Origin of the sequence: Microbacterium sp. Root53 (genome assembly GCF_001426925.1) — a bacterium.
Lineage (GTDB): Bacteria > Actinomycetota > Actinomycetes > Actinomycetales > Microbacteriaceae > Microbacterium.
Genome location: NZ_LMFR01000021.1, coordinates 1 through 56,782, shown reverse-complemented (window position 1 = coordinate 56,782; position 56,782 = coordinate 1). Strand labels below are relative to the sequence as shown.

Here is a 56,782-nt window from a genome sequence, read left to right as displayed (position 1 = left end):
GGTTCGCCGGCATCCGCGCGACGTGGGAGGTGCACGTCGAGGCGCAGCCCGACCGCGCCGCGTGGCGCGAGCTCGTGGAGTCGATGCCGTGGGACGACGTGCCGCCCGCCCCGCCCGAGCCCGACCGCTACATCTACCGGATCCGCTGCGAGAAGCACGAGGTCGTGCTCGCGGAGCGCCAGCTGCGCGGCCCCTGGCGCATCCTCGTCGAGCGCGTGCGCGAGCGCGGCCGCCCGGCCGCCCCGCCGCCACCGGCGGCGCCCGACGGCGCGGGCTGACCACCCCTGCTCCTCACAACACGTGTTCTCACCGGGGACACGCGATCCGGGCACCCGGATGACCTGTGATGTCCTGAGACATCACAGGCACCCGGATGACGTGCCGCCGGTGAGAACACGTGTCATCAGACCAGCCGCGCTCGACCAGCACGGCGACCGTGCGCGGCGGGACCGTGACGGTCGCCGTGGCGGCATCCCACGTGGTGCCCTTGACGATCGGGTCGGAGCCGTCCGCGAGGGCGTCCGCGAGGGTGAAGCCACGGCCCTCCAGGCCGTCGACGACCTGGGTCAGCGGCTCGGGCGAGGCGTTGAAGACCACCAGGGCGCCCTCCAGGGCCGCGTCGACGTCGGCGCCGACCGTGTCGTCGACGAGCATGACGATCGAGCCCGCGGCATCCGTCTGCGGGAACGACACCTTCTCGTGGATGAGGTCCGCCGATCCCAGCGTGAGCAGGTCGACCGACGAGCGCACCCGCAGCAGGTCAAGGGCCGCGGCCTCGGCCGTCGCGATGTCGTCCGCGGTCGGCTTGAGCGCGGGGTCGCCCAGGAGCGGCGCCATGATGCCCCACTTGCCGCCGTTGTCGGCCTTGGGCGGCAGGCCCGATCCGAACGTGGACTCCTGCCCCGACCAGTCGATGCGGTTGAACCAGTCGCCCGAGTCGTAGCTGTTGCGGTCGAGCGACTTCGAGCGCAGCAGCTCGGTGCCCGCGTGCCAGAACGACACGGACTGCGACAGCGTCGCGGTCGCGAGCGACAGCGTGTTCATCCGGATGCGGTCGGACATGGCCGTGTCGCGCGGCAGCTTGAGCACCGACAGGTCGTACAGCGTCTCGTTGTCGTGCGCGTCGACGTAGTTGACGACCTCGGCCGGCTCGTCGGCGTAGCCTGCGGGCGACCCGCGGTAGTCGAGCTGATCGCCGCGCAGCACCTCGCCGTTCGACGCGCGCAGCTCGTAGTCGCGCAGGTTGCCCGCGAGGCCCAGCTTGACCAGGTCGGTCTCGTGCCCGAGGTCGGCGAGCGCCTGCTCGGTCGAGCCGTTGATCGCATCGCCGTTCGGGTCGACCCCCAGGCCCGTGCCGAAGCCCTGCCGGAAGGTCGACGAGGAGTCGACGGGGCTGCCGCCGTGGACCGCGTCGCGCAGCCGGTCGTTGAACGTGCCGATGCCCGTGCCGCCGAGGTTGCCCTGCTTGGCCTGCTCGAACAGCCGGTCGCCCGCGACCTCCCCGAAGTCCCAGCCCTCTCCGTACAGGTACACGGTCGTCCCGTCGACGCCGTCGTCCTCGAGGGTCAGGGCGTCGAGCGCCTCGCGCACGGCCGCCATGTTCGCGGTCGAGTGGTGTCCCATCAGGTCGAAGCGGAACCCGTCGACCTTGTAGTCGCGCGCCCACGTGACGACCGAGTCGACCATGAGCTTCTGGGCGGCCGCGTGCTCGGTGGCGACGTTCTCGCAGCACGTCGACTTCTCGACCGCGCCGGCCGCGTTGAGGCGGTGGTAGTAGCCCGGCACGACCCTGTCGAGCACCGACCGCTCCCCCTGACCGGACTGCGCCGTGTGGTTGAACACCTGGTCCAGCACGACCTCGAGGCCCATACCGTGCAGCGCGCCCACCATGGAGCGGAACTCGGCGACGCGCGCGCCGCCGTCGGGGTCGACCGCGTACGAGCCCTCGGGCACCGTGAAGTGGTACGGGTCGTAGCCCCAGTTGAAGCCGTCCTGACCCGCGACCGCGCCGACGCAGGCCTGCTGCTGGTCGGATGCCGGCGGCAGCGCCGCGAGGTCGCAGTCGGGCGTCGCCTGCGCGTCGCGATCCTCCTGGATCGTCGCGATGTCGAACGAGGGCAGCAGGTGCACGGTCGTGATGCCGGCGTCCGCGAGCTGGCGCAGCTGATCCGTGCCGTCGCTGTCGCGCGTGAACGCCCCGTAGGTGCCGCGCAACTCCTCGGGAACCGTCTCGTCGGTGATCGAGAAGTCGCGGATGTGCAGCTCGTAGATCGCGCGGTCCACGTCCTGCTCGACATCCGGATCCGGGGCGTCGCGCCACGCGCGCGGGCGCCACTCGCCGTCCCGCAGGTCGATCGCGACCGAGCGCTCCGAGTTCTCCGTGAGGGCGACCGAGTAGGGGTCGGTCACCACGTTGGTCTCGATCGCGCCGGTGGTCGGCGCGTAGACGCGCACCTCCCACGCGTACTCGTCGCCCTTGAGGGCGCGCGTGCCGCGCACCTCCCAGGCGCCCGAGGCCGCGTCGAAGTCCGCCTCGTGTCGCACCGGGTCGCCGTCGGCGCCCGCCTCCCACGTGAGCAGGGTCGCGGTCTGCGCCGTGGGCGCCCACAGCCGGAACGTGGGGGTCTTGCCGCGGAACGTCACGCCGAGGTCCACGTCCTCGAGCGCCTCCGCATAGAGGTCGTCGAGCACGCCCGGGATCTGGACGCCCGTGAACGCCGTGAGCGTGCCGTCGGGCGCGGTCTGCGAGACCGCGAGCTGCCCTCGCACGAGCGCCGCGGCGTCCTGCCCCTCGATCCGCAGCGCGAGGTGGTCGGCGAGCGCCGGGAAGCGCTCGCGCTGCGCCTCGGTGAGGCCGCCGTCGACCACCGCAAGCGCGATGCCCTCGCCGCCCGCGACCTGCCCGTCGACGACCTCGAGGCCCGCCTCGTCGGACGCGTGCAGCGCGTACGACGCGCTCTCGGCCGAGCCGAGGTCGGCCGGCCATGCGATGGTCTCCGCGTCGATCCAGTGCGCGCGCTCCTCGCCCGTGCCGGCCAGCGGCGGGGCCGCGGCCGTGATCTCGAGCCGGTGGTCGGCGATCGTGTATCGGAAGGCGACCGGGGTGCCGTCGTCCACGCTGAATGCGATGTTCGCGCCGTCGCGCGCGCCGTCAGCGCCGTAGTTCTCGGCCCAGCTGCGACCGTGCGCGACCTTGGCCTCGTACGAGCCCGCGGGGATCGCATCCGTGGTGAGCTCGTACACGCCGTCGCGGTCGCCGTCGAGCAGCAGCGAGGCCAGGCAGTCCGGCGCCCAGTCGCCCGCGCAGCCGATCTCGCTCTGGAAGCTTCCCGGCACGGTGACCATGGGGCCCTCGGCCGTGGACTGCGCGGCGTTCGAGCGCGGGTCGAACACGAAGGTGATCGGGCCGCCGCCGTGCGTGAACGCGTAGTTCGCCCCGTCGCGCACGCCGCCGACGCCGTAGTTCACGGCCCAGCTGCCGTCGATCGCGATCTTGTACTCGTAGTCGCCCGCGGGCAGGTCGAAGGTCGCCTCGTACACGCCGTCGGCGCGCAGCGAGAGCTTCGCCGCCTCGCACGCCGGGTCCCAGTCGCCGGCGCAGCCGAGCTCGGAGTTGTGGCTGCCGGGGACCGTCACCATCTCGATCGGGTTCTCGGGCTCCTCGGTCTCGGCCAGCGTGACCGCGTTGCCGACCGACGCGTACGTCGACGCGGCCGAGCGGTTCCCCGCGGCGTCGGTCACGACGGCGCGGTACTCGACCAGGGTGCCGCGGGCCAGGCCGGCGACGTCGTGGAACACGCGCGGCGTGGTGTCCTCGGCGGTGCCGAGCGGACGCCACTCGCTCTCCCCCGCGACCCGCCACGCGAAGCTCGTCTCGATCCAGCGGTCGCCCTCGACGTCCGCCGACACCGCGGCCTGGCCCTCGAGGCCGGCACCGGCCGCCGGCACCGCGACGGCGACCGCGGGGGCCGCAGCGTCGGCCGTGACGGCGCGGTCGGCGCGGTACACGACCGCGCTCAGGGCCGGCACCGTGACGGTCGCGGATGCCGCGGCGTCGCTCGCGATGCCCGCCTCCGCGCCGTACACCGGGGCGTATGCGGCGTCGGCCGTGAGCGTCGTCAGCGTGACCTCGCGCGCCTCCTCGGCGTTGTTCACCGCCACCAGGTACTCGACCTTCTCGTCGCGGTCCACGCGCGAGAACGCGTAGACGCCCGCGCCGCTGTCGGCGTGACGCTCGATCTGCGCGCCGGTGGCGAGCGCCCTGTGCTCGTCGCGCAGCGCCGCGAGCGCCGAGATGTGACCGTAGAGCGGTGCGGCGGTGTCGTAGCGGTCGACCGACCCGGCGTTCTCGCCCGTGACGAGGGGCTGGTCCGCGTACTCGGCGACCTGGCTCGCGAACAGCGTCTGGCGGGCGGATTTGTCACCGCCCAGGCCCGCGAAGCCCTGCTCGTCGCCGTAGTAGACGACGGGCTGACCACGCGTGAGGAACATCAGCTCGTGAGCGAGCTCGTCGCGCTCGAGCGCTTCGCCCGTGTTCAGCAGGAAGTGGCCGACGCGGCCCATGTCGTGGTTGCCGAGGAACGTCGGCAGCGCGTGGGCCGACGAGTCCGGCGTCGTGTAGCGGTCATCCCCGGCGAAGAGACCCTGCAGCCCCTTGGCGGAGTTGCCGCCGGCGAATCCGACGGCCGACGACTGGAACGCGAAGTCCAGGACCGAGTTCATGTCGGTGTCGCGCACGTAGGGCGACAGCTTGACCGGGTCGGCGTCGTACACCTCGCCGAACATGAAGAAGTCGCTCTTGCCCTGCGCATGCGCGTAGTCCAGGACCTCGGTGGTCCAGCGCTCCCAGAACTCGAAGTTCACGTGCTTGACGGTGTCGATCCGGAAGCCGTCGATGCCGAGGTCGATCCAGTCCTGGTAGACGTTGACGAAGCCGTTCACGACGGTGGGGTGCTCGGTCATCAGGTCGTCGAGGCCGTCGAAGTCGCCGTAGGTGACGGACTCGCCGCTCCAGGTCGAGTTGCCGCGGTTGTGGTACAGCGTCGGGTCGTTGAGCCACGCCGGGGTCTTGGCCTCGGCGTCCGTCACGACCGGCGTGTACGGGAAGGAGGTGGCCGCGTCCATCGCGGGGAACGTGTCGCCGCCCGCGTAGTCGGCGGGGTCGAACACGTTGCCGTCGGCGTCGGTGTACGGGCTCGTCGCCTGGTCGACGTACGAGTACTGCGCCTCGGCGTAGTCGATCACGTCGGCGGTGTGGTTGGTGATGATGTCGAAGTACACCTTGATGCCGCGCGCGTGCGCCTCGTCGATCAGCGTGGCGAGCTCCTCGTTCGTGCCGAGGTGCGGGTCGATCCGCGTGAAGTCGGTGATCCAGTAGCCGTGGTAGCCGGCGCTCGCGTTCGCGCCGGTCCCCTGCACGGGGCGGTTGGCGAAGCTCGGCGTGAGCCAGATCGCGGTCGTGCCGAGACCCTCGATGTAGTCGAGCTTCGACCGCAGGCCCGCGATGTCGCCGCCCTGGTAGAAGCCCTTGTCGGTCGGGTCGAAGCCGTGCGCGAAGCGGTCGCCCTCGATCCCGCCCGTGTCGTTCGCGGTGTCGCCGTTCGCGAACCGGTCGGTCATGACGAAGTAGAAGCGCTCGTCTCCGCCCGGCTGACGCACGGGGGCGGCCGCGAGCGCGGCGTCGGCGTCCGTGTACTCGCCGGGAAGGCCCGTCACCTCGACGCCCACCCGCTTGCGGTTGTCGTCGAACACGAACCTCAGGCTCGCCGGGCCCGCCACGGTGAGCGGGATGTTGTCGCCGCCGCCGTCGAGGCCGTAGGACTCGTCCCACGTGTCGTTCAGGGCGACCTTGTACTCGTACGATCCGGCCGGCACGGCGAACTCGGCGGCGTACACCCCCTCGGTCCCCGTGGGCAGCAGCTCGGTGTCGGCGCAGGCGGGCTGCCAGTCCTCGGTGCAGCCGAGCTCGGACTGCAGGCTGCCCACGAGCGCGACGGATCGCTCGGCGGCCGCGGCCGGGAGCGACGTGACCGCGGCGCCCGACAGCGCGAGGGCCGGGATGGTCAGCAGGGCGAGGGCGCGGCGGTGCGCGCGGGTCGTCTTCGACAAGTCATCTCCATCGATGCACGGGAACGGCGACGCGGGGCGTCCCCGCGACCGTAGCAACGCGCACGCTGGATCTGCAAGCGCTTGCACGCGTTACATCCGGACTGATCGCGCGTTACAGCGATGGCCCGCACAGCGGGAGCATCGGTGAGCGACGGGAGTGCAAGCGCTTACAGAACGGATGGCGGTGGCGGCTTCCGTCGTTTCGCCTCCGTTTCGTCTCCGCTCAGCGACCGCGGAGGGAGGCTTCCCGCACGCGCAGATCGCGGGCGAGGTGGTCGCGCTGCTCGATCACGAGCCGCCGCAGCGCGCCGGGCGCGTCGGCGTTCGCCGCGAGCCACGCGTCGACGGGTTCGAGCGAGTCGGATGCCGGGAACAGCCCCGTGACGAGGCGCCGCGCGATCTCGATCGAGCGCTCGGACCACGTGTCGCGGATCCGGGCGAAGTACTCGTCGTCGAACCGCGCGAGCATCGAGCGGCTCTCCCCCGTCCGCGCCCCGGCGATCGTGGCGTCGAGGTGGTCGTTCGTGAGGGAGCGGTCGTCCCACGCCGCGTGCCATGCGGCCGCACGCACGTCGGCGTCGCGGCGCGCCGCGAGCACCCGGATGCGGGCGGTGCGTCCGGTGGCGGTGTCGTCGCGCGCGAGCTCGGCGTCCGCGTCGGCCTCGCCCGCGTGACCCGTGGCGGCGAGCGCGGTCAGCCACGACCAGCGCAGGTCGGCGTCGAGCGGCAGCCCAGCCGGCACGGGCGCCGCGCCGTCGAGCATGGCGCGCAGCTCGCCCGCCCGGGCGTCGTCGAACGCCGCGGCGCCCGAGAGGGCGCGCGCCCACGCGAGCTGCGCGTCGCCTCCCGGCGCGGCCGCCTGGGTCTGCGCCCACGTCAGGTCGAGCCACGCGCGGCGCTCCTCGGCCCTGGCCTCGATCGGCACGTAGTGGCCGATCGCGAACGCCGCGTTGCCGGTGACGCCGCCGAGCAGGCCGACGTGCGCCTCGCCGGGCGCGTGGCGGCGGACGATCTCGAGATAGCGGCGCGCGGGCAGCTCGCCGTCGCGGGTGGCGTTCCACAGCGCCGACCACACCAGGCCCCGGGCGAGCGCGTCCTCCAGCGTGGACAGCGCCTCCTCCACGGCGTCGAGCGAGCGCGCGTCGAGCCGCGCCTTGGCGTAGGTCAGGTCCCCGTCGTTGATGAGCACGAGGTCGGCGTCGGGCAGCTCGACGCGCGTCCGCTCGTCGCGGAGGTCGGCCTCCACCAGGGCGTTCCGCTCGAGCCGTCCGTCGCGGAGCGCGTAGCAGCCGATCGCGAGCCGGTGCGGGCGCGGATCCGTCTGGATCAGCTCGCCGGCCTCGCGGTCGTACGTCAGGGTCGACATGCCGGTGGTCTCGAGCCAGGCGGCCGACCAGGCGCGCAGGTCGCGGCCCGACGCCGCCTCGAGGTGGGCGAGCAGGTCGTCGAGCGTGGTGTTGCCGTATGCGTGGGCCCGGAAGTAGCGGCGGGCCCCCTCGAAGAACGCGTCCTCGCCCGCGTACGCGACGAGCTGCTTGAGCACCGACGCGCCCTTCGCGTAGGTGATGCCGTCGAAGTTGAGCTTGGCCGCCTCGAGATCGGGGATGTCGGCGACGATCGGGTGGGTGGTGGGCAGCTGGTCCTGCTGATAGGCCCACGCTTTGCGGCGCGCGGCGAACGACACCCACGTGTCCGCGAACCGGGTCGCGGCCGCCGAGGCGTGCGATCCCATGTAGTCGGCGAACGACTCCTTGAGCCACAGGTCGTCCCACCAGCGCATGGTCACGAGATCGCCGAACCACATGTGCGCCATCTCGTGCAGGATCGTGTTGGCGCGCGCCTCGTGCTGCGCGTCGGTCGACGCGCCGCGGAAGACGTACGCCTCCGTGAAGGTCACCAGGCCGGGGTTCTCCATCGCCCCGAGGTTGTACTCGGGCACGAACACCTGATCGTACGTCGACCACGGGTAGGGGAAGCCGAACGCCTCGTGGAAGAAGTCGAGGCCCTGACGCGTGATCTCGAGGATCTCATCGGCATCGAAGTGCCGCGCGAGCGAGGCGCGGCAGTATGCGCCCAGGGGCACCGTGAGCCCGTCGCGCGACCATTCCCCGCTCGCGCCGTGGTACGGCCCTGCCGCGACCGCCGTGATGTAGCTCGACAGCGGCAGGGTCGGCGCGAACTCGACCGTCTGGGCGTCGCCGTGCACCTCGGTGCGGACGGCGGCCTGGTTCGAGAGCACGTGCCAGCCGGCGGGCGCCGACACGACGAACGTGAAGCGCGCCTTCATGTCGGGCTGCTCGAAGCACGGCATGACGCGGCGCGCGTCGGCGGGCTCGTACTGCGTGTACAGGTAGGTCTCGCCGTCCACCGGGTCCCGGAACCGGTGCAGGCCCTCGCCCGAGCGGCTGTAGGCGCCGACGGCCTCGATGCGCACGACGTTCTCACCCTCGAGCCCCGCGAGCAGGATGCGTGCGCCGTCCCACGCGACGTCCCGGTCGACGCCGTTCACGACCACCCGCTCGACCGACTCGCCGATGAAGTCGACCCAGGTCGCCTCCACGGTCGCGTCGAACTCCAGCGTCACGACGGTCGGGAATCCCGTGCGCCCGGCGTCGGGCGCACCCGTCAGGTCGAGCTCGACGCGCACGTCGCGGAGCGAGATCGACGCGGAGCGCGCGGCCGTCTCGTCGCGGGAGAGGTTGGCGGCGGCGTTGGCGGAGGTCATCCGTCCATCGTTCCACGTCGGGGACGAGTGTCCGGTTCACCGGCACGGCCGCGGATCGCCGGCCGTACCGCCGCAGTGGGGCATCGTCAACCCCGTTCGGCAGGATGCGCCGGCGACCTACGGTCGGGAGCACACCGATCCGGAAGGGAGCACGATCATGACCGATTCCGAGCGAGGCAACACCACGCACGGTCCCCGAACGGACGAGCAGCTGGCGCAGGAATCGCGCGGCATGGTGCAGGGACACGGCGCCCCGCACGCCGAGCCGTTCCGCGAGACCGAGCCGCTGACCGATGACACGGATGCGCCGGACGTCGGTCGGGCGTTCCGGCACGAGACCGCGCCCGGCGCGGAGACCGAGGACGGCGCGCTCGAGCAGGCGCCGGTGGGGGACGCACCGGTCGCCGACGACGTCGAGCCGCCGCGGCGCGGCGCCTCGGAGGAGGACGCGCCCGAGGATCTTCTCGACGACCGCGGGGTCGAGGAGGGCGGCGCGGATGAGTGACACCGGCGTGAAGACCGCCGATCTGGCCGACCTGCTCGCCGAGCCCGGGCCGTGGACGACCGTGGTCGTCGACGGCCGCGGCGGGCGTCCCCAGGCCGAGGAGCTGGCTCGGCGCCGCGCGGTGACCGACACGCTGGGCGACCTCGGAGCGCCGGGCGACGACGTCCGCGCCGTCGCAGAGGCGCTCGACGAGGGCGACGGCCTGCCGAGCCCGTCCACGCGCGTGCTGCTCGTCCGCGGCGGCCGCGCGGTCCTGGACGAGTCCTTCGTCGGCGCCCGGCGCGGGGGCGAGGTGCTGGAGCACGGGCCGCTCCCCCGCATCCTGCCGCTCCTGCGGCATCGCGCGGGCGTCGTCCCGTATCTGGTCGTCGAGACCGCGCGCGAGGGCGCCCGGCTCAGCCTGTGCCAGGCGCAGCGCGGCGCGCGCGACACCGAGACGACCGAGATCGAGGGCCGCACCGACAGCCTCAACAAGGTGCAGGCCGGCGGATGGTCGCACCGCAGATACCAGAACCACTCCGAGGACATCTGGGAGCACAACCAGGCCGAGGTGGCCGAGGCGGTCGACCGGCTGGTGCGCGAGCGGCGGCCGCGGTTCGTGGTCGTCGCAGGCGACGTGCGAGCGCGACAGCTGCTGCTCGAGCGCCTCGCGCTCGCGTCGCGGGGGCTCGTCCTCGAGGTCGACGCGCACACCAAGGCGGAGGGCTCCGACGACGGCGCGCTCGACGACGCCGTCTCGCGCGCCGTGCAGGCGGGCATCGACGCCGAGATCGCCGAGGCCCGCGACCGCGCGGCCGCCGGTCACGGCGCGTCGGGAGCGCGCGGCTTCGGCGACGTCGTCGCGGCGCTGCAGCAGGCGCGCGTGGACACGCTGCTGCTGGATGCGCGTCTCGCCGACTCCGACGAGACCCTGGTCGCACTCGACACGCAGCCGTGGATCGCGCGACAGCGCGGCGACGAGCTCGCGGCCGGCTCGCTCGGCCCCGTGCAGGCCGCCGAGGCGCTGGCCCGCGCGGCCGTGCTGAGCGGCGCGCGCGTGCTCGTGATCGAGGACGACCTGCCCGATGGCGAGCCCCGGGACGGGCGCCCGCCGGCCGAGCCGCTCGCGTCGCTGAGGTGGGCGGACGGCGGATGACCACCGCACCGGGTCTCGTGCGGGTGGGGGTCTCCGGCTGGCGCTACCCCAGCTGGCGCGGAGACTTCTACCCGCGCGGCCTGGTGCAGCGGCGCGAGCTCGAGTACATCGGCGAGCGCATGTCGAGCGCCGAGATCAACGGCTCCTTCTACTCGCTGCAGCGCCCCGAGAGCTACGTCCGGTGGCGCGACAGCGTGCCGGGCGGTTTCGTGTTCGCGGTCAAGGGACCGCGCTACATCACGCACATGCTCCGCCTGCGCAGCGCCGGCACCGCCCTGTCGAACTTCTTCGCTTCGGGGCCGCTCGCGCTCGGACCGAAGCTGGGGCCCATCCTCTGGCAGCTGCCGGCGCGCCATCCGTTCGAACCCGACACGCTCGACGCGTTCCTGGCCTCGCTGCCGCGCACGACAGCCGCCGCGCTCGAGATCGCGCGCGGGCACGACAGCCGGCTCACGGGGCGCACGTGGCTGGAGATCGACGAGGACCGCCCGCTGCGGCACGCCATCGAGCCCCGTTCGGAGAGCTTCGCGGATCCGGCGTTCACCGAGATGCTCCGGGAGCGCGACGTGGCCCTCGTGGTCGCCGACAGCGCGCAGAAGTTCCCGATGTTCGACGCCGTCACGTCCGATCACGTGTACGTCCGGCTGCACGGCTCGCAGGAGCTCTACATGAGCGGGTACACCGCGGAGGAGCTCGACGAATGGGCTGCGCGCGTGCGCGCATGGGCGGACGGCACAGGGTGTCCCGACGGCGTTCCGCGCGACGTCTACGTGTACTTCGACAACGACGGCCGCGGGTTCGCGCCGCACGACGCCGTCGCGCTCGAGGCCCGGCTCGCGGCGGTGCCGGCCGGCTGAGGGGAATGCGCGCCCGGTCCATTCGGTTGAATGGGGACGTGACCGACGCCCTCCGCATGCCCGCCGACCGCCGGGCGACCGTCGTCGTGATCGGCGCGGGCCAGGCGGGGCTGTCGGCCGCGTACCACCTGCGCCGCCAGGGCTTCCAGAGCGCGCTCGAGCGCCCGGGCGGCGAGCGCACATACGTCGTGCTGGACGCGAACCCAGCGCCCGGCGGGGCCTGGCAGCACCGCTGGGAGTCGCTGCACGTGGCGAACCTGAACCGGATCTTCGACCTGCCGGGTCTGCCGCAGCCGGCCATGGACGCCGACGAGCCCAGCCGCACGGCCGTGCCGCGCTACTTCGCGGAGTTCGAGGACCGCTACGCGTTCCCGATCCTCCGCCCCGTGCGGGTCGACAGCGTGGACTACGCGGACGACGACGAGACCGGCGACCTGATCGTGCGCACCGACCACGGCACGTGGACCGCCCGCGCGCTCGTCAACGCGACCGGCACGTGGAACAACCCTGTGCTGCCCTCCTACCCCGGCAAGGAGACGTTCCGCGGCCGACAGCTCCACACGCGTGACTACGGCGCGCTGGAGCACTTCGCGGGAAAGCGGGTCGCGATCGTGGGCGGCGGGATCTCGGCCATCCAGCAGCTCGAGGAGATCTCCCGCGTCGCCGACACCTTCTGGTACACGCGCCGCGAGCCGGTCTTCATCGAGGGCGAGTTCGACCCCGAGACCACGGGTCGGAGCACGATCGACAAGGTCATCGCCGATGTGGAGGCGGGCCGGCCCACCGGGAGCGTCGTCGGCTACACCGGGCTCGGCTGGTCGCGGTACGCGCGCGCGGCCCAGGCGCGCGGCGCCCTCGTGCGCCGCCCGATGTTCACGCGGATCGAGCCCGAGGGCGTGCGGGAGGCCGACGGCTCGTTCACGCCGCTCGACGCGATCCTGTGGGCCACGGGTTTCAAGGCCGACCTGCGCCACCTCGACCCGCTGTACCTGCGCAACGAGCTGGGCGGCATCACGATGCGCGGCACGCAGGTGCGCGGCGAGCCGCGCGTCCACCTGATCGGCTTCGGTCCGTCTCAGTCGACCGTGGGCGCCAACCGGGCCGGCCGCGAAGCCGTCGCGGGCCTCGTGCGCTACCTCGACGAGGGCTGGGCCGAGGAGGACGTGGCGGTCTGACGGCCGGAAGGACGGCACGTCAGAAGGGCGATGCGCCGCCCGATCAGACGCGGCGACGGGAGTCGAACCCGCAACGCCGCCGGGTATGAGCCGGGGCCCGGGACCACCCGGATCGCCGCGATGACCCCACGGTACGTCCGGATGCCCGCATCACCCAGCCCCGTGACGAGATGTTGCGGAATCGCTCAGGCGCGCGCCGCTCGGCGCTTTCCGGCCCGCGGCGTCAGCACGGCGCCCTCACGCGAGAGCCGCACGGCGATCAGTCCGAGCACCAGGACGACGATCCAGAACCCGGCGACCGCCCCGATGCCGCCGACGACCATGAGGGCGGTCGCGATCATGGGTGTGAAGCCGGCGCCGAGCGTCGACGCACCCTGGTACGCGAGCGAGGCGCCCGTGTAGCGCACGTCCGGCGGGAACTGCTCCGAGATGTACGCGCCGATCGGGCCGGCGAGGATGCCCTGGATCAGACCGTTGCCGACCACCACCGCGATCGCGAAGCCCCATGCCGTGCCGTCGTGCAGCAGCACGAGCGCCGGGAAGGCCCACAGCACCCCCAGCACGCCGCCGATCGTCAGCACCGTGCGCCGCCCGATCCGGTCGGAGAGGCGTGCCGCGGCGAACGACACGACGATCGTGACGACCGCCGCGAGGCCCTTGATGTTGAGCACGGCCTCGCGCGCGACGCCCGCGCCGGTCGCCTCGGACGCACCCCACGACGTCAGGATGCCCTGGCACGCGTAGAACCCGAGCGAGGCGACGAGGGTCAGGATCACGACGCGCGGGTGCCCGGTGAGCACGCGCGTCAGCGGGATGCGGCGACGCTGCGTGCGCTCCGCCGCCTCCGCCTCCAGCCGCTCGAACACGGGCGACTCGGCCACCTTCAGCCGGATGACGAGACCGACGACGATCAGCAGAGCCGAGAAGAGGAAGGGGATGCGCCAGCCCCACACCAGGAACTGGTCACCTGTGAGCGCCGAGACCCCGGACACCACGAAGGTCGCCAGCAGCCCGCCCGCGGGACCGCCGGCGTTGGCGAACGCGGCCGCGAAGCCGCGCTTGCGCTCGGGCGCGTGCTCGAGAGCCATGAGCGTCGCGCCACCCCACTCGCCGCCGACCGAGATGCCCTGCACGATGCGCAGCAGCACCAGGATGATCGGGGCCGCGACGCCGATCATCGCGGGCGTGGGCAGCAGGCCGATCGCGACGGTCGCGACGCCCATCATCAGCATGGACAGCACGAGCATCTGCTTGCGGCCGAGGATGTCGCCGAAGTGGCCGAACAGGATGCCGCCGAGGGGCCGCGCGAGGTAGCCCACCGCGAGCGTCGCGAACGAGGCCAGCAGGCCGATCCCGTCGGGCTGGTCGCCGAAGAACACCTTGTCGAAGATCAGGGCGACCGCGGTCGCGTACAGGATGAAGTCGTAGTACTCGATCACGCTGCCGATGAACGACGAGCCGAGCACGCGGCGCAGGTCACGGGTGTTGAGCGAATCGGAGGCCGGCTGTTCCCCCGCGATGCCCATCAGGTGCCACTTCGTGCTGAGCGAGACGCCGTCGTCGACCGCTGATCCGAGACTCCCACACCGACCGTGCGAGCGCCTCCGTGTCAGCATCCTCCGGGACGCCGCACGTGCGCGGATGCTACGGTGAGCGCATGGAGATCGAGGTCGACAGGATCTAGCCGAACGCCGCCCCCATCGCACAGATGGCTCAGGGCCCCGCGTTCGCGCCCCACCGTTCTCGCGCCGTTCCGGCCGACGGTGACGCGCAGCGATTCCTCACCCGATCGGATCCCCGTCCGCACGCCCTCCGGCGCCCGCGGACGCGCGTCGACCTCGACCGGCCCGTGCGCATCCGCACCGCCGAAAGGTCCCACACTCATGCCAGCCCCCACCTCCGTCACCCTCCGCGACCTCGCGTTCGAGTGGCCCGACGGCTCGCCCGCCCTCGACGGCCTGAACGGCACGCTGCCCATGGGCCGCACCGGTCTGGTCGGCCGCAACGGCGTCGGCAAGTCGACGCTGCTCCGGCTCATCGCCGGCCTGCTCGCCCCGACCCGCGGCCGGATCGAGACCGCGGGCGACGTCGGCTACCTGCCGCAGACGCTCACCCTCGACCACGACGCCACGGTCGCCGACCTGCTCGGCATCGCCCCCGTGATCGCGGGGCTCCGCGCGATCGAGTCGGGCGACGTCGACGAGCGCCACTTCGACGCCGTCGGCGACGACTGGGACGTCGAGTCCCGCGCGGACGAGGCCCTGCACGAGATCGGCTTCTCGGCCGCCGACCTCGACCGCCCGGTCGCCCGCCTGTCGGGCGGCGAGGCGATGCTGATCGCGCTCACCGGGCTGCGCCTGAGGCGCACGCCCATCACGCTGCTCGACGAGCCGACGAACAACCTCGACCGGCCGACCCGCGGGCTGCTCGGCGACCTGGTCGACGCCTGGCCCGGGACGCTTATCGTCGTCAGCCACGACCTCGAGCTGCTCGAGCGGATGGAGCACACCGCCGAGCTGCGCGCCACCGGCCTCGGCCAGGAGGCCCGGGGCCGGGGCGCGCGCCTGGAGGTGTTCGGCGGCCCCTACAGCGCGTTCCGCGAGTCCGTCGAGCAGGATCAGGCCGCGGCTGCGCAGGCCGCGCGCACCGCCAAGCAGGCGCTGAAGGTCGAGAAGCGGCAGCGCGCAGAGGCCGAGGCCAAGATCGCGGCCCGCGCCCGGGCCGGGAAGAAGGCCTCCGAGAACATGCCGAAGATCCTCGCGAACGCCCTCGCCCGCAAGGCGCAGGCGACCGCGGGATCGCTGCGCGGCACGCTCGACAGCCGGGTCGAGGCCGCTCAGGAGGCGATGGACGCCGCCGACGCGCTGGTGCGCGACGAGGAGCACATCCACCTCACCGCCGGCTCGCGGAGCTGACGGACGGGACCCGCACGGTGGTGATCCAGGGCCCCGAGCGCGTCGCGCTCGTCGGGCCGAACGGCGCGGGCAAGACCACGCTGCTGGAGCAGCTGGTCTCGGGCGCGGCAGCGCCCCCGGGCGCCGTGCGCGGAACGCTGCTCACGTCGCGGGTCGGGTACCTGCGCCAGCGTCTGGACGACCTCGACGACGCGCGCTCCGCGGTCGACAACGTGCGGGACACGGCACCCGGCACTGCCCCTGGCGAGCTGCGCAACCAGCTGGCGAGACTGCTGCTGCGCGGCAGCGCGCTCGATCGCCCGGTCCGCACGCTGTCCGGGGGCGAGCGGTTCCGAGTGGCGCTCGGGCGGCTGCTGCTCGCGGATCCCCCGGCGCAGCTGCTCATCCTCGACGAGCCCACCAACAATCTCGACATCTCCAGCGTCGAGCAGCTCGCCGAGGCGCTGGAGGCCTACCGCGGCGCCGTACTGATCGTCAGTCACGACCATGCGTTCCTGCGCCGCGTCGGCATCGACGGTCTTGCCCGCGCCGTTCGGCCCGACGAGCGCGACGCGCTCGGGGCCCTGGATCACCACCGTGCGGGTCCCGTCCGTCAGCTCCGCGAGCCGGCGGGAGCGGGATCCCTCAGCGCGCGGCGCCCGCGCGGCGCTTGTTGTAGATGTCGAACGCGACGGCGATCAGCAGGACGATGCCCTTCACGATCTGCTGCGTCGCCTGGTCGATGCCGAGCAGCTGCATGCCGTTCGACATGACGGCCATCACGAGGCCGCCGACCATCGCGCCCGTGACGCGGCCGACACCGCCCGTGGTCGAGGCGCCGCCGATGAAGCACGCCGCGATCACGTCGAGCTCGAACATGTTGCCCGCCCCCGGCTGGGCGCCGTTCGAGCGCGCCGAGAAGATCGCGCCGGCGATGCCCGACAGCAGGCCCATGTTCACGAAGATCCAGAAGTTGACCTTCTTGACGTTCACGCCCGACAGCTGCGCGGCCGACAGGTTGCCGCCGATCGCGTACACGTGGCGCCCGAACACGCTGCGCGTGGTGATCAGCTGGTACACCATGATCAGCACCGCGAGGATGATCAGCACGATCGGCAGACCGCGGCTGTGGGCGATCTGCCACGCGAAGGCCATCACGACGGCCGCCACCAGCACGATCTTCAGCACGAACAGATACATCGCCTCGACGGTCTGCTTGTACTTGATGCGGCCCCGGCGCGTGCGCCACTGCGACCACGCGAAGCCGGCCACCGCGACCGCGCCGATCAGGACCGTGAACGCGTCGTAGCCGTCGCCGCCGATCAGGCCGTTCAGGAAGCCCGTCGCGATGGTCGTGTACTCGCGCGGGAAGGGCGAGAGCGAGATGTTCTCGAGCACCAGGTAGGTCACGCCGCGGAACAGCAGCATGCCGGCGAGCGTCACGATGAAGGCCGGGATGCCGACGATCGCCACCCAGAAGCCGTGCCACGCGCCGACCACCAGGCCGACCGCGATCGCCGCGACGATGCCCACCCACCAGGGCGCGCCCTGCTTGATCACGAGCACGGCCGAGACGGCGCCCGCGAGGGCCACCACCGATCCGACCGACAGGTCGATGTGGCCCGCGATGATCACCATGATCATGCCCAGGGCGAGGATCAGGATGTGCGAGTACTGCAGCACCAGATTGGTGAGGTTGTTGGGGCTCAGCAGCACGCCGTCGGTGACGATCGCGAAGAACGCGACGATGATGACGAACGCGATGTAGATGCCGGACGTGCGCAGGTTGCGGGTGAACAGATCCTTGAGATCCGTGAGGGCGCTGCTCATCGCGCCTCCTCCTTCGGCGTGTTCTTCTCGATGGTCATGAGGGCCATCAGGCTCTCCTGGGTGGCCTCGGCGACCGGGAGCTGTCCCGTGATCCGCCCGTAGGCGAGGGTGTAGATGCGGTCGCACATGCCGAGCAGCTCGGGCAGCTCGGACGAGATCATCACGACCGCCTTCCCGGCCTCGGCGAGGCGGTTGATGATCGTGTAGATCTCGTACTTCGCGCCGACATCGATGCCGCGCGTGGGCTCGTCGAGGATCAGGACCTCGGGAGCGCTCTGGAGCCACTTCGACAGCACGACCTTCTGCTGGTTGCCGCCGGACAGGGTGCCGACCGTGGCCATCACGGTGGGCGCCTTGATGTTCATGCTCTGGCGGAACTCCTGCGCGACCTGGATCTCCTCGTTCTCGTTGATCCAGCCGTTCGAGGAGACCTTCTCGAGCGACGCCGCCGAGATGTTCGTGCGGATGTCGCTGATCAGGTTGAGGCCGTAGTGCTTGCGGTCCTCCGACACGTAGGCGATGCCGTTGTCGATGGCCTCCCCGACGGTGCGGGTCTGGATCTCGCGGCCGTGCAGGTACACCCGGCCCGAGATGTCGCGGCCGTAAGAGCGCCCGAACAGGCTCATCGCCAGCTCGGTGCGCCCTGCGCCCATCAGGCCCGCGATGCCGACGATCTCGCCGGCCCGCACGTCGAACGAGGCGCCCTCCACGACGACCCGGCCGGGCTGCGTGGGGTGATGCACGGTCCAGTCCTCGACGCGGAAGACCTCCTCCCCGATGTGCGGCGTGCGCTCCGGGAAGCGGTGCTCCAGGTCGCGGCCGACCATGCCGCGGATGATCCGCTCCTGTGTGGCGTCGGGACCGTGCATGTCGATCGTCTCGACGGTCTCGCCGTCGCGGATGATCGTGGTCGAGTCCGCGATGGCCTCGATCTCGCCGAGCTTGTGGCTGATGATGATGCACGTGATGCCCTGGTCGCGCAGCTGACGCAGCAGGCCGAGCAGGTGCTCGGAGTCCGTGTCGTTCAGCGCGGCCGTCGGCTCGTCCAGGATCAGCAGGCGCACGTCCTTCGTCATCGCCTTGGCGATCTCGATGAGCTGCTGCTTGCCCACGCCGAGCTGGCCGACGTGCGTGACCGGGTTCTCGTGCAGGCCGACGCGCTCCATGAGCTCGGCGGCCTCGGCGTTGGTCTGGTTCCAGTCGACCAGCCCGCCGCGCACGCGCTCGTTGCCGAGGAAGATGTTCTCGGCCGCCGACAGGAACGGGACGAGCGCGAGCTCCTGGTGGATGATGACGACGCCGTGCTCCTCGGAGTCCTTGATCGAGGAGAACCGCACCTCCTCGCCGTCCAGCAGGATCTGGCCGTCGTACGTGCCGTGCGGGTACACGCCGGAGAGGACCTTCATGAGGGTCGACTTGCCCGCGCCGTTCTCGCCGCAGATGGCGTGGATCTCCCCGCGGCGCACGCTCAGGTTGACGTTCTTGAGCACCTTCACGCCGGGGAAGTTCTTGGTGATGTTGCGCATCTCGAGGATGGCGTCCGACATCGTGGTGTCCTTCGTCTCGTCGGATCCGGGATGACGATGCCCGCCGAAGCGGGGTCCGGCGGGCATCGTCGGGAGGTGGGACGGACTCAGTCCGACTGGCCCTTCTCGATCTCCTCGGCGGTCCAGTAGCCCGAGTCCACGAGCAGCGACTCGATGTTCTCGGCCACCACGATGTCCGACTCGAGCAGGTACGACGGCACGACCTTGACCTGGTTGTCGTAGGTCTCGGTGTCGTTGGCCTCCGGCTCCTCGCCCGCGGCGTACGCCTTGGCGGCCTCGACCGCCTGCTCGGCGAGCTTGCGCGTGTCCTTGAAGATGGTCGAGTACTGCACGCCGTCCGCGATCAGCTTCACCGAGGCGATCTCGGCGTCCTGGCCCGTGACGATCGGCAGGCCCGAGGCCTGGTCCGGGCCGTACCCGGCGTTCTGCAGGGCCGTGATGATGCCGCGCGAGAGGCCGTCGTAGGGCGACAGCACGCCGTGCAGCTCCTTCGCGCCGCCGTCGTACGTCGACGTGAGAAGGTCCTCCATGCGCTTCTGCGCGGTCTCCTGCAGCCAGCGCAGCGTCGCGGCCTGCTCGATGTCCGTCTGGCCGGAGGGGACGACGAGCGTGCCGTTGTCGAGGTAGGGCTGGAGCGTGTCCATGGCGCCCTGCCAGAAGAAGTGCGCGTTGTTGTCGTCCAGCGAACCCGCGAAGAGCTCGATGTTGAACGGCCCCGTCTCACCCGTCTCGGCGCCGCTCTCGTCGAGGATGCCCAGGCCGGTGAGCAGCGACGTCGCCTGCTGCACACCCACGTTGTAGTTGTCGAACGTGACGTAGAAGTCGACGTTCTCGGTGCCGTTGATCAGACGGTCGTAGGCGATGATCGGCACGCCCTGGTCGGCGGCGGCCTGCAGCTGGTTGGCCAGCGCGGTGCCGTCGATCGAGGCGACGATCAGGATGTCGGCGCCCTTCGTGATCATCTGGTCGATCTGCTGCTGCTGGGTCGGGATGTCGTCGGCCGCGTACTGCAGATCGACCGTGTAACCGGCCTCCTCCAGGCCCGCCTTGACGGCGTCGCCGTCGGCGATCCAGCGCTCCGACGTCTCGGTCGGCATCGCGACGCCGACCGTGATGTCCTCGGGCGCCTCGGTGTCGCCGCCGCCCGCGGGCGCGCCCGCTCCGCCTCCGGCGCATCCGGCGAGCGCCAGGGCCAGTCCGGCCGTGGCCGCCGTCGCGAGGGTGAACCGCTTCGCAGTCCGCTTCATTGCTGTGCCTCTTCTCTTCTTCGAGATCCGGGACGTCCCGGCGTGGGACCATGTTAGCGCTCACACATGGCTGTGTGCACGTTCACACGAGGCACTTTATCCCCCGGGCGCGGCGGCGCCCCCGACCGTCAGCTGGTGGCGAGTCGCAGCATCGTCCAGGACACGGCCGGCAGCACCGCCTTCACGCGGGCGCCGTCCGCGGTCGCTCCCGCGTTCGGAACCGGCACCACCGAGTCCGCATCGTCGGCCGTGGCCTGCCAGGTGTGATCCGGATTCGACAGCGTGACCGCCTCGACGATGCGCAGATCTCCGAGCCCCCGCACGTCCACGGCGAGCTCGAGCTCGTCCGCGACCGAGCGGTTGACCGCGAAGACCACGACGTCGCCGGTCGCCGGGTCGTGGGTCGCGACCGCGTCGAGCGCCGCGACCTCGCCGAACTTCGCCGTCTCGTGCGTGGGCGTGTCGACCGCGAGCCGCAGCACGTCGCCCGCGGCGTGCCGGGCCGTGAGGGCGAACGGGTGGAAGATGGTCTGCCGCCAGCTGCGCCCGCCCGGCTCGGTCATGATCGGCGCGATGACGTTCACCAGCTGCGCGAGCGACGCGGCGTGCACCCGGTCGCTGTGGCGAAGCAGCGAGATCAGCAGCCCGCCCACCACGACGGCGTCCGCCACGTTGTACCTGTCCTCGAGCAGCACGGGCGCGACGGGCCAGTCGTCGCCCTCGGGCACGTGGGACTCGGCCCGCTTCTGGTACCACACGTTCCACTCGTCGAACGAGATCGCGATCCGCTTGCGGTGCTTGCCTGCCGCGCGGACGGCGTCGGAGGTCGCGACCACCGACTCGATGAAGTGATCCATGTCCACCGCGGAGGCCAGGAACGACGCGAGATCGCCGTCCTCCTCGTAGTAGTAGGCGTGCGCGGAGACCATGTCGACGTGGTCGTACGACTCCGTCAGCACGACGCGCTCCCACTCGCCGAAGGTGGGCATGCCCGATCCGGACGATCCGCACGCGACGAGCACGAGATCGGGGTCGATCATCCGCATGGCGCGGGCCGTCTCGGCCGCCAGCCGGCCGTACTCGGCGGCCGTCTTGTGGCCGATCTGCCACGGGCCGTCCATCTCGTTGCCGAGGCACCACATCCGGATGTCGTGCGGCTCCTCGGAGCCGTTGGCGCGACGCAGGTTCGCCAGGGCCGTGTCGCCCGTGCCGTTGCAGTACTCGAGCAGATCGAGCGCCTCCTGCACGCCGCGCGTGCCGAGGTTGACCGCCATCATGGGCTCGACCCCCGCGGCCCGGCACCAGCGCACGAACTCGTCGACGCCCACGAGGTTCGGCTCGGTGGAGTGCCAGGCGAGCTCGAGCCGCCGCGGTCGGTCGGCGACCGGGCCGATGCCGTCCTCCCAGCGGTACCCGGAGACGAAGTTGCCTCCCGGATAGCGCACCGTCGTGACCCCGAGCTCGCGGGTGAGCTCGAGCACGTCGCCCCGGAAGCCGTCGGCGTCGGCCGTGGGGTGGCCGGGCTCGTGGATGCCCGTGTACACGCAGCGCCCGAGGTGCTCGACGAACGAGCCGAAGGTGCGCGGACGCACGGGGCCGACGGTGAAGGCCGGGTCGACCGTGACGGAGGCGGTCAGCATGGAGGGATTTCCTTTCGGTGGTGGATGCACGGCAGGGGACGGCCGCGGACGGCCGGTGAGGTGGTCGGGATGACCGGCCGGCGGCGCGGAGGCACGCGCCGCCGGCCGGCGGGATCAGCCGAGTTCGTTCTCGAGGTCGGTCTGCGCCTGCTCGAGGACCTGCTGAGCCGGCACCTTGTTCTCGAACGCCTCGTTCAGCGTCACGGTGCGGAACAGGTTGTCGACCGAGGGCCAGTTCGGCGACGAGAAGGACTCCCAGTGGCCGATGCCGTCCTTCACCTGGTTCAGGACGTCGAACAGGTTCGTCTGGAAGTACTGGTTGAACTTGTTGTCGGGGTTGTGGGTGACGGCCTCGTCCTCCCAGACCGACATGTTCACGGGGTCGAAGCCGAGCTCCTCCCACACGGCCACGTTGGCCTCAGGCGAGAGCTTCGCGAACGCCAGCCAGTCGGCCGCGAACTCCGCGACGGGCGACGAGCCGATGACCGCGGTGCCGGTGCCGCCGCCGCCGATCGTCTTGACCGCGGCGCCGTCGGGGACGGGAGCCGGCGCGATGGCGATCTTGCCGGCGAGGTCGGGCATGTAGTCCACGAACCGCGAGGTGTACCACGCCGGGTACACGACCGCGGCGAAGTCGCCGCTGTTGATGGCGCCGTAGGCCTGCTCGTCGTCCGGGCTGCCGCCGGGGATCGTCGAGATCGCGCCGGCCTCCTGCATCTCCTGCAGCATCGAGATGGTCTCGACCGCCTCCGGGCTGTCCACCTGCGGGTTGCCGTCGGCGTCCATCCACTCGCCGCCCAGCTGCGCGGTGATGAGCGGCTCGACGAACGTCACGCCGGTCTCGGCGATGCCGAACGCCTTGCCCGTGGCCTCGTTGTACTGCTGGCCCGCGGCGCTGAAGTCGTCCCAGGTCTGGATCGTGGTGTAGTCGATGCCGGCGCCCTCGAGGAGCTCGGTGTTGTAGAACGCGACGAACGCCCCGACGTGTGTGGGGAACGCGTAGATCGAGCCGTCCTTCGAGTAGAGGTCGAGGCGCGCCTGGACGATGTCGTCCACGTAGGGCTCGGCGACCTCCGTGAGGTCGACCAGCGGCGGGTTCTCGCCCCGCACGAAGTTCGCGAACTTGTTGACCTCGATGTCGACGACGTCCGGGAGGCCCTCGCCGGCGTTGAGCGCCAGCTGCAGCTTGTTGTGCATCTCCTCGTACGGGTACACCGTGATCTGGAGATCGATCGCGCTGTCGGGGTTCTCCTCGTTCCAGGCCTCGGCCATCGCCTCGTAGAAGGCGGCGTGGACCTCGGCGAACACCCACATGTCGACGACGGTGGAGCCGTCCTCATTCACGGTGGGCGCCTGGCCGCCGCCGCTGCAGCCGGCCAGGGCGCCGGCCGTGAGGGCGAGAACCGCCCCCATCGGGATGATCCTTCGTGCGTTCATGGTGATCTCCTTCGATCGTTGCTGTGTGCGGGGGGGGTGGGGTCTTGCGTCGTCAGCCCTTGACCGCGCCGGCGGTCATGCCTTCGATGAAGTAGCGCTGGAACGCGAGGAAGAGCAGGAGGATGGGGACGAGCGAGAAGAACGCGCCGACGATGAGCAGGTCGTAGTTGTTGCCGTGGGGCGTCAGCAGCGCGTTCAGGCCGATCGGCAGGACGAACTTCTCGGAGCTGCGCAGCACCAGCAGCGGCCAGAGGAAGTTGTTCCAGCACATCATCCCGTTGAGGATCGCCATGGCGGCGATGGCCGGCTTCGCGATGGGGAGCACCAGGCGGAAGAAGATGCCGAACTCGCTCACGCCGTCGACGCGTCCCGCCTCGACGAGCTCGTACGGCACGCCGAGGAAGTACTGCCGGAAGAAGAAGATCGTCATGGCGTGGGCGAGGAACGGCAGCCAGATCACCGTGAACGTGTCGGCGAGGTCGAAGTCGTTGACCTGCATGTAGAGCGGGAGCATCAGCATCTCGAACGGGACCGTCATCACGATCAGGACGGCGACGAACACGACCTGCTTGCCGCGGAACTCGTACATCGCGAGGCCGTAGGAGACGAAGGAGCTGACCAGGAGGGTCAGCACGACCTGCACGGCGGTGAGCCACAGGCTGTTCCAGAACCACAGGAAGTAGTCGCCGGAATCCGTGAACAGCACGCGGTAGCTGTCCAGGTCGAAGGACCCGAAGTCGATCGCGAAGCTGATGCCGCTGCGGATGAGGGATCCGCCGTCCTGGAACGTGCCCAGGAGGATCGCGATGATCGGGATCAGGGCGATGACCGCGATGACGATCAGGAACGCGGACTGGATCAGGCCCGCGAACCGCTGAGGCCACGGCAGCGGCGGCCGCACGCCCTCGATCACGGTGATGTTCGCGCGCGTCTCGGTCATCGCGTCGCCTCCTTCCGGAACGTGCCCGTCAGCGTGAGCTGGGTGACGTTGATGACGAGGACCACCAGGAGCAGGACCACGCCCACGGCGGAGGCGAAGCCCATGTCGTTCTGCTGGATCCCCTGCCGGTACAGGTATCCGACGATGGTCAGGCCCTGATTGTTCGGAGACTGGTTGCCGGCGTAGAGCATGAAGCTCTCGGTGAACATCGCGAGGCCGCCGTAGATGCTGATCGTGATGACGTACACGATGGTCGGGCGCAGGTTCGGCACCGTGATGTGGAGGAACTGCTTGATCCGCCCGGCGCCGTCCAGGGCCGCCGCCTCGTAGTACTCGCGCGGGATGGACTGCATCCCCGCGAGGAAGTACATCGTGTTGACGCCGGTCCACCGCCACAGCGCCAGCACGAGCAGGACGATCAGGCCGGGGATGTCCTCGCGCAGCCACCGCACGGGCCCGAACCCGATGAAGTCGAGCACCTGGTTCACCATGGCCGAGTCGCTCTCGGAGAACATGAGGCGGAAGACGAGGCCCGCGACGACGATGGACGTGAGGGCCGGGACGAACAGCGACGCCTTGAAGAGGTTCTTGATCCGCGGGCTGCCGATCTTGGAGTTGAGGATCGCCGCGAGCACCATCGGGATCGGGATCAGCAGCACGAGGGTGAGCACCATGTAGCGGAAGCTGTTGCCCACCGCCTGCCAGAACACGCGGTCGCCGACCATCCGCTCGTAGTTGCGGAAGCCGATGAACGTCGCCTGCCCGTACAGGAGCTCCTGGAAGCTCATCATGAACGAGCGGACGATCGGCACGGCCCAGAAGACCAGCAGCGTGATCACGAACGGCAGCACGAACAGGTACGGTGCGGCCTTCTTCGAGTACAGCAGTCGCTTCATCGCGCCTTCCTCGGTGAGGGTGACGACCATGTCACCTGGTTCTTTTTACATCGATGTAAATCGGTGACGCAAGAGGGGTTCCGACATCCCGTCGAAGGGGACGCGGTCAGCGCGCGGTCGAGTCGCGGGGCACGAGCTGGAAGTCGGCGACCACGAGGCGCGGCGGGCGGGACTCCCCCGCCATGCGCTCGATGAGCAGGTCCACGGCGACGCGCGCGATCTGCTCCCGGCCCGGCGCGATCGAGCTCAGGGTCGGGGCCGAGTAGCTGCCCTCCTCGATGTCGTCGAATCCGACGACCGCGACGTCGCGCGGCACCGCGATGCCGCGCTCGTGCAGCTCGTGGAGCGCCCCGAGCGCGAGCGCGTCGTTCATCGCGAACACGCCGTCGACGGGCGCTCCCGAGTCGAGGATCCGCGCCATGGCGGCCGCCCCCGTCGAACGACGCCACCTGCCGGCCTCGCCGACCAGGCGGGGGTCGTGTTCGAGCCCCGCCTCGGCCAGACCCGCCAGGTAGCCCTCGAAGCGCAGGATCGCCGATCCCATCTGCTCGCCGACGTGCGCGCCGATCACGGCGATGCGGCGGCAGCCGCGCTCCGCCAGGTGCAGGGTGGCGGCGCGCGCCGCCTCCCGGTTGTTCATCGTGACGTGGTCGACGGGCGCACCGAACACCCGCTCCCCCAGCATGACCAGCGGGTAGTCGAGGTCCTCGAACGGCGACAGGTCGGCCGGATCCATGGTCATGGGCGAGAACAGCAGGCCGTCGGTGAGCTGGCGGCGCTCGCTGCGCAGCACGTCCAGCTCGTGCTCTCCCATCGGCCCGGTGTGCTCGATCAGCAGCACGAGATCACGCGCCTCCGCCGCTCGCATGAACGAGTCGGCGAGCTCGGCGAAGTACGGATTGCGCAGCTCGGGGATCGCCAGCCCGATCATCCCAGTGCGCCCGCGCCGCAGGTTGCGCCCGGAGACGTTGACCCGATACCCCAGGTCCGAGATCGCCGACTCGACGCGCGCCCGTGTCCCGGGCCGCACGTGGACGAACCCGTTCACGACGTTCGACACCGTCTTGACCGAGACGCCGGCGCGGTCGGCGACGTCGCGCATCGTCACCGACATGCGTCCTCGCCTTCCGCCGCGGCCTCTCGCCCGACATCGGCATTCTATGCAGGCGCAGCGGATCCGCCGGCTCGGGGCGCATCCGTGTGCGGAAGACCCCGAGCCGTCGCCGAGGGCGTCAGATCCCCTGGGCCAGGCGGTGGTACGCGGCGTTCCAGCGCACCTGGTCGGCGAAGCCGCGGCGCGTCGTGGACTCGTCGATCACGAGGAGCTCGCAGCGGGCGATGTCCGCGAACACCTCGAACGCCTCGACGCCCGCGGCGGTCGACAGCACCGTGTGGTGCGCGCCGCCGGCCGTGAGCCAGGCCTCGGCCGAGACGTCGAACGACGGGCGCGGGCGCCACACGGCCCGCGCCACGGGCAGGTGCGGCAGCGGCGCGGGAGGCGCCACGACGTCGACCACGTTCGCGGTGAGGCGGAAGCGGTCGCGCATGTCGGCCAGCGACACGACGACCGCGCCCTCGGTCGCATCGGCGTCGAACACCATGCGGACCGGGTCCTCCTTGCCGCCGATGCCGAGCGGGTGGATCTCGACCTTCGGCTTCGCCGTGGTGAGGGACGGGCAGATCTCGAGCATGTGCGCGCCCAGGATGAGCTCCGCGCCGGGCGTGAGATCGTACGTGTAGTCCTCCATGAGCGACGCGCCGCCGGGCAGGCCCTCGCCCATGACCTTCGCGGCCCGCACGAGCACGGCGGTCTTCCAGTCGCCCTCGGCGCCGAAGCCGTAGCCCTTCGACATCAGCCGCTGCACCGCGATGCCGGGCAGCTGGCGCAGCGCCCCGAGGTCCTCGAAGTTGGTGGTGAACGCCTTGGCGCCGATCCCGCCGAGGAACTCCTCGAGCGCGAGCTCCTGGCTCGCGGCGTACCGCAGCGACTCGTGGCGCTCGCCGCCGCGGCGCAGCTCGGGGACCACGTCGTAGAGGTCCTCGTACTCGGCCACCAGCCGGTCGACGTCCGCATCGGCCACGCGCTCGACCGCCGCGACCAGGTCGTTCACGCCCCATGTGTTCACCGAGACGCCGAAGCGGAGCTCCGCCTCGGTCTTGTCTCCCTCGGTCACGGCGACGTTGCGCATGTTGTCGCCGAAGCGGGCGAGGCGCAGCTCGTGGGTCGCGGCCCATCCGGCGGCGCCGCGCACCCAGGTGCCCACGCGACGGGTGACGGCGGGGTTCGACACGTGACCCACGACGGTCGTACGGGCGACGCCCAGGCGGGTGGCGAGGTACGCGTACTCGCGGTCGCCGTGCGCGGCCTGGTTGAGGTTCATGAAGTCGAAGTCGATGCTGTCCCACGGCAGCTCGACGTTCGCCTGCGTGTGGAGGTGCAGCAGCGGCTTGCGGAGCGCATCCAGGCCGGCGATCCACATCTTGGCGGGGCTGAACGTGTGCATCCACGTGATCACGCCCAGCACGCGGTCGTCGGCGTTCGCGTCGAGCATCGCGCGGCGGATGGAGGCGGCGTCCTTCAGGACCGGCTTCCACACGATCGTGGCGGGCACGTCGGCCGACGCGTCCAGCGCCCGCGCCACCTCCTGCGACTGCTCCGCCACCTGACGCAGCGTCTCCTCGCCGTAGAGGTCCTGGCTGCCGGTGAGGAACCAGACCTCGCGGTCGGCATAGGGCTTGCTCATGGATGTCCTTCCTGAGTTGCTCGGCGGCCGCGTCAGCGCTGGCCGTAGACGTTCTGGTAGCGGTCGTAGAGGCTGTCGATCGCCTGCTGCGGGATGGCCAGCGGCTCGCCCAGCTGGCGCGAGATGTGCACGGTGCGGGCGACCTCCTCGAGGAGGACCGCGGCCTTGACGGCCGACTTCGCGTCGCGGCCGATCGTGAACGGGCCGTGGTTCTGCATCAGCACGGCCGGGCTGCGGTGGTCGCGCAGCGTCTCGACGATGCCGCGTCCGATCGAGTCGTCGCCGATGATCGCGAACGGACCGACCGGGATCGGCCCGCCGAACTCGTCGGCCATCATGGTCAGCACGCAGGGGATCTCCTCGCCCCGCGCGGCCCATGCGGCGGCATAGGTCGAGTGCGTGTGGACCACTCCCCCGACGTGCGGCATGTGCCGGTAGACGTACGCGTGGGCGGCGGTGTCGGACGACGGGTTCCGCGTGCCCTCCACGAGTTCGCCGTCGAGGTCGCAGACCACGATCGCATCGGCGTCGAGCTCGTCGTACGAGACCCCCGAGGGTTTGATCACGAGCAGATCGGGATGCCCGTCCACGCCGGGGACGCGCTCCGAGACGTTGCCGGCGGTCCAGACCACGAGCTCCCAGCGGGGCAGCTCGGCGTGGAGGGCGGCGACACGGGCCTTGGCGTCGTCGACGGCCGCGCGCATGGCGGCGGGGACTGATGCGGTCATCGGAGGCTCCAGGTGGGATCGGAACGGGAACGGTCAGCGGATGGCGGCGACGGCGGCGCGCTCGGCGGCCAGTCCGGCGGCCCAGCGATCGAGGTACGCGCGGTGGTCGGCGATCTCTTCGGCCGTGGGCTCCGCCACGGATGTCGCCGCCCCCGCGAACACGGCGTCGGCGAGCCACGCGGCCAGGGTGCGGCCCGCGGCCGCGCCGTCGGCGACGGCACGGGCGTAGGCGGCCAGGACCGCCATGCCCCACGCGCCGCCCTCTCCCGCGGTCTCTCCGACGACCACGGGCGCCTCGACCGCGGCCGCCAGCAGCCGCTGCGCGACCCCGGCGGTGCGGAAGACCCCGCCGTGGGCGCACATCGCGTCGATCGCCACGCCCTCGTCGGCGAGGGTGCGCATGCCGAGGCTCAGGGTGGCGAACACGCCCCGCAGCTGGGCGCGGAAGAACCCGCCGAGCGTCAGGCGCGAGCCCGGCGTGCGGACGAAGAGCGGGCGCCCCTCGAGCAGCTCGGCGATCGGCTCGCCGGCCAGGTGGTTGTAGGCCAGGAGCCCGTCGTCGGCGCCCGCCTCGAGCGCTCCCCGCAGCAGCGCGGCGAACACGTCGTCGCCCGTCGCCGGGGATCCGATCGCGGCCGCGAACTCGCCGAACACGCCGGCCCAGGCGCCGAGCTCGCTGGCGCCGTTGTTGCAGTGCACCATCGCCACGGGGTCGCCGGCGGGCGTCGTGACGACGTCGATCTCGGGGTACGGGCGCGACAGGGCTCGCTCGAGCACGACCATGGCGAAGATGCTCGTGCCCGCGCTCACGTTGCCGGTGCGCGGCGTGACGGCGTTCGTCGCCACCATGCCCGTGCCGGCGTCGCCCTCGGGCGGGCACAGCGGCGCGCCCGCGCGCAGCGAGCCGGTCGGGTCGAGCAGCGCGGCGCCCTGGTCGGTCAGCGCGCCGGCCGGCGCGCCCGCCGGCAGCACCGTCGGCAGCAGCTCCCGCAGCCGCAGGTGCGGGGCGCCCGCCGCGGCGAGGCGCTCGTCCGCGATCCGGATGAGGGCCTCGTCGTAGTCGCCGGTCGCGGGGTCGATCGGGAACATGCCCGAGGCGTCGCCGACGCCGAGCACGCGCTCGCCGGTGAGCAGCTCGTGCACGTGGCCGGCCAGCGTGTTCAGGTGCGCGATGCGCGCGACGTGCTCCTCGTCGTCCAGGACCGCCTGGTGCAGGTGCGCGACCGACCAGCGCAGCGGGATGTTGCAGGCCAGCGCCTCGGACAGCTCCGCGGCGGCGCGCTCGGTGTTGACGTTGCGCCACGTGCGGAACGGCACGAGCAGCTCCCCCGCGGCATCGAACGCCAGGTAGCCGTGCATCATGGCCGACACCCCGATCGCGCCGATCGTCTCGGGGCGGGCGCCGTGGCGGCGCTCGGCGTCGGACGCCAGCTCCGCATACGCGGCGCGGAGCCCGTCGCGCACGGCGTCGAGCGAGTAGGTCCACAGCCCGTCGACGAGCTCGTTCTCCCACTCGTGCCCGCCGACGGCGAGCACGCCGCCGTCCGTCCCGATGAGGCAGGCCTTGATCCGGGTCGATCCCAGCTCGATCCCCAGCGCGGTGCGGCCGTCGAGGATCGCCGCTCGGGCCTCGGCCGCGGGGGCCGCCGTCTCGGGATGCGACATCGCACTGCTCCGTTCCGCCGGGCGTCCTCGCCCGGGTCATCCGTCCAGGTCGGGCCGGTTCGGCCCGGACGTCAGCATATGTTAGCGCTCACATATGCGCAACACGCGTCAGGCCCGCGCCGCGGGTGAAGGAGCCGCGGGCTCAGGCGGGCGGAGCCGTGCTGTCGCGCACGACGAGCACGGGCGGGATGACCGCCACCATGCCGCCGGTCGACGCGGCCGCGCCGGCGGACCAGTGGTCGAGGAGGGCCCGGAGCGCGGCCTCCCCCAGCTCGGCGAAGGGCTGCCGCACGGTCGTGAGCGCCGGGACGAGGAACCCGCTGCCGTCGATGTCGTCGAAGCCTACGACCGCGACGTCCTGGGGAACGCGCACTCCGCTCTCCCAGAACGCCTTCAGCAGCCCCAGCGAGAGGTAGTCGTTGGCGGCGACGATCGCCGTCGGCCCGTCGGCGCCGCCGATCTCGGCGGCGAGCGCGCGGCCGATCTCGTATCCGCGGTCGGCCGACCATCCCTCGGCCGCCACCGTGCGCGCGGGATGCCCCGCCTCGGCCATCGCCTCGGTGTAGCCGGTGACGCGGCGCGCCGCGTCGTACCAGCCGTCCGGGCCCGCGACGTGCACGATCCTGCTGTGCCCCAGCTCGATCAGGTGGCGGGTCGCCAGCGAGGAGCCCCGGTGCTGGTCGACGCACACGTAGCGGACGCTGGTCTCGGCCGGGATGTCGGGGCGCGCCGCGACGACGACGACGGGAACGGCCGGGGCCAGGTCGTCGATCAGGCGGGCGACGTCCTCCAGCGGGGCGACCACGACCACGCCGTCGACGCCCTGGTTCATGAGCTGGTCGAGCACCTCGCGCGCCGAGGCGGAGTCGTCTCCGGCGAGCGCCGCCACCGACACGAAGTAGCCCTCCGACCGCGCGGCGGCCTCGATGGCGAGCACGGTGCTGGCCGGGCCGAAGTGCGTGGTGGCCGCGGTCAGGATGCCCACCGTCGCGGTGCGCGCGGTCACGAGGGCGCGCGCCGCCTGGTTCGGCCGGTACCCGAGGTCCTCGATCGCCGCGAGCACTCGGTCGCGCGTCTCGGGGCGGACGTAGGCGTGCCCGTTCAGCACCCGGGAGACCGTCTGGTGCGAGACGCCGGCGCGCGCGGCGACGTCCGCCATGGACGGCGGCCGGGATGCGGGCATGCGTCCCTCCTCACGTATGCGCGACGGTGTGTGGGCACCCAGCGTAGCGGCGGCGCGGGCCGAGCCCGGGACGGGGCTCACTGCGGGTACGGCGTCTCGCCCCTCTCGAGCATGGCGACCAGCTTGGCGATCCGGTCGGCGCGGCTGGTGGCGCTGGGCGCCGTCAGCACCCGGTGCAGGACGGCGTAGCGGTTCTGCCCGTTGAGCCGCGCGAAGGACTCCGCCGCGCCGGCGGACGCCGTCAGCGCCGCCGCGAGATCCTCGGGGACCTGCACCGTCGCGGGTCCCGCGTACGCCCGCTCCCACCGTCCGTCGGCCTTCGCCCGGTCGATCTCCGCCTGCCCGCGCGGGCGCATCCGGCCCTGCGCGATCAGCTCCGACACGATGCCCACGTTGCGCTGCGACCAGATCGACGCGCGGCGCCGGGGCGTGAAGTGCTGCCGGAAGACCGCGCGGTCGACGCTCTGGCGGCGCCCGTCGATCCAGCCGCTGCACAGCGCCTCCTCGAGCGCCTGGGCGTAGGTCAGCGAGGTGGGCGACGTGGTGCCCTTCTTCGCGAGGATCAGCCAGACGCCGTCGGTCGTGTCCTCGTGCCGGTCGAGCCAGGCACGCCAGGCCGCGGCATCCGCCACGACGAGCTCCGCGCCGCTTTGGCGCTCCTCGGCTGTCATGGCGCCATGGTAGGCGGGGGGCGCCGACATCCCCGCTCCCGGAGCGCGGGTGCCGGTGTACCGCACGCTTCGCCGGCCGTCAATCCCGGGTCGCCGAGGCGTCGCGGGCGTCTACCGTCGAAGCAGGGTGCGGACGGGGGAACGGGATGAGGCGCGTGTCGCTCGATTCCAGCGTGATCGCCGCTGCGGGGTACGACCCGGGGACGGCGGTGCTCGAGATCGAGTTCACGACCGGCGACGTCTACCGGTACTTCGCCGTGCCGCCGTCCGTGTACCGCGGCCTGCGCAACGCCGCGAGCGCGGGCCGGTTCTTCAGCGAGCGCATCCGAGACGTGTACCCGTCCCAGCACATCGGCTGGTGAGGCTCAGCCGACCCGCTCCTCGACGAGCGGGTCCGGCTCGGGCGGCGCGACCGGCACCCGCCGGATGCGCAGCGACACCAGCGCCGCCACGATGCAAAGCCCTGCCGCGGCGAACCAGGCGATCGTGTACTGGCCCGTGGCGTCGCGGACGATGCCGGCGAGGATCGTCGCGATGCCGGCGCCGAGCTGGTGGCTCGCGAACACCCAGCCGAACACGAGCGGCCCGCGGTCGCCGAACACCTCGCGGCACAGGGCGATGGTCGGCGGCACGGTGGCGACCCAGTCCAGTCCGTAGAACACGATGAAGAACCACATGGGTGGGTGGACCTCGCTCGAGAGCAGCAACGGCAGGAACAGCAGGCTGATGCCGCGACCGGCGTAGTACACCCCCAGCAGGATGCGCGGGTTCACCCGGTCCGTGAGCCAGCCGGAGAACACCGTGCCGACGATGTCGAAGATGCCGACGGTCGCGAGCAGTCCCGCCGCGACCGGCTGGGTCATGCCGTGGTCGTGCGCGGCGGGGATGAAGTGCGCGCCGATCAGGCCGTTGGTCGAGGCGCCGCACACCGCGAAGCCGATCACGAGCGCCCAGAAGGTCCGCTGCCGCGCGGCGTCGCGCAGCGCGCGCAGCGCGAGCACGGCCGGGTTGACGAGGGACCGGTACGGCGGCGCGGGGGGATCCGCGGGATCCGCGCCGTACGGCAGCAGCCCGATGCGGTGCGGCGAGTCATGCAGGAACCACGCGACGAGCGGCACGACGATCAGCGCGCCGCCCGCGACCACCAGGCTCGCCTCGCGCCACCCCACCTCCGTCGCCAGCCACGCGGTGGGCGGCAGGAACACCAGCTGGCCCGTCGCGCTTCCCGCGCTCAGCACGCCGGAGACCACGCCGCGATGCCGGATGAACCAGCGCTGCGTCACGGTGGCGGCGAAGACCATCGCCATGGATCCCGTGCCGATCCCGATCAGCCCGCCCCACGTCAGCCACAGCACGAACGGCGCCGTCGCGAGCGTGCCGAGCACGGCGCCGGAGGCCACGAGCGCGAGCGCCGCGATCGTGACGCGCTTCAGCCCGAACCGGTCCATGAGCGCCGCGGCGAAGGGCGCCGTCAGACCGAACAGCACGATGTTGATGCCGATCGCGATCGACAGGTCGGTGCGGCTGAAACCGAGCTCGGCCTCGATCGGCACCATGAACACGCTCGGCGCCGCACGGAAGCCGGCGGCGCCCACCAGGGCCAGGAACGCCACGATCGCGACGATCCAGGCGGGATGCAGGCGCGGCCGGGTCGGCGCGGGAGACGGCGGGGTCATCCCCTCATTCTCACCGCCCGCGGACGCGCCGGGACGTGGCCGATCGGACACCCGTGGCATGGATCCTGCCGACCTGCGCCAGAAGACCCCGCTCTCCGACGACTGTCGGGTTGCGGGGTCCTCGGCGATGTCGCGTGCGCTGCACGCGATCCCCTCAGGCGCGGCGCAGCTGCGCGGCCGCCGGGCAGTCGAACGGGTCGCGCGCGGCGATGCCGACGCGGTTGAGGTACTCGATCACGATGCCGTACGAGCGCCAGAGCGTGGTCTCGGTGTAGGGCACGTCGAACGAGGCGCAGTAGTCGCGGACGATCTCGCGCGCCTTGGCCAGGTGCGGCCGGGGCATGTTCGGGAACAGGTGGTGCTCCACCTGGTAGTTCAGGCCGCCCATGAGGGTGGTCGCCCACCAGCCGCCCGAGATGTTGCGCGAAGTGCGCACCTGCTTCGAGAAGAAGTCGAGCTTGGCGTCGTGGGCGATGATCGGCATGCCCTTGTGGTTGGGCGCGAACGAGGCGCCCATGTAGACGCCGAACACGGCCAGCTGCACGCCGACGAACGCGAACGCCATGCCGAGAGGCAGCAGCAGGAACACGGGCACCAGCACGACGGCGAGGCGCAGCGCGATCAGGCTCAGCTCGAGCCAGCGGCCCTTGACGGGCTCACGCGAGAACAGGTGCTTGAGGCCGAGGAAGTGCAGGTTGAGCCCCTCGAGCGTGAGCAGGGGGAAGAACAGCCAGCCCTGGCGGCGCGTGATCCAGCGTCGCAGCCCGCGGGCGTCGGCCGCGTCGGCGTCGAGGAACGAGATCGTGTCGACCTCGATGTCGGGGTCCTTGCCCACCCGGTTGGGGTTCGCGTGGTGGCGGGTGTGCTTGGCGTCCCACCAGGAGAGGCTGATGCCGACGACGCCTGCCGCGAGGATGCGCGCCAGCCGGTCGTTCGCCGGACCGGTGGTGAGGATCTGCTTGTGGGCGGCCTCGTGGGCGAGGAAGGCGACCTGCGTGAACAGGATGCCCAGCGCCGCCGCCATGAGCAGCTGGAACCAGCTGTCGCCGAGCAGGATGAACCCGGTGACCACGCCGCCGAATGCCAGGGCGAGCGCGACGCCGACGAGGGCGTAGAACCAGACCGCGCGGCGCAGCAGGCCGGTCTCTCGCACGACCTGCGACACCTGCGTGTAGGCGCGGGCGATGGGCGGATATGTGTCGGTCCCGGCATACGTCTGACGCACGGGCCCGAGACGGCTGGCGACGGCGTCCGCGCGGACGAGGGTGTCGGTGGAGGAGATGGCGTGCCCCTGTCGATCGGTCGGCCGCCGGACGGCCTTCGAAGCCAAAGGCGGATGCCGATCGCTGAGGCTTACGTTACAGGCCGAGGCATGCGGCGTCGCGTATACCAGGCGGTTGCCCGGGCGACACCCAGCGCACCGATAGGGGCCGTCCCACCAGGCGGGCTCAGCCGCGCACTCGGGCGCGCGGCCGGCGCGTGCGGCGGGGCGGGGTGGCGCGCTTCCGGGTCTCGGGAGCAGGCGCGGCGGCCTCCTGCAGCTCGGCTCGCAGCGCCGCGCGCGCCTCGTGCTGAGTGCGGAAGGCGCCCATGGGCTGACCCTGCGGGCCGTGCAGCGCGAAGCGGTCGTCGCCGGTGACGGCGATGAAGCCGGCGAACTCGTCGTGGAGGGTCGCGACGTAGACGTCGTGGTCGGCCTGCTTCCAGCGGAGAGCCGCGGGACCGACGTGGTCGAGGTGGACAGGGGGAAGTGCGGAGTGCATGGGTGATCGTTTCGTGGAGGCGACGGCGCCGTCGTCGGCGCATCGCGGAAGGTGCGGGCGCACGCGCGATTCGGCGTGTGCGAAGGGGGTGGACCGGGTGAGCGGTCGGATGGCGCGATATCCGCAGACCGGGGCGCCCGGTGAGAACGGGCGTCGGAATCGCCGGTCAGGCGGTCGCGCTCCCCCAGTCTAGCCGGGCCGCCTGGGCATCGGCTCCGCGCGATGCGAGGCGGCCCGGGCGGCGCACGCGCCCGGGCCGCCTCGCGTGCCTTGTCAGTCCTCGGCCAGGATCGCGTCGATCTGCCCGAGCGACCCCTTCATGCCCTCCTCCATGCCCATGTCCACCATGGCCTGGAGCTGCTCCGCCGACTCGAACTGCGAGGCGATCGACATGCGCGTGCCGCCGCCGTCGGTCGGCTCGAGGGTCACGGTGAACACGGTGGAGCCCAGGTCGCCGGTGGGATCGCCGTTCTCGTCGGCGAAGCCGTCCTCGACCCGCAGGGTCGTCGGCTCCGCGATCTCGAGCCGGCTCCACCACCCGTGGGCCTTCTCGCCCTCCGGGCCGCTCATGTAGTACGTCGAGCGCCCCGGCACAGCGAAGTCATGGCGCGTGAAGGTCGCCGGCCACCCCGGAGGGCCCCACCAGCGCTCGAGCTGCCGCGGGTCCTCCCACAACTTCCAGACCCGCTCGGCGGGGCGGTCGAACTCGGCGACCATGGTCATGGTGAGGGCGTCGGGGTCCTTCACCGCTTCGATGAACGTCATCGCTCTTCTCCTTCGTCGAGGATGCTCTGCATCCGGTCGATGCGCTGCCGCCAGAGGTCCTCGAACCGGTCGAGGAGACGGCGGGCGTCCCGTATCGCCGATGGCTCGGCGTGCACGATCTGCTCCCTCCCGCGGCGCTGCTTGGTCACGAGCGACGCGCGCTCGAGCACGGCGACGTGCTTCTGCACCGCGGCGAAGCTCATGTCGTACAGCTCCGCGAGCGCCGAGACCGACCGCTCGCGCTCGATGACGCGCGTCACGATGTCGCGTCGCGTCGCATCGGCGAGCGCGTGGAAGATCGCGTCGACCTCCGCGTCGCTGAGCTGGGCTCCCATTTGTACAACCATTTGGTTGTACGTTAGCGCGGGCATCCGACGGTGTGAACGCCTTCCGCGACGCGCCTGCTGAGCACGCCGGGCCTGCGTGCCAGGCTGTCCGCATGAGGCTCGACGACGTGCATCCCGACCTGCGCGACATGGCGCGACGGGCGCCGCGCGTCGACGTCGGCAACGCCGCGATGCGCGTGCTGGCGCGGTTCGGGGCGCGGCACCTCGTGCCGGCGGCGCGCGCGCCCGGCGTCACCACGCGCGACCTGCGCGCCGGTTCCCTGCGGCTGCGCGTCCACTCCCCCGGCACGCACACCGGCGGCGCCCTGCTGTGGATCCACGGCGGCGGCATGGTGATCGGCGCACCGCGGCAGGACGCCCGGCTGTGCGCGCGGATGGCGGCGCAGCTCGGGATCACGGTCGTGGCGCCGCAGTACCGGCTGGCGCCGGAGCATCCGTTCCCCGCGCCGCAGGAGGACTGCCTGGCCGCATGGACCTGGCTGCAGGCGCACGCCGCGGAGCTCGGCGTCGACCCCGCGCGCGTCGCGGTCGGCGGGGCCAGCGCCGGCGGCGGCCTGGCGGCCTCGGTGGTCAACGCGGTGCACGACGCCGCCCGCGGTCGCTCCCGAGGGACCGAGCCGGTCGCGCAGCTCCTGATCTACCCGATGCTGGATGACCGCACGGCGACCCGCACCGACCTCGACGCACTCGACCACCCGGTGTGGAACAACGCCGCGAACCGGGTCGGCTGGACCGCGCTGCTGCTCGGGACCGCGCGCCCCGGCGAGGACACCGTGCCGGCGGCGGCCGCTCCCGCGCGGCGCGAGGATCTCCGCGGACTGCCTCCCACGTGGATCGGCGTCGGCGACATCGACCTCTTCCACGACGAGGACGTCGCCTACGCGCGGCGGCTGAAGGCGGCCGGTGTGCCCGTCGTGCTCGACGTCGTGCCCGGGGCGCCGCACGGCTTCGACACCCTCGGGGTGGACGCCGAGGTCGCCGCCCGGTTCACCGAACGCGCGGTCGCGTGGCTGCGCGACGCCGTGGCGCCGCGCTGACCGGTCTGCGTCACTCGGCGTCGATCAGCTCCAGCAGCTCCTTCGCCGCGGCCGCGATCTCGTCGTGGTCGTACTGCGCGGCCCGGGACTCGAGCGAGATCACGGCGCAGCGGTGCACCTTCTCGTAATCCCCGAACGGGAACGAGTAGTGCGCCTTGGTCTCCTCGTTCTCATCCGTGTCGATGCCGAGGTGCCACCGGGCGTACTCGCCCCAGCCGTGCTCCTCGCGCCACGCCGTCTCCTTCTTCGCGGGCAGCGCGTGCTCGCTCCAGTCGTCGCGCTCGTCGTGCACCACGCGCCCGTCTCGCACGAGCTTCTTCGCGTGACGCAGCGCGCTCTCGTTCAGCTTGACGGTCACGCCGCACCTCCCTCGTCCTGTACGTCTGTCCTCGTGCGTTCCGGTCTACCGGCGAGGGACGCTCGAGGCACCCGCCTTGACGAGCGCCGGATGGCGGCGCATCCTGCGCGTCCGCGCCACCGGGATCGGCCCGTGGACGAGCAGGATGATCAGAATCCGCGCGGGGCCTTGATGCCCCTGCGCGATGGGCGTGGAATCTCCATAGCGGCCACAAGCCGCACCCGAGAGAACGGAACCATCGTGTCTGAGATCACCACCCCCTTCGAGCACGAGCACCTGAGCGTGGTCACCGGCCGCCGATCCGGCCTGGTCATCGCGGTCGCGGTGCACAGCACCGTGCTCGGCCCCGCCCTGGGCGGCTGCCGAGTCTGGAACTACCCGTCGTGGCAGGACGCGGTCGACGACGCCCTGCGTCTGTCGCAGGGCATGACCTTCAAGAACGCGCTCGCCGGGCTGGACGCCGGCGGCGGCAAGGCCGTCATCCATCTGCCGATCGGCGAGCGCCTCGAGGACGAGCGCCGGCGCGCCGCCTTCCTCGACCTGGGCGACCTGGTCGAGCAGTTGGGCGGCCGCTACCGGACGGCCGAGGACGTGGGCGTCACGTCGGCCGACATGGCCGTCGTCGCCGAGCAGACCGCCCACGTCGTGGGCCTGCCGCCCGAGACCGGTGGCCACGGCGACCCCGCGCGGCACACCGCGCACGGCGTGTACGCGGCGATCCGCGAGACGCTGCGGCGCATGGACGGCAGCGGCGCCGTCGCCGGACGCCGGATGACGATCGCCGGGCTGGGCCATGTCGGCTCGAGCCTCGCCGAGCAGCTCGCCGCCGAGGGCGCGGTCCTCACCGTGTGCGACGTCAACCCCGAGCGCCGCGACCTCGCCGAGCGCCTGGGCGCCGCGTGGGTCGAGCCGGCCGAGGCCCACCGCGTCGACGCCGACGTGTTCATCCCCGCCGGCGTCGGCGGCATGCTGTCCCCGACCGTCATCGAGGAACTGGCCGCCCGGGCCGTGGTCGGACCCGCGAACAACCAGCTGCTGCGCCCGGACGGCGCCGAGCAGCTCGCCGCGCGCGGGATCGTCTACGCCCCCGACTTCCTGGTGAACGCGGGCGGCGTGATCTTCCTCGACGCCCCGGTCGATCTGCCGCGGGCCCAGCTCGACGCGCGCCTCGACGGGATCGCCGACACGCTGCGGTCGGTGTTCGACGTCGCCGAGCGCGAGGGCGTCACGACGGTCGAGGCCGCCAGCCGCATCGTCGCCGAGCGGCTCGCACGCGCCCGGACCGACGTGCACGTCTGACGGCGCGACGCCCCCGGGCACGACGAAGGCCCGCCGGATCGGCGGGCCTTCGCGTCTGGGCCGGAGTGCCGGGTCAGCGCCCGAAGCCGACCTTGTCGACCTTGCGGTGGAACCGCATGCCCGCGACGCCGCCGAGAACGGCGCCTCCCAGGCTCACCAGCAGCGCGCCCACGGCGGTGATGACGCCGAGCGTGGTCAGCTCGCCCTCGTTGAAGGGCAGACGCGGGAAGGTGTTGACCTCGGCGAGGATGTTCCACTGCGCGCCCGCGATCGCCGTGATGATCGCGACCACGACGGCGATGATGATCGCCCAGAGCCAGACGGCGACGCCCTGCTTGGCTCCGCTGAAGCGCGACATCCGGCCGGCCACGTAGCCGCCGCAGTAGTACGCGATGAACAGGATGACCAGCACGATGATCGCGCCGACGATCCCGATCGTGCCGGCGTTCTCCTCCGCGGCCTGCTCGGGGTCGACCTGTGCGCCGAGGCCCAGCGCGGCCCCGGTCCCGGCGACGAGCGCCGTGAGCAGGACCGTCATGCCCATGGCGCACAGCCAGCCGAAGAAGGCCGAGCCGAACTTCATGCCGCCGAACTCCTCCTTCTCGCGTGCCACGACCTCCTCGCGCACCTCGCGGCCCGGCATCCCGGCCACGCCGGTCGCGGGAGCCGCGTCATGGTGGACGACGCCGTCGTCCCGCCTGTCGTCGACGCGGCGGTCACGCGAGTCGTCGACGTCGTGCGCGCGGGTCCGGTCGTCGCCCGGGGCCACGTCGTACGAGCGCGTCGGCTCGTCGCTGCCGTAGCCTGCGTCGCCGTCGCCGGGAACGTGACGGCCGTGCTCGGGCGCGCGGCGCGGGTCCTCCGGGGTCGTCCGGTCCGGATCGGTGGGAGTGCTCATGACGATGCTCCTTTCGGGATTCACCCTGCGGTGATCCCAGTGAACGCACCGCTTCGCACGGCGGACAGGGCATTGCGCTCGCGCGGTCCACGCGGTATACGCCGGTGAGCGGGAAGCGTCAGAACGGGGGCGGGTCGGCGCCGAAGTCGGCGCGGGCGATCTCGGCGGATGCCTCGAACCTCACGACCGGGGTGGGTTTGTGCTTGACTATCCGGCCGGTCGGGCTGATGACCTCCATCACCCCGCCGGGTCCGTGTCGGAAGTCCCAATTCGAGTTGTGTTTCAGGACGTGGTGGGCCCGGCACAGGTTGGCGAGGTTCCCGACGGTGGTGGGGCCACCGTGGGAGTACGGGATGGTGTGGTCGTCCTCGCAGCGGACCGCCGGCTGCCGGCAGCCGGGGAAGCGGCAGTGCTCGTCCCGGGCGATCAGGAACCTTCGCTGCGCCTTCGTGGGCGTGTAGGTGTCGACGGTCTTCAAGCACCCGGTGTCGGGGTCGGTGAACAGGCGCGTCCACTTGGCGGCCTCCCCGGCCAGGCGGCGCGCGGCCTCCGCGGGGATGGGCCCGTAACCGGCGAGGAACGCCGACTCGTCGCCGACGCCGGTCAGTGACTGCCACGGCACGGTGACCTGCACGGTCGCCTTGATCTGCGTCAGGGCGTCGCCACCGTGCTGGTCGATCAGCTCCGCGGTGGGCAACCCGGCGAGGGCGATCTCGGCGAACACGTCCGCCCGGATCTGATCCAACGTCCGGTCGTCGCCCTCCGTCTTGGTGCGGTGGATCGTGCGCGCCATCTGCGTCACCCGGTCGTGCATCGCGTACACAGTGACCGCGGGACCGACGTAGGTCAACTCCCCCATCCCGTCCGGGAGCGGAGCCACGCGGACGGAGCGGTCGGCCATGGCCTCCTCGTGCCGCTCCTCCAGTGGCAGCGGCTCGATGTCATCGGCGAGCTTCCGTGCGACGGACCCGAGCTGCCCGGCGGTGAGCTTCACCGCGCGGGGCAGGATGATCTGCTCGAACTCGGCGCGGGAGTCGTCATCCTCGAGACGGCTGCCGGCGTCCAGGGTCGCTCGGACGTGACCCTCCGAGATGCGCCCCTCCTCGAACAGGGCGAACGTGGCCGGGAACCCGTCCACGAGGTCCACCGCCCACTCCATGCGGAGCCGGATGGACCGGTCCGAGATCCGCGCCGCGACGCCCAACTCGGCCGCGATCGATCGCACCGGGTGCTCGAACTCCGAACCCGTGCCGGCGCGGCGCATCTGCGACTCGGCGATCGCGCGGGCTTCGGCGAGGATCCGCGCCTGCCGCGCCTTCGCCTGCGCGATCGCCCGCTCCTGCGCGAGGAAGTCGTCCACCAGCTCGGACGTGCGCGCCAGTTCGCCGAGGGTGGTGGTCCACCCGGTCGAGTGCGGCTCCGTCGTCATGCCCCTGATTCTTCCCGGGGCCACCGACATTCGACGGGTTGGAAAGGGCAGATCAGGGGTTCAAACGAGATCTGTGGAGAACTCGTCTTGAGGGCATCCTGTGGACGAGCTGTGGGCCGGTCTGCAGGGACGGTTTGGACACGTTTCGACTCCGGCGCTGGCGCGCCTCCGCTCAACGACCGGAGGGTGGGGGCGGCGCTGGCGCGCCTCCACTCAGCGCGGGGCCATGCGGAGGGCGCCGTCGAGGCGGATGGTCTCGCCGTTGAGGTAGTCAAGCTCGGCGATCGACAGGACCAGCCGCGCGAACTCCTCCGGGCGGCCGAGGCGGTGCGGGAACGGCACGGTGGCGGCGAGCGAGGCGTTCACCTCCTCGCCGAGCGACGCGAGCATCGGGGTGTCGACGATGCCGGGGGCGATCGTGTTCACGCGGATGCCGTGCTGCGCGAGGTCTCGCGCGGCGGCGATGGTCATGGCCGCGACGCCGCCCTTCGAGGCCGCGTAGGCGATCTGGCCGATCTGGCCCTCGAACGCCGCCACCGACGCGGTGTTGACGATGAGCCCGCGCTGCCCCTGCTCGTCCGGCTCGTTCTGCGCCATGGCCTCGGCCGCGAGCCGCATCACGTTGAAGGTGCCGACCAGGTTGACCTCGATCGCGCGCCGGAAGGTCTCGAGGTCGTGCGCTCCCCGCGAGGAGACGATCCGCCGCGCGGGCGCGATGCCGGCGCAGTTGACGACGACGCGGAGCGATCCCGGCGCTGCGACCCCCACGGCGGCCCGGACCTGCTCCTCGTCCGCCACGTCTGCCGCGACGAGCCGCACGCCGGCCTCGCGGTCCGGCGCGGACCCGGCACGCTCGACGGCGGACGGCAGGTCGACCCCGATCACGTCGACGCCGTGGCGTGCGAGCGCCCGTGCGGTCGCCTCCCCCAGGCCCGACGCGGCCCCCGTGACCAGCGCGCTGGCTCCCTCGATGTGCATTCGCTCTCCTCCGTGTCTCGTATCCGTACCCGACGTCTCGCGGTCTATCGTCCCGACACCGTGCCGAACAGCCGGGCGACGGGCGCGAGAACGAGCGGACGCGCCGCGACCCACGCCGCGACGATCGCGAGCATCGACGCGCCGAAGATCCAGAAGCCCGTCCAGTCGACGACGTCCTTCGCGGCGTACATGTGGTTCAGGTTCCTCAGCGCTCCCGTGGCGAGGACGAGCGTCACGTGCACGGCGATGAACAGCACGAACACGATCATCACGGGGAAGTGCACCGCGCGCGCCCATTCCACGGGGAGGATCCGGTTCAACGTCTTCGCCCGTGCGGGCCAGAGGTTCGACATGCGGAACCCCGTGATCGCCGCGAGCGGCGCCGCGACGAACACGACGCCGAAGTACGACAGCTGCTGCAGGGCGTTGTAGTGCACCCATCCGTTCTCGGTGGGCCAGTCGAGCGCGGCGTACTGCAGCAGCGCGCTCAGCGCGTGCGGGAAGACGTCCCACGAGGTCGGGACGATCCTCATCCACTGGCCCGTCGCGAACAGCAGGATGACGTAGATCGCGCCGTTCACGAGCCACAGCAGGTCGAGCGACTGATGGAACCACAGCGAGAGGCTGATCCGGCCCCTCGGCTTGGCGCGCGGCGCCCAGTACGCCGGCGGGCGCCGCTCGGTGCGCACCTGCCACCCGCTGCGGATGATGAGCACGAGCAGGAACACGTTGAAGAAGTGCTGCCAGCCGAGCCAGGCGGGGATGCCCACCGGGGCGCCCGCCGGGAGCGGATAGGCCCCCGGATACGCGGCGATGAACGCGCGCACTCCGTCGAGCGACACGATCCAGCGGGTCAGGAGCACGACCATCGCGGCGGCGTACAGCAGGGCGCCGGCGGTGAGGAGCGCGGCGCCCACCCACTGCCCCCGCGTGTACGGCCCGATCCGCTCGGGCTCGGGCGCCGCGCTGGGGCGCCGCGTCGGCGCGACCGCGCGCCCCGGGCTCGATGCCGCATCGGGCACCGGCCGCACGGGGACCGTGGACGATCGCGGCGCGGGCGCCTCCCGGCCGCTCGCCCGGTCGGCACCCGCCCCCGCGAGGCGCTCGGCCACGCGCGCGGCGAACGCCGCGGACGGCCACGGCTCGCCGCCCGGCACGCGCGGCAGGCCGCGTCGCACGGGTCCGGACGCCGTGATCGCCGGGCCGGGGTCCTCGCCGGCCCGCCCGACCTCGACGGGTGCCGGTTCCGGCTGAGCCTCGACCCGACCGCGCTCCCCGCGTTCCGGCTCCCCGGCGGTCGGCTCGGGCTCCGCGGCGAGCGCCGGCGCCGCCCCCTCCGGACCGGGCGGCCACGGCTCGCCGCCCGGGACGCGCGGCAGGCCGCGGCGGATCGTCGTGCCGTAGGTCGCCACTCAGGGCCTCCGTGCCTCGAGGGCGGCGATCAGCTGCGGCACGACGGTGAACACGTCGCCCACGACCCCGAAGTCGGCGATCTCGAAGATCGGCGCGGCGGCGTCCTTGTTGATCGCGACGATCGTCTTCGCGGTCTGCATGCCGACGCGGTGCTGGACGGCGCCGCTGATGCCGAGGGCGACATACAGCTGGGGCGAGACCGAGACGCCCGTCTGCCCGACCTGGTGCGCGGCGGGGACGTACCCCGCGTCGACCGCCGCACGGGATGCGCCCACTGCCGCGCCGAGCGCATCGGCGAGCCGGCCGACGAGCGCGAACCCCTCCTCGGATCCCAGCCCCCGCCCGCCCGCCACGACCCTCGCGGCGCCCCGCAGATCCGGGCGCGACGTCGCCCCGGAGGTCGCCTCGAAGGACTCGACCACGGCGGCGGGCGCGCCCGACGACTCGACATCGAGCACGCGCGACGTCACGGGCCGCGGCTGCGCCCGATGCTCGACCGCCCCCTGCCGGAGCGTGATGACCGGGGCGCCGAAGGTGACGGCGGAGTCCACGGTGTACGCGCCGCCGTACACCGAGTGGTGCGCCACGATGCCGAGCTCGTCCCGCGAGACCCCGACTGCGTCGACCGCGATCGCAAGCCCCGCGCGCGCCGTGAAGCGGCCCGCGGCATCGCGCCCCTCCACCGAGTTCGACACCAGCACCGCGTCGGGCTGCACCAGCGCGTACGCCGCAGCGAGCGCGTCGACTGTCGGCACGGTCAGGAGCGCCGGATCTCCCGTGGGCGCCGCGAGCAGCACGGTCTCGGCCCCGAGCGCGGCCACGGCCGCGGCGAGCGCCTCATGCCGCTCCGCCGGTGCGACCACGAGCGCGACGGGCGCTCCCACGGCGTCGGCGGCGCCCAGCAGCCCCGCCGCGGAGGCCGCCGGCTCGCCGTCGGGAGCGAGCTCGACCACGACCAGGATGGCGTCCTCGGCGATCTCCACGTCCTCCACCTCACACCAGCCGGTTCTCTACGAGGAACTCCGCCAGGCGCTCGCCCGCATCCCCCTGGTCCGTGATGATCGTCCCCGCGCCCCGCGCCGGCCGCTCGGCGACCGCGATCATGATCGACCGCGGGGCGTCGATCCGCTCCGCTTCGACGTCGAGGTCCGAGAGGCTCGCGGTCTCGAAGGGCTTCTTCTTGGCGGCCATGATCCCCTTGATGCTCGCGAGCCGCGGGTCGGGCAGCGCCTCGGTGATCGAGATCACCGCGGGCAGCGCGGCCGTCACGCGCGCGACGCCCGCCTCCACGGCGCGCGCCCCCGAGACCCGCTCCTCCGCGATCTCCACCGAGGCGAGCGAGGTCGCGTGCGCGACGCCCAGGCGCTCCGCGAGCATCGCGGGCAGCACCCCGCCCGACCCGTCCGTCGACCGGTCGCCCGCGATCACGAGGTCGAAGCCGACCCGGCGCACGGCGGCGGCGAGCACCTCGGCGGTCAGGGACAGGTCGGCGCCGCGCAGCGCGTCGTCGGCCACGAGCAGGGCCGACGTGGCGCCCATCGCGAGTCCCTTCCGGAGCGTGGCGGCGGCCGTGGCGGGGGCCATCGACACGAGGACCACCTCGGTCCCCGGATGGGCGTCGGCGTACCGCAGGGCGACCTCGATCGCGCGCTCGGAGATCTCGTCGAGCACCCGCGCCGCGGCCTCGCGTTCCGCGAGACCCGTCTCCAGCGACAGGCTCCGGTCCCCCGCCGTGTCCGGCACCTCCTTCGCGAGCACCACGATCCTCATCCGCGGCTCCCGTCCGTCGATGCCCGGCGCTCGCGCGGCGCCGCGGAGGACGCCGGCGTCCACCCGATAACGTGACCGTGAGACAGGGAGGTGCACCGGATGGCTCCGCACTCACCGCTGCCGGTGGATCCGATCGCCGAGGCCCGGCGCCAGTGGATCGCGCACGAGTGGGAGGACGCCGCCGACGGCATGGCGGCGGTGACGTCGATCATGCGGGCGCACCAGCTGATGCTCGCGCGGGTGGACGGCGCCCTGCGCCCGTTCGGGCTGACCTTCGCGCGGTACGAGATGCTGCGGCTGCTGGCGTTCACGCGGGAGGGCCGGCTGCCGATGTCCTCCGCCACGACCCGCCTGCAGGTGCATCCGGCGAGCGTCACGAACACCGTGCGGCGCCTGGAGCAGGACGGGCTGCTGCGGCGCGAGGCCCATCCGCAGGACGGGCGTGCGGCCATCCTGACCCTCACCGACGAGGGACGCGATCTCGCCGAGCGGGCGACGCACGCGCTCAACGCGAAGGTGTTCGAGCAGATCGGGCTCGACGCGGACGAGCTGCGCTCGCTCGCGCACATCATCGCGCGGCTGCGCCGGCGCGCGGGCGACTTCACCGACCCGCGGCCGATGCCCGAGCCGCTCTGATCCGCCGGACGCCGGCCCGTCATCGTCCCGAGGCTCCCGGCTCCGCCTGCGCCCGGATCGTGTTGATGATCGCCGAGAAGTCCTGCTGGGCGCCCGGCCCCTCGGCGAACTCCCGGTAGATCTCCCTCGCGAGCAGCCCGAGGCGCGCATCCACCCCGGTGCGGGCGATCGCCTGCTCCGCGAGGCCGAGGTCCTTCGCCATGAGCGCGCCGGCGAACCCCGGGCGGTAGTCGTGGTTCGCGGGGCTTGTCGGCACGGGTCCCGGCACCGGGCAGTTGGTGGTCAGCGCCCAGCACTGCCCGGACGCGTTGGAGGCGACGTCGAACAGCACCTGGTGGGACAGCCCCAGTCGTTCGCCGAGCACGAAAGCCTCGGCGACGGCGATCTGCGAGATCCCGAGGATGAGGTTGTTGCAGACCTTGGCCGCCTGACCCAGCCCCGCGCGGCCGCAGTGCACGATCCGGTGCCCCATCAGCTCGAGGATGGGCTTCGCCTCGACGAAGTCGGCCTCGTCGCCGCCCACCATGAACGCGAGCGTCGCGTTCTCCGCACCGACCACGCCGCCCGACACCGGCGCGTCCAGCGCACGATGACCCGCCGCGACGGCCCGCGAGGCGGCCATCAGCGCGTCATCGACGGCGATGGTGGACGAGTCGATGAACAGCGTGCCCGGTCTCGCTGTCGCGAGGAGTCCGTCGCCCGTGCCGTCTCCGTACGCGGCGAGCACGTGCCGACCCTCGGGCAGCATCGTGATGACGACGTCCGCCTCGGCGGCGGCCGCCTCGCCCGACTCCGCGATCGCGACGCCGGCGTCGCGCGCCGCCGCGCAGAGCTCGGGCACGAGGTCGAAGGCGCGCACGTCGCGCCCCGCGCGGACGAGGTTGGCGGCCATGGGGCCGCCCATGTGGCCGAGGCCGATGAACGCGATGATGCTCATGTCGTCTCCTTCGACGCCTGGGTTCGGCACCCCGTCTGCGAGGTGCGGGTCAGCGCTTCCTCTCGAGCAGGTCGCGCCCGACGATCAGCTTCATGATCTCGTTGGCGCCCTCCAGGATCTGGTGCACGCGGAGGTCCCGGACCACGCGCTCGATCCCGTAGTCGTGGAGGTAGCCGTATCCGCCGTGCAGCTGGAGGGCCGCATTGGCGGCCTCGAACGCGGCGTCGGTCGCGAAGCGCTTCGCGAGCGCGCACGCCACCGCCACATCCGGCGCGTTCTCGTCCATCTTCGCGGCCGCGCGCTCGAGCAGGGCCCGAGCGGCCTGCAGCCGGGTCTCCATATCGGCGAGCGTGAACACGACCGAGTCGAGCGCCGCCAGCGGAGCGCCGAACGCGGGCCGCTGCTGCACGTGCGCCACCGCGCGGTCCAGCGCCCACTGGGCGCCGCCGAGCGAGCACGCGCCGATGTTCACGCGGCCGCCGTTGAGGCCCTTCATGGCGATGTGGAAGCCGGTGCCCTCGTCGCCGAGCAGGTGCGAGGCCGGCACCCGGACGTCGTCGAACATCACCTGCCGCGTCGGCTGCGCGTTCCAGCCCATCTTCCGCTCGTTCGGCCCGAACGAGAGGCCGGGAGCGTCGCCGGGGACGATCAGCGCACTGATCCCCTTCGGCCCGGGTCCGCCCGTGCGCGCCATCACGACGTACACCGCCGAGGCGCCCGCGCCCGAGATGAACTGCTTGGTGCCGTTGAGCACGTACTCGTCGCCCTCGCGCCGCGCGGAGGTCGTGATCGCGGCGGCGTCGGATCCGGCGCCCGGCTCGGTGAGGCAGTAGCTCGCGAGATCCTCCATGGCGGCCAGCCGCGGGACCCAGCGCCGGCGCTGCTCCTCGTCGCCGAACGTGTCGATCATCCAGACCACCATGTTGTGGATCGAGATGTACGCGGCGATCGTCGTGTCGCCCTTGGCGAGCTCCTCGAAGATCGCCAGCGCGTCGCGGCGCGTGAGACCGGAGCCGCCGACGTCCTCGCGGGCGTAGATGCCGCCGAGTCCCAGCTCCCCCGCCTGCCGCAGCGTCTCGACCGGGAAGTGCTTCTCGAGATCCCACTCCCCCGCGTAGGGGGCCAGCGCGGTCTCCGCGAACTCCCGCACCATCTCGACGAGGGCCAGGCGCTCCTCGGTGTCGGTCATCGTCATGCTCATGTCACGGTCCCCTCAGTGCATCGTCGGGATGACGAAGCTCGCGCCTTCCTTGATCCCCGACGGCCACCGGCTGGTGACCGTCTTGGTCTTCGTGTAGAACCGGAACGCATCCGGCCCGTGCTGGTTCAGGTCGCCGAACCCCGAGCTCTTCCAGCCGCCGAACGTGTGGTACGCGATCGGGACGGGGATGGGGACGTTGACGCCGACCATGCCGATGTTCACGCGGGCGCTGAAGTCCCGAGCCGCGTCCCCGTCGCGCGTGAAGATCGACACGCCGTTGCCGTAGGGGTTCTCGCTCGCCAGGCGCAGCGCGTCCTCGTAGGTGTCGGCCCGCACGATGATCAGCACCGGGCCGAAGATCTCGTCGCGGTAGACGTCCATGTCGGGCGTGACGTGATCGAAGAGCGTCGGGCCGATGTAGAACCCGTTCTCGTGGCCGGGCACGGCGAGCCCGCGGCCGTCGGCGAGCAGCGTGGCACCCTGCTCGACGCCGAGCTGGATGTAGCGCTCGACGCGGGCCTTCGCCTCGGCCGTGACCAGCGGGCCGTAGTCGAAGCCCTCCTCGAGCGCCGGGCCGACGCGCAGGTGCGCGACCCGCTCGGCGAGCTTGGCGGCGAGCGCGTCCGCGGTCTCGGCGCCGACCGGCACGGCGACCGAGATCGCCATGCAGCGCTCCCCCGCGGACCCGTATCCCGCGCCGACGAGCGCGTCCGCGACCTGGTCGAGGTCGGCATCCGGCATCACAACGAGGTGGTTCTTGGCGCCGCCGAAGCACTGCGCCCGCTTGCCGTTCGCCGCGGCCGTGGCGTAGATGTACTGGGCGATCGGCGTCGAGCCGACGAAGCCCACGGCCTTGACCCGGGTGTCGCGCACGATCGCGTCGACCGCCTCCTTGTCGCCGTTGACCACGTTGAGCACCCCCGCCGGCAGCCCCGCCTCCAGGAACAGCTCGGCGAGCCGCAGCGGGACCGAGGGGTCGCGCTCGCTGGGCTTGAGGATGAAGGCGTTCCCCGCGGCGAGCGCCGGGCCCGCCTTCCAGAGCGGGATCATAGCGGGGAAGTTGAACGGCGTGATGCCGGCCACGACCCCGAGCGGCTGGCGCATGGAGTACACGTCGATGCCCGCACCGGCCCCCGTGGTGTACTCCCCCTTCAGCAGGTGCGGGGCGCCCGCGGCGAACTCGATGACCTCGACGCCGCGCTGGATGTCGCCCATCGAGTCGGCGATCGTCTTGCCGTGCTCGCTCGAGAGCCGACGGGCCAGATGCGGCAGGTCCTTCGCGACCAGGTCGAGGAACTTCAGGAGCACGCGGGCGCGCTTCTGCGGGTTCTGATCGCCCCACTCGATCTGCGCGGCCTCGGCGACCGCGATCGCCTCCGCGACCTCCGCCGAGCTCGCGAGCGGGACGCGCGCCTGCACCTCGCCGGTGCTCGGGTCGTACACGTCGCCGAAGCGGCCGGACGTGCCCTGCACGTGCGCTCCGCCGATGAAGTGGGTGAGCTCTCGCACCATCGCCGTCTCCCGTCGGACATCCGTTGTCCTTCAAAGGAGATAGTACGCCGTCCAAATACCTGGGACCAGAGATTATCGCACTCGATCGGCGATGGATTCATCAGTATGCGAACTCACGTCGCCGGTCGTTGAGCGGAGCGAGCGCCAGCCCACCCCGGTCGTCAGCGGAGCGAGCGTCAGCGAGCGGAGTCGGAGCGCACCCAACCGCCACCGGCTCCACCCCACGCCCGCCCTACACTGACCCCATGCCCGTCTTCGATCACCTCGGAATCACCGTCGACGACGTCCCGCATGCGATCGCGCGCTTCGATCCGATCCTGCAGGCGCTCGGCTTCGAGAGGTCCGACGCCGAGAACTCCGCGTCGTGGTGGCGCGAGGGCGAGACCGAGTTCATCGTGATGCCGGCGCGCGAGCCCGGCACGGGCCCGCACGTGCACGGCCGGGTCGGCTGGCAGCACCTCGCGTTCGCGGTCGACTCGCGCGCGGAGGTCGAGCGGCTGCACCGCATCGCGCTCGACGCCGGCTGGACCGCGGTGCGCGACCCCAAGGAGTACCCGCGCTTCACCGACCGGTACTACGCCTCCTTCCTGGAGGACGTCGACGGCATCCGCATCGAGTTCATGCACAACCCGCCCCGCGACGTCGGCTGACCCGGGGCGCGGACTCAGCGGATCAGCTCGGCGGCCCGACGGAGGACGTCCACGAGATGCGCGAGGGCGGCCCGGCGGTCCGCGTCCTCGCGGATGCGCAGGATGCTCGACGGGTGCGCGGTCACGACGGTCGGTGTGCCCGAGGGGTCCGACGATTCCATCACCATGCCGCGGACCTCGCCGATCCTCACCGACCTGCCGAGCACCGCTCGCGCGGCCGTCGCGCCGAGCGCGACGATGACCGTGGGCCGCACGAGCGCGATCTCCTCCTCGAGCCACGCGTGACACGCGGTGACGTGCGCGACCGACGGCTTCTCGTGGATCCGCCGCTTGCCGCGGCGCTCGAAGCGGAAGTGCTTCACGGCGTTCGTGCGGTAGACCGCGTCGCCCGCGACGCCCGCCGCGGCGAGCGCCTCGTCCAGCACCCGCCCCGCGGGGCCGACGAACGGCTCGCCCTCGAGATCCTCTCGGTCGCCGGGCTGCTCGCCGACCAGCATCATCTGCGCCGCATCCGGGCCCGACGAGAACACCACCTGCGTCGCGTCGCGCCACAGCTCGCACCCGCGGCACCCCTCGGCCGCACGTCGCAGCTCCTGCAGGTCCGCGCCGTGCGGGACCCAGTGCTCCGCGCCGGGGCGCTCCTCGCCGTCTGCCGCCATCGCCCCATGGTGACGCGGACGCGCCCCGCACGGCGATCCGCTTGACAGAGCGGGACGACGGAGGTCAGTCGAGCGAGATGTCGACCACCAGCCGCATCGGATCCTCGAGCGTCGTGACCGTGAAGTCGCGCTCGCGGTCGAGACCGATCGCCCACGACGTCTGGCTCTCGAAGTTCTCGATCCGCTCGAGCTCCTGGATCACCGAGACGTTGTCGGGATGCAGCTGCGCCGGCCCGTCGTAACCCGCGCCATCCGGGCCCGGCATCCAGGCGCCCGCCGACACGACCAGCGTCGCGTCGCCGGCGACGTCGACCGGCTCGCCCCGCGGCGCGTCGAGGATCGGGTCGTCCCGGTACTCGACGCGATAGCCCGGCAGCGTGCCCGATCCGGAGAACTCGATCACCACGCGCTCGAAGCACGGCTCGTGCGCCCCTGTCCGGATCTCGGCGCCCACGACGGTCGAGAGCCGCTGCGGGAATCCGTCCTCGACCCGGTCGGTCCCGCCCGCGTCGGGGCACGGCGTCTCGGGCGGAGGGCTGGCCGTCGCCGGGGGCGTCATGTCGGGTGTCGAGCCCGGCGTGGTGGCGGGCGGGCTCTCGCCCGGAGTGGAGCCGGGCGGCGAGGCGGTCTCGGTGGGCCCGGCCGAGCCCGTGGTCGGCGGCGGCTGCGGCGGGCCGCCGGTGCACGCCGCCAGTGAGAACAGAAGGGCCAGCGCGGCGATCGCGCCGCCGGCCGATCCGGTTCGAAGGGGTCCCCTTGTGGTGCTCATCTGACGCCTCCTGACGCCCGGGGAGCGCCATCTTACGCCCGCGTCTCGGCGGCGGAAACGGGCGGACGATCACGGTATGGCGGCAGTCTTCGAAGATCGCCCGAGCGGACGCGACGAGGGGCCCCGCCGTGCGGCGGGGCCCCTCGTTCCAGCGGCGTGGATCAGCCGATCGGCGTGCCCGCCACGGTGAGCTCCCACGAGTCCTGCCAGAAGTCGGCCGGGTCGATCGTGCCCTTCGCCTGGGCCCAGTCGATCAGCAGCTGGCGGATCTCCTTCTGCTCGTCGTAGACGAGCGGAGCCGAGGCGATGTGCGGGAAGCCGCCGCCGCCCGAGCGCCGGTAGTTGTTGACCGCCACGACCACCTGGGTGTCGTCCGCGAGGGGCGTGCCGTCGGCCAGCGTGATGCCGTCAACCCGCGAGCCGACGGGCTGCGAGAGGTCCACCGAGTAGTCCAGCCCCGCGGTGATGTCGAGGTTGTAGTCGGGCGTTCCGCCGGCGCCCGTGTCGCGCGCCGGGTCGAACGTCGAGCCGGCCGGCACGGTGGCGAAGTACTTGTTCGAGAACTCGAGGTAGTCGTCGATCTGCGCTCCGGTCATCGTCACCGCGTGGAGCGTGTTGTCGTAGATGTACAGCGACGCGATGTCCTTGACGGAGACGTCGCCGGCCGGGAACACCGCGGTGCGCGAGAACGGCGCCGCGATCGAGAGCACCGGCAGCTCGGCGTACGCCGTGCCCTCGAGCGCCGCGTCCACCGTGTCGGTCTGCACCTGCTGGATGAAGTCGATGATCGGCGTGTCCTCGTAGCGCGAGGTGACGGCCGACAGCTCCTGCGTCGACTGGGCGACGACCTGGTTCACGTACGCCACCGTGGTCGCGTGCTGCTCGGCGACCAGGTCGAGGATCTCCTGCGACTGCGGGTAGTCCCTGGTCCGGATGGCCGACGCCTGCGCGGAGTCGACCTGCCACTGGCCGCGCACCTTGCTGAGGTCGAGGTCGACGCGCGAGACCGTGGATCCCCAGCGGTACGGCTGCGTGAGCAGCACCTCCTCGCCGGTCACCTCGTTGACGATCGTCTGCGACGGCGCATCGCGGTGCGTGTGTCCGAGCACCATCACGTCGATGCCCGGCACCGTGCGGGCGATGACGTCGGAGGGGTTCTCGGGCGCCGCGATCGACTCGTCGTACGACGATGCGCCCAGGCCGGCGTGCGACAGCACGACGACCACGTCGGCGCCCGCCTCCTTGACCCGCGGGACCCAGGTCTGCGCGGCCTGCACCATGTCCTGGAATTCCAGCCGGCCCTCGACGTTGCCCTTGTCCCAGATGGCCGACCCCGGCGTCGTGAGTCCGAGGATGCCGACCTTGACCGGCTTCTCGCCCGGCACGCGCTTGGCGACGATCGTGAACGGCTTCAGGGCCGGCTCCCCCGTCGCGACGTCAATGACGTTCGCGCCCAGGAGCGGGAAGTCCAGCGCGCCCTCATAGGCCTCGAGCGTGTCGAGACCGTAGTTGAACTCGTGGTTGCCCACGACCTGCGCGTCGTAGCCGATCGCGTCGTAGGCGGCGGCCATGGGGTGGACGGCGCCGGTCTCCTCGACCGGCTCCTGCACCGCGTAGTAGTAGCTGAGCGGCGTGCCCTGGATCGCGTCGCCGTTGTCGACCACGATCACGCTGTCGTCGCCCTGCTCCTCGCGGACGGCGTCGACCACGGAGGCGACCGACGCGAGCCCGATCGCGTCCCCGGCCCGGTCCGAGTAGGGCCGGTCGTTGAAGTAGTCCCAGTTCGCGACGTTGCCGTGCAGGTCGGTGGTGGCGAGCAGGGTCAGGTCGAGCGTGTGGTCCTCGGGCGCGGCTGCGGCGGGCACAGCGGCGGTCGCGACCAGCACGGCCGCGAGCGCGGACGCGAGGTGAAGCTTCACGGTTCTCCTTCGAGCATGACGACGGCCCGCGATCGCGGGGCCTGTCCGCACGCTAACGCCACCGAGTGACGCCGATGTGAACACGCCACGGGCTCAACTGCCCAGGTGAGGCAGGCGGTGCTCCTGGTACGCGCTGAGGTGGATGGCGTGGAGCCCTCCCACCGACGCGACGGGGATCAGGTAATAGGTCATGTCGGGATCGATCACGAAGAACTCGTCGATCTCGTCCGGATCGTACGGCCTCCGCTGTCCCCGAGTGGTCGAGAGGTAGGCCTTCCACGAATCACCGGCGCGGACGGTCGTGGTCTTCACCTGGATGCGCCGGATGCCGTCGGCTCCCGACACCAGCAGGTCGTAGCGACACGGCTCGAGAGGCCACGACACATCCTCGCCGCAGAGCGTGAACCACGCGGCGGCGAGCAACGGCCCCGCCTTGCGCAGGTGTGCGGTGTCCGGCGTCCTGACCCTCCGGCGCCCTTCCGGCGGCTCCGCGAGGTGCCCGATGTCGATGTGCAGACGCAGCGCGTGGCCCTTGAGCACGCTTACCGCGCCCGGCCCCTGGACATCGAGCTTCTCAGCCACGTCGTCCCAGGACTCTCCGGTCGATATCGCCGCACGAAGGGCGTGTTCGTCCCATCGCCGCCGACCGCGGAAGTGGCTGTAGTCGACCCCGAGCCGACCCGACCAGTCCGCGCGACCCGCGCGGCCCCAGGGACCGCGCGAGGAGCTGGGTGATGTTGGCGGAGATACTCACCGCCCCCCCGGAGTATCCAGCAGCCTCCGACACGACCGCATGGCGCACCGGCGGAAACCGCTCCCCACCGACGCCGTCTCGGCTGTTGCTCAGTCCGATAGAACGTCTGCTACCGGACTGGAGATGCGTCACCGGTGGTGCGTTCCGTCCATGGTGAGTGAGCGTTCGATCCAGGTGCGCAGTTGCGGGGCAGGGGCGGCGCCGATCATGCGGTCTGCCTCTTTTCCGTTGCGGTAGAGCAGGAGGGTGGGGATTGAGGAGATTCCGTGTCGTTGGGAGACGCGCGGCGAGGTGTCCGCGTTGACCTTGGCGATCTTGAGGCGTCCGGCGAGGTCGCGGGATAGTTGCTCGACGACGGGCGCGATCTGGCGGCATGGCCCGCACCAGGGCGCCCACACGTCGACGAGCACGGGAAGGGTAGCGTCGCCGACGACCGTGTCGAACGAGTCGTCGTCCGCTTCCACGAGCCACGGCAGGTCGGCGTGGCACTTCGCGCATCGGACTCGCCCGGCGCGTGCCGGGGGCACGCGGTTCTTCGCCGCGCACCCCGGGCACGTCACCACGTTCACAGCCACACCCCGTGACGGGCGAGCACGGCCTGCACCTGGCGGAGGCTGGGCTCCATGAGCCACTCGCCGTCGATGTGCACGACCGGGGTGCGCAGCCGGCCACCGGTCAGTGCCGCCAGGCGTGCATGCAGTCCAGCGGGTAGAACACCACCGCCACCGGCGTTCCGCGCATCTCCGACAACCGCACGATCGTGCCGTCCGCCGCGGGGAGTGCGAAGTCCGGTGCCGGCGTTCCTGGCTCCAGCCCGGTCGTCACGCGTGGTCCGTCCATCGGGGGCGCGCTCTTGAACATGTCCCGGACGGCGGCGAGGTCATCCGATGTTTCCGGCACCTGCGCGGTCTCGATGACCGTCGCGGACTCCAGCACGTCGAAAGCGTCCATCACGCACCCCCGCCTTCTGCAGTGGACGGATCACCCGAACGGGGACGTTCCCGTGCTTTCGGCGCCCGGGACCCTTTCGGGCCCCGGGAAGCCGCCCGGTCAGGAAGCGACCGAATGCGCGGGATCGGCTTTTGGGTCCGCAGCCTCCTGCTCCGCCGGCGTGGACTCGGTAGCCCGCGATGCGGGTGACGACGATTCGACGGCGACCGCGACCTTGCGCGGGAGCGCGTCGGATTTCACCGGCAGTGTGACTCTCAGCACTCCGTCCCGGTAGTCGGCGGCAATAGCATCAAGATCGACCTCGTCGCCAAGTGCAAGCTGCCGCACCACGCTCGCCGAACCGCGCTCACGGACCAGCCAGCGCTCACCGCGGTCCTCTCGCGAGGTGTCTCGATGAGCCCGGACTGTCAGCAGTCCGGCCTCGGCGACGCACGCGCATGCGTCGTTATTCCCGAGCTGGAGAAAAGTCTCCAAGTCTGCGAAGACGTCGCCTTCTCCAGCTCCTTGGCCGACTCCGCATGAAAGCGGGGGTATCGGCAGACGTTAATGCTGTGGCTGTGTCGTCGAGAGCAGTGTGCGCGCTCGGTCGAGGTGCGCGGGGTTGACCATAACGTCCCAGTGCTCGGCCGCGAGGTTCTTCACGGACGAGAAGTCCCGCTTGCCGCGCCATAGGGCATGTCCGACGAGCCCGAAGAGGGCGCCCCAGAGCGCGCCGAGGCCGGTCGCGGCGATCAGCAGCCACAGCAAGAAGAGGACGGGGGCGAAGATGCCGAGAATGAGGCCGATGAGCAGACCGAACCAGGCACCGGAGGCGGCGCCGTAGCCGGCGGCGCGGGCCAGTGTCATGCGCCCGATCACCTGCTCCTCGATGCGCACGTTCCAGCCAATGATTGAAACCTCTTCGACGGGGAACTCCGCGTCGGAGAGCCGATCGACCGCGGCCTGCGCAGACGCGTAGTCGTCGTAGCGTGCGAGGAGTTCACGGGCGGGTGTCGAAATGGGTGAGTTCGTCATGATGTCTCCTTTAACAGAAGGGTCTGCTGAACGAAGTGGTGACAGTTTCGGTTAGGCCGCGAGGGCCAGGTTCTGGTTCATGATGGTCTCGAACTCGATCGGCGTCAAACGGCCCAGACG

General features: G+C 71.8%; 49 protein-coding genes, 1 tRNA gene and 1 pseudogene (1 of these 51 cut by a window edge). 11 read left to right on the top strand and 40 right to left on the bottom strand.

What is annotated here, in order from left to right:
* Window positions 1–278: the 3' portion of a protealysin inhibitor emfourin gene (locus ASD19_RS14395; protein WP_055991640.1), read on the top strand. Its footprint begins 28 nt before the window's first position; the window shows 278 of its 306 coding nt (coding positions 29–306); its start codon lies off the left edge, out of view; the stop codon is at window positions 276–278.
* A gap of 28 nt (window positions 279–306) precedes the next feature.
* On the opposite strand, the gene pulA is transcribed toward ASD19_RS14395, so the two are convergent.
* Window positions 307–6,108, bottom strand: a complete 5,802-nt coding sequence (gene pulA / locus ASD19_RS09295; protein ID WP_082543115.1) for a pullulanase-type alpha-1,6-glucosidase — start codon at window positions 6,106–6,108, stop codon at window positions 307–309.
* Window positions 6,109–6,331: 223 nt separating this feature from the next.
* Window positions 6,332–8,833, bottom strand: a complete 2,502-nt coding sequence (gene pepN / locus ASD19_RS09290) for an aminopeptidase N (protein ID WP_055991638.1) — start codon at window positions 8,831–8,833, stop codon at window positions 6,332–6,334.
* Window positions 8,834–8,990: 157 nt separating this feature from the next.
* On the opposite strand from pepN, the gene ASD19_RS14080 reads away from it, so the two are divergent.
* Genes ASD19_RS14080 through ASD19_RS09270 form a run of 4 tightly spaced genes read left to right on the top strand, consistent with a single transcriptional unit; the run spans window position 8,991 to window position 12,505 of the window.
* The gene (locus tag ASD19_RS14080; RefSeq protein WP_082543114.1) at window positions 8,991–9,338 is read left to right on the top strand and encodes a hypothetical protein; all 348 of its coding nucleotides are present in this window, start codon (window positions 8,991–8,993) and stop codon (window positions 9,336–9,338) included.
* A complete protein-coding gene (locus ASD19_RS09280) occupies window positions 9,331–10,473 on the top strand; it encodes a baeRF2 domain-containing protein (protein WP_055991634.1) in 1,143 nt (380 codons plus the stop codon). Before ASD19_RS14080 ends, ASD19_RS09280 begins: the two co-directional genes overlap by 8 nt.
* Window positions 10,470–11,330, top strand: coding sequence for a DUF72 domain-containing protein (locus tag ASD19_RS09275; RefSeq protein ID WP_055991630.1), 861 nt, complete (start codon window positions 10,470–10,472; stop codon window positions 11,328–11,330). Before ASD19_RS09280 ends, ASD19_RS09275 begins: the two co-directional genes overlap by 4 nt.
* A gap of 56 nt (window positions 11,331–11,386) precedes the next feature.
* Entirely contained in the window at window positions 11,387–12,505 is a 1,119-nt protein-coding gene (locus tag ASD19_RS09270; RefSeq protein ID WP_055991988.1) for an NAD(P)-binding domain-containing protein, read from the top strand.
* Between the two features lie 47 nt (window positions 12,506–12,552).
* Here the strand turns inward: ASD19_RS09270 and ASD19_RS14390 are convergent.
* Both ASD19_RS14390 and ASD19_RS09265 read right to left on the bottom strand, forming a co-directional pair.
* Window positions 12,553–12,625, bottom strand: a tRNA-Met gene (locus tag ASD19_RS14390).
* Window positions 12,626–12,690: 65 nt separating this feature from the next.
* Entirely contained in the window at window positions 12,691–14,031 is a 1,341-nt protein-coding gene (locus ASD19_RS09265) for an MFS transporter (protein WP_055991627.1), read from the bottom strand.
* Between the two features lie 357 nt (window positions 14,032–14,388).
* Between ASD19_RS09265 and ASD19_RS14940 the strand changes: the two are divergent.
* Window positions 14,389–15,935, top strand: a pseudogene (locus ASD19_RS14940) (ABC-F family ATP-binding cassette domain-containing protein); the annotation flags it as partial.
* Window positions 15,936–16,044: 109 nt separating this feature from the next.
* Here ASD19_RS14940 and mmsB (ASD19_RS09255) read toward each other — a convergent pair.
* The 13 genes from mmsB (ASD19_RS09255) to ASD19_RS09195 form a co-directional block, all read right to left on the bottom strand.
* Window positions 16,045–17,229, bottom strand: a complete 1,185-nt coding sequence (gene mmsB / locus ASD19_RS09255) for a multiple monosaccharide ABC transporter permease (RefSeq protein ID WP_055991624.1) — start codon at window positions 17,227–17,229, stop codon at window positions 16,045–16,047.
* A complete protein-coding gene (gene mmsA, locus ASD19_RS09250) occupies window positions 17,226–18,776 on the bottom strand; it encodes a multiple monosaccharide ABC transporter ATP-binding protein (RefSeq protein ID WP_055991985.1) in 1,551 nt (516 codons plus the stop codon). Before mmsA ends, mmsB (ASD19_RS09255) begins: the two co-directional genes overlap by 4 nt.
* An 86-nt stretch (window positions 18,777–18,862) precedes the next feature.
* Window positions 18,863–20,023 (bottom strand): multiple monosaccharide ABC transporter substrate-binding protein, encoded by a 1,161-nt coding sequence (gene chvE / locus ASD19_RS09245; RefSeq protein WP_055991621.1) that lies wholly within the window; start codon window positions 20,021–20,023, stop codon window positions 18,863–18,865.
* Window positions 20,024–20,151: 128 nt separating this feature from the next.
* Entirely contained in the window at window positions 20,152–21,663 is a 1,512-nt protein-coding gene (arfA, locus tag ASD19_RS09240) for an arabinosylfuranosidase ArfA (protein ID WP_055991618.1), read from the bottom strand.
* Window positions 21,664–21,777: 114 nt separating this feature from the next.
* Entirely contained in the window at window positions 21,778–23,100 is a 1,323-nt protein-coding gene (locus ASD19_RS09235; RefSeq protein ID WP_055991615.1) for an ABC transporter substrate-binding protein, read from the bottom strand.
* A gap of 52 nt (window positions 23,101–23,152) precedes the next feature.
* Window positions 23,153–24,040, bottom strand: coding sequence for a carbohydrate ABC transporter permease (locus ASD19_RS09230; protein WP_055991612.1), 888 nt, complete (start codon window positions 24,038–24,040; stop codon window positions 23,153–23,155).
* Window positions 24,037–24,936 (bottom strand): carbohydrate ABC transporter permease, encoded by a 900-nt coding sequence (locus tag ASD19_RS09225; RefSeq protein WP_055991982.1) that lies wholly within the window; start codon window positions 24,934–24,936, stop codon window positions 24,037–24,039. Before ASD19_RS09225 ends, ASD19_RS09230 begins: the two co-directional genes overlap by 4 nt.
* 106 nt (window positions 24,937–25,042) lie before the next feature.
* On the bottom strand, window positions 25,043–26,050 hold the full coding sequence (locus ASD19_RS09220; RefSeq protein ID WP_055991609.1) for a LacI family DNA-binding transcriptional regulator: 1,008 nt from the start codon (window positions 26,048–26,050) through the stop codon (window positions 25,043–25,045).
* Between the two features lie 118 nt (window positions 26,051–26,168).
* Complete coding sequence (gene araA, locus ASD19_RS09215; protein WP_055991606.1) at window positions 26,169–27,680, bottom strand: L-arabinose isomerase; 1,512 nt, start codon at window positions 27,678–27,680, stop codon at window positions 26,169–26,171.
* A gap of 32 nt (window positions 27,681–27,712) precedes the next feature.
* Complete coding sequence (locus tag ASD19_RS09210) at window positions 27,713–28,408, bottom strand: L-ribulose-5-phosphate 4-epimerase (protein ID WP_055991603.1); 696 nt, start codon at window positions 28,406–28,408, stop codon at window positions 27,713–27,715.
* A 33-nt stretch (window positions 28,409–28,441) separates the two neighbouring features.
* Complete coding sequence (locus ASD19_RS09205; protein WP_055991600.1) at window positions 28,442–30,073, bottom strand: FGGY-family carbohydrate kinase; 1,632 nt, start codon at window positions 30,071–30,073, stop codon at window positions 28,442–28,444.
* A 142-nt stretch (window positions 30,074–30,215) separates the two neighbouring features.
* Window positions 30,216–31,256, bottom strand: coding sequence for a LacI family DNA-binding transcriptional regulator (locus tag ASD19_RS09200; protein ID WP_055991597.1), 1,041 nt, complete (start codon window positions 31,254–31,256; stop codon window positions 30,216–30,218).
* Window positions 31,257–31,333: 77 nt separating this feature from the next.
* Complete coding sequence (locus tag ASD19_RS09195) at window positions 31,334–31,927, bottom strand: YdeI/OmpD-associated family protein (RefSeq protein WP_055991594.1); 594 nt, start codon at window positions 31,925–31,927, stop codon at window positions 31,334–31,336.
* A gap of 146 nt (window positions 31,928–32,073) precedes the next feature.
* On the opposite strand from ASD19_RS09195, the gene ASD19_RS09190 reads away from it, so the two are divergent.
* Window positions 32,074–32,289 (top strand): KTSC domain-containing protein, encoded by a 216-nt coding sequence (locus ASD19_RS09190; protein WP_055991590.1) that lies wholly within the window; start codon window positions 32,074–32,076, stop codon window positions 32,287–32,289.
* A 3-nt stretch (window positions 32,290–32,292) separates the two neighbouring features.
* On the opposite strand, the gene ASD19_RS09185 is transcribed toward ASD19_RS09190, so the two are convergent.
* From ASD19_RS09185 to ASD19_RS09165, 5 genes are all read right to left on the bottom strand, one after another.
* A complete protein-coding gene (locus ASD19_RS09185) occupies window positions 32,293–33,603 on the bottom strand; it encodes an MFS transporter (protein ID WP_055991587.1) in 1,311 nt (436 codons plus the stop codon).
* Between the two features lie 154 nt (window positions 33,604–33,757).
* A complete protein-coding gene (locus tag ASD19_RS09180; protein WP_200941103.1) occupies window positions 33,758–34,885 on the bottom strand; it encodes a fatty acid desaturase family protein in 1,128 nt (375 codons plus the stop codon).
* A 166-nt stretch (window positions 34,886–35,051) separates the two neighbouring features.
* A complete protein-coding gene (locus ASD19_RS09175; protein ID WP_055991580.1) occupies window positions 35,052–35,366 on the bottom strand; it encodes a hypothetical protein in 315 nt (104 codons plus the stop codon).
* 273 nt (window positions 35,367–35,639) lie between these two features.
* Window positions 35,640–36,131 carry an SRPBCC family protein gene (locus tag ASD19_RS09170; protein WP_055991577.1) on the bottom strand — a complete coding sequence of 164 codons (492 nt, stop codon included), beginning with the start codon at window positions 36,129–36,131 and terminating at the stop codon, window positions 35,640–35,642.
* Window positions 36,128–36,466 (bottom strand): ArsR/SmtB family transcription factor, encoded by a 339-nt coding sequence (locus ASD19_RS09165; RefSeq protein ID WP_374198158.1) that lies wholly within the window; start codon window positions 36,464–36,466, stop codon window positions 36,128–36,130. The genes ASD19_RS09170 and ASD19_RS09165 overlap by 4 nt, the downstream gene beginning before the upstream one ends.
* Before the next feature lie 104 nt (window positions 36,467–36,570).
* Between ASD19_RS09165 and ASD19_RS09160 the strand changes: the two genes are divergently transcribed.
* Window positions 36,571–37,515, top strand: coding sequence for an alpha/beta hydrolase (locus tag ASD19_RS09160; protein WP_055991571.1), 945 nt, complete (start codon window positions 36,571–36,573; stop codon window positions 37,513–37,515).
* A 10-nt stretch (window positions 37,516–37,525) separates the two neighbouring features.
* On the opposite strand, the gene ASD19_RS09155 is transcribed toward ASD19_RS09160, so the two are convergent.
* Window positions 37,526–37,873: a hypothetical protein gene (locus ASD19_RS09155; protein ID WP_055991568.1), complete on the bottom strand. Its 348-nt coding sequence runs from the start codon at window positions 37,871–37,873 to the stop codon at window positions 37,526–37,528.
* Between the two features lie 240 nt (window positions 37,874–38,113).
* Between ASD19_RS09155 and ASD19_RS09150 the strand changes: the two genes are divergently transcribed.
* Window positions 38,114–39,172, top strand: coding sequence for a Glu/Leu/Phe/Val family dehydrogenase (locus ASD19_RS09150; protein ID WP_055991565.1), 1,059 nt, complete (start codon window positions 38,114–38,116; stop codon window positions 39,170–39,172).
* A 73-nt stretch (window positions 39,173–39,245) separates the two neighbouring features.
* Here ASD19_RS09150 and ASD19_RS09145 read toward each other — a convergent pair whose 3' ends face one another.
* The 6 genes from ASD19_RS09145 to ASD19_RS09120 form a co-directional block, all read right to left on the bottom strand.
* A complete protein-coding gene (locus ASD19_RS09145; RefSeq protein ID WP_055991562.1) occupies window positions 39,246–40,070 on the bottom strand; it encodes a hypothetical protein in 825 nt (274 codons plus the stop codon).
* 118 nt (window positions 40,071–40,188) lie between these two features.
* Window positions 40,189–41,499 (bottom strand): HNH endonuclease signature motif containing protein, encoded by a 1,311-nt coding sequence (locus tag ASD19_RS09140; RefSeq protein ID WP_055991559.1) that lies wholly within the window; start codon window positions 41,497–41,499, stop codon window positions 40,189–40,191.
* Between the two features lie 213 nt (window positions 41,500–41,712).
* Window positions 41,713–42,477 (bottom strand): SDR family NAD(P)-dependent oxidoreductase, encoded by a 765-nt coding sequence (locus tag ASD19_RS09135; RefSeq protein ID WP_055991556.1) that lies wholly within the window; start codon window positions 42,475–42,477, stop codon window positions 41,713–41,715.
* 44 nt (window positions 42,478–42,521) lie between these two features.
* Entirely contained in the window at window positions 42,522–43,889 is a 1,368-nt protein-coding gene (locus tag ASD19_RS09130; RefSeq protein ID WP_055991553.1) for a cytochrome b/b6 domain-containing protein, read from the bottom strand.
* The gene (locus ASD19_RS09125) at window positions 43,890–44,873 is read right to left on the bottom strand and encodes an electron transfer flavoprotein subunit alpha/FixB family protein (RefSeq protein ID WP_055991979.1); all 984 of its coding nucleotides are present in this window, start codon (window positions 44,871–44,873) and stop codon (window positions 43,890–43,892) included.
* A 10-nt stretch (window positions 44,874–44,883) separates the two neighbouring features.
* On the bottom strand, window positions 44,884–45,660 hold the full coding sequence (locus ASD19_RS09120; protein ID WP_055991976.1) for an electron transfer flavoprotein subunit beta/FixA family protein: 777 nt from the start codon (window positions 45,658–45,660) through the stop codon (window positions 44,884–44,886).
* 99 nt (window positions 45,661–45,759) lie between these two features.
* Between ASD19_RS09120 and ASD19_RS09115 the strand changes: the two genes are divergently transcribed.
* A complete protein-coding gene (locus tag ASD19_RS09115) occupies window positions 45,760–46,296 on the top strand; it encodes a MarR family winged helix-turn-helix transcriptional regulator (protein ID WP_055991550.1) in 537 nt (178 codons plus the stop codon).
* Window positions 46,297–46,315: 19 nt separating this feature from the next.
* On the opposite strand, the gene mmsB (ASD19_RS09110) is transcribed toward ASD19_RS09115, so the two are convergent.
* The 3 genes from mmsB (ASD19_RS09110) to ASD19_RS09100 are packed head-to-tail and all read right to left on the bottom strand — an operon-like array spanning window position 46,316 to window position 49,946.
* Window positions 46,316–47,233 carry a 3-hydroxyisobutyrate dehydrogenase gene (mmsB, locus tag ASD19_RS09110; RefSeq protein ID WP_055991549.1) on the bottom strand — a complete coding sequence of 306 codons (918 nt, stop codon included), beginning with the start codon at window positions 47,231–47,233 and terminating at the stop codon, window positions 46,316–46,318.
* 49 nt (window positions 47,234–47,282) lie between these two features.
* Window positions 47,283–48,434, bottom strand: coding sequence for an acyl-CoA dehydrogenase family protein (locus ASD19_RS09105; protein ID WP_055991546.1), 1,152 nt, complete (start codon window positions 48,432–48,434; stop codon window positions 47,283–47,285).
* A 12-nt stretch (window positions 48,435–48,446) separates the two neighbouring features.
* The gene (locus ASD19_RS09100; RefSeq protein WP_055991543.1) at window positions 48,447–49,946 is read right to left on the bottom strand and encodes a CoA-acylating methylmalonate-semialdehyde dehydrogenase; all 1,500 of its coding nucleotides are present in this window, start codon (window positions 49,944–49,946) and stop codon (window positions 48,447–48,449) included.
* A gap of 245 nt (window positions 49,947–50,191) precedes the next feature.
* Here ASD19_RS09100 and ASD19_RS09095 point away from each other — a divergent pair, with 245 nt between their 5' ends.
* Entirely contained in the window at window positions 50,192–50,596 is a 405-nt protein-coding gene (locus ASD19_RS09095) for a VOC family protein (RefSeq protein WP_055991541.1), read from the top strand.
* A 14-nt stretch (window positions 50,597–50,610) separates the two neighbouring features.
* Here the strand turns inward: ASD19_RS09095 and ASD19_RS09090 are convergent, their stop codons facing one another.
* From ASD19_RS09090 to ASD19_RS09060, 8 genes are all read right to left on the bottom strand, one after another.
* Entirely contained in the window at window positions 50,611–51,255 is a 645-nt protein-coding gene (locus ASD19_RS09090) for a UdgX family uracil-DNA binding protein (RefSeq protein ID WP_055991537.1), read from the bottom strand.
* A 64-nt stretch (window positions 51,256–51,319) separates the two neighbouring features.
* Window positions 51,320–52,024 carry an AMIN-like domain-containing (lipo)protein gene (locus tag ASD19_RS09085; RefSeq protein ID WP_055991534.1) on the bottom strand — a complete coding sequence of 235 codons (705 nt, stop codon included), beginning with the start codon at window positions 52,022–52,024 and terminating at the stop codon, window positions 51,320–51,322.
* 161 nt (window positions 52,025–52,185) lie between these two features.
* Window positions 52,186–53,943, bottom strand: coding sequence for a bifunctional metallophosphatase/5'-nucleotidase (locus ASD19_RS09080; RefSeq protein WP_055991531.1), 1,758 nt, complete (start codon window positions 53,941–53,943; stop codon window positions 52,186–52,188).
* A gap of 93 nt (window positions 53,944–54,036) precedes the next feature.
* Complete coding sequence (locus tag ASD19_RS09075) at window positions 54,037–54,525, bottom strand: group I intron-associated PD-(D/E)XK endonuclease (protein WP_055991528.1); 489 nt, start codon at window positions 54,523–54,525, stop codon at window positions 54,037–54,039.
* Window positions 54,526–54,825: 300 nt separating this feature from the next.
* Window positions 54,826–55,266, bottom strand: a complete 441-nt coding sequence (gene trxA / locus ASD19_RS09070) for a thioredoxin (RefSeq protein ID WP_200941098.1) — start codon at window positions 55,264–55,266, stop codon at window positions 54,826–54,828.
* A 106-nt stretch (window positions 55,267–55,372) separates the two neighbouring features.
* Complete coding sequence (locus ASD19_RS14935; RefSeq protein WP_327040590.1) at window positions 55,373–55,633, bottom strand: redoxin domain-containing protein; 261 nt, start codon at window positions 55,631–55,633, stop codon at window positions 55,373–55,375.
* 114 nt (window positions 55,634–55,747) lie between these two features.
* Entirely contained in the window at window positions 55,748–56,122 is a 375-nt protein-coding gene (locus tag ASD19_RS14070) for an Hsp20/alpha crystallin family protein (protein WP_200941097.1), read from the bottom strand.
* A gap of 69 nt (window positions 56,123–56,191) precedes the next feature.
* Window positions 56,192–56,662: a general stress protein gene (locus tag ASD19_RS09060; RefSeq protein WP_055991519.1), complete on the bottom strand. Its 471-nt coding sequence runs from the start codon at window positions 56,660–56,662 to the stop codon at window positions 56,192–56,194.
* Window positions 56,663–56,782 lie beyond the last annotated feature (120 nt).

Coding starts and splice junctions, on each gene's coding strand:
- araA (WP_055991606.1), bottom strand. CDS start 27,680: ATGAGCAAGCCCTATGCCGACCGCGAGGTCTGGTTCCTCACCGGCAGC.
- ASD19_RS09210 (WP_055991603.1), bottom strand. CDS start 28,408: ATGACCGCATCAGTCCCCGCCGCCATGCGCGCGGCCGTCGACGACGCC.
- ASD19_RS09230 (WP_055991612.1), bottom strand. CDS start 24,040: ATGACCGAGACGCGCGCGAACATCACCGTGATCGAGGGCGTGCGGCCG.
- ASD19_RS09195 (WP_055991594.1), bottom strand. CDS start 31,927: ATGACAGCCGAGGAGCGCCAAAGCGGCGCGGAGCTCGTCGTGGCGGAT.
- ASD19_RS09220 (WP_055991609.1), bottom strand. CDS start 26,050: ATGTCGGTGACGATGCGCGACGTCGCCGACCGCGCCGGCGTCTCGGTC.
- ASD19_RS09275 (WP_055991630.1), top strand. CDS start 10,470: ATGACCACCGCACCGGGTCTCGTGCGGGTGGGGGTCTCCGGCTGGCGC.
- ASD19_RS09105 (WP_055991546.1), bottom strand. CDS start 48,434: ATGAGCATGACGATGACCGACACCGAGGAGCGCCTGGCCCTCGTCGAG.
- ASD19_RS09175 (WP_055991580.1), bottom strand. CDS start 35,366: ATGCACTCCGCACTTCCCCCTGTCCACCTCGACCACGTCGGTCCCGCG.
- ASD19_RS09200 (WP_055991597.1), bottom strand. CDS start 31,256: ATGCCCGCATCCCGGCCGCCGTCCATGGCGGACGTCGCCGCGCGCGCC.
- ASD19_RS09135 (WP_055991556.1), bottom strand. CDS start 42,477: ATGCACATCGAGGGAGCCAGCGCGCTGGTCACGGGGGCCGCGTCGGGC.
- chvE (WP_055991621.1), bottom strand. CDS start 20,023: ATGAAGCGGACTGCGAAGCGGTTCACCCTCGCGACGGCGGCCACGGCC.
- ASD19_RS09060 (WP_055991519.1), bottom strand. CDS start 56,662: ATGACGAACTCACCCATTTCGACACCCGCCCGTGAACTCCTCGCACGC.
- ASD19_RS09280 (WP_055991634.1), top strand. CDS start 9,331: ATGAGTGACACCGGCGTGAAGACCGCCGATCTGGCCGACCTGCTCGCC.
- mmsB (WP_055991549.1), bottom strand. CDS start 47,233: ATGAGCATCATCGCGTTCATCGGCCTCGGCCACATGGGCGGCCCCATG.
- ASD19_RS09225 (WP_055991982.1), bottom strand. CDS start 24,936: ATGAAGCGACTGCTGTACTCGAAGAAGGCCGCACCGTACCTGTTCGTG.
- ASD19_RS09145 (WP_055991562.1), bottom strand. CDS start 40,070: ATGAGCACTCCCACCGATCCGGACCGGACGACCCCGGAGGACCCGCGC.
- ASD19_RS09265 (WP_055991627.1), bottom strand. CDS start 14,031: ATGGGCATCGCGGGGGAACAGCCGGCCTCCGATTCGCTCAACACCCGT.
- ASD19_RS09100 (WP_055991543.1), bottom strand. CDS start 49,946: ATGGTGCGAGAGCTCACCCACTTCATCGGCGGAGCGCACGTGCAGGGC.
- ASD19_RS09095 (WP_055991541.1), top strand. CDS start 50,192: ATGCCCGTCTTCGATCACCTCGGAATCACCGTCGACGACGTCCCGCAT.
- ASD19_RS09235 (WP_055991615.1), bottom strand. CDS start 23,100: ATGAACGCACGAAGGATCATCCCGATGGGGGCGGTTCTCGCCCTCACG.
- ASD19_RS09115 (WP_055991550.1), top strand. CDS start 45,760: ATGGCTCCGCACTCACCGCTGCCGGTGGATCCGATCGCCGAGGCCCGG.
- ASD19_RS09205 (WP_055991600.1), bottom strand. CDS start 30,073: ATGTCGCATCCCGAGACGGCGGCCCCCGCGGCCGAGGCCCGAGCGGCG.
- ASD19_RS09090 (WP_055991537.1), bottom strand. CDS start 51,255: ATGGCGGCAGACGGCGAGGAGCGCCCCGGCGCGGAGCACTGGGTCCCG.
- ASD19_RS09085 (WP_055991534.1), bottom strand. CDS start 52,024: ATGAGCACCACAAGGGGACCCCTTCGAACCGGATCGGCCGGCGGCGCG.
- ASD19_RS09120 (WP_055991976.1), bottom strand. CDS start 45,660: ATGAGGATCGTGGTGCTCGCGAAGGAGGTGCCGGACACGGCGGGGGAC.
- ASD19_RS09165 (WP_374198158.1), bottom strand. CDS start 36,466: ATGGGAGCCCAGCTCAGCGACGCGGAGGTCGACGCGATCTTCCACGCG.
- mmsA (WP_055991985.1), bottom strand. CDS start 18,776: ATGTCGGACGCCATCCTCGAGATGCGCAACATCACCAAGAACTTCCCC.
- ASD19_RS09160 (WP_055991571.1), top strand. CDS start 36,571: ATGAGGCTCGACGACGTGCATCCCGACCTGCGCGACATGGCGCGACGG.
- arfA (WP_055991618.1), bottom strand. CDS start 21,663: ATGCTGACCGCCTCCGTCACGGTCGACCCGGCCTTCACCGTCGGCCCC.
- ASD19_RS09170 (WP_055991577.1), bottom strand. CDS start 36,131: ATGACGTTCATCGAAGCGGTGAAGGACCCCGACGCCCTCACCATGACC.
- ASD19_RS09270 (WP_055991988.1), top strand. CDS start 11,387: ATGCCCGCCGACCGCCGGGCGACCGTCGTCGTGATCGGCGCGGGCCAG.
- ASD19_RS09190 (WP_055991590.1), top strand. CDS start 32,074: ATGAGGCGCGTGTCGCTCGATTCCAGCGTGATCGCCGCTGCGGGGTAC.
- ASD19_RS14080 (WP_082543114.1), top strand. CDS start 8,991: ATGACCGATTCCGAGCGAGGCAACACCACGCACGGTCCCCGAACGGAC.
- ASD19_RS09140 (WP_055991559.1), bottom strand. CDS start 41,499: ATGACGACGGAGCCGCACTCGACCGGGTGGACCACCACCCTCGGCGAA.
- ASD19_RS09185 (WP_055991587.1), bottom strand. CDS start 33,603: ATGACCCCGCCGTCTCCCGCGCCGACCCGGCCGCGCCTGCATCCCGCC.
- mmsB (WP_055991624.1), bottom strand. CDS start 17,229: ATGAGCAGCGCCCTCACGGATCTCAAGGATCTGTTCACCCGCAACCTG.
- pepN (WP_055991638.1), bottom strand. CDS start 8,833: ATGACCTCCGCCAACGCCGCCGCCAACCTCTCCCGCGACGAGACGGCC.